The 57,671-nt window shown below is 44.1% G+C and carries 53 protein-coding genes, 2 pseudogenes, 1 riboswitch and 1 other annotated feature (1 of these 57 running past the window's edge); of the genes and pseudogenes, 34 read left to right on the top strand and 21 right to left on the bottom strand.

Translation table 11 applies throughout. The features are described from left to right. Together hflD and mnmA are read right to left on the bottom strand one after the other, a co-directional pair. Positions 1–440 carry the 5' portion of a high frequency lysogenization protein HflD gene (gene hflD / locus L1D11_RS06395; protein ID WP_239833985.1) on the bottom strand. Its footprint begins 178 nt before the window's first position, so the window shows 440 of its 618 coding nt (coding positions 1–440); the start codon lies at positions 438–440; its stop codon lies off the left edge, out of view. A gap of 43 nt (positions 441–483) precedes the next feature. Continuing rightward, positions 484–1,620 (bottom strand): tRNA 2-thiouridine(34) synthase MnmA, encoded by a 1,137-nt coding sequence (gene mnmA, locus L1D11_RS06390; protein WP_239833986.1) that lies wholly within the window; start codon positions 1,618–1,620, stop codon positions 484–486. Between the two features lie 202 nt (positions 1,621–1,822). Between mnmA and L1D11_RS06385 the strand changes: the two genes are divergently transcribed. Next, complete coding sequence (locus L1D11_RS06385; protein ID WP_008223525.1) at positions 1,823–2,092, top strand: hypothetical protein; 270 nt, start codon at positions 1,823–1,825, stop codon at positions 2,090–2,092. Between the two features lie 102 nt (positions 2,093–2,194). Next, on the top strand, positions 2,195–3,499 hold the full coding sequence (locus tag L1D11_RS06380) for an inosine/guanosine kinase (protein ID WP_239833987.1): 1,305 nt from the start codon (positions 2,195–2,197) through the stop codon (positions 3,497–3,499). Between the two features lie 207 nt (positions 3,500–3,706). Here the strand turns inward: L1D11_RS06380 and L1D11_RS06375 are convergent, their stop codons facing one another. Further along, positions 3,707–4,117, bottom strand: a complete 411-nt coding sequence (locus L1D11_RS06375; RefSeq protein WP_239834880.1) for an H-NS family nucleoid-associated regulatory protein — start codon at positions 4,115–4,117, stop codon at positions 3,707–3,709. A 365-nt stretch (positions 4,118–4,482) separates the two neighbouring features. Continuing rightward, positions 4,483–4,660, top strand: a riboswitch (Lysine riboswitch). Between the two features lie 112 nt (positions 4,661–4,772). On the opposite strand from L1D11_RS06375, the gene L1D11_RS06370 reads away from it, so the two are divergent. From L1D11_RS06370 to hisIE, 9 genes are all read left to right on the top strand, one after another. Then, entirely contained in the window at positions 4,773–6,365 is a 1,593-nt protein-coding gene (locus tag L1D11_RS06370) for a Na+/H+ antiporter NhaC family protein (protein ID WP_239831960.1), read from the top strand. Between the two features lie 189 nt (positions 6,366–6,554). Next, positions 6,555–6,691 (top strand) — a sequence feature (His leader region). Between the two features lie 53 nt (positions 6,692–6,744). Continuing rightward, positions 6,745–7,641, top strand: coding sequence for an ATP phosphoribosyltransferase (gene hisG, locus L1D11_RS06365; protein WP_239831961.1), 897 nt, complete (start codon positions 6,745–6,747; stop codon positions 7,639–7,641). After that, positions 7,641–8,942: a histidinol dehydrogenase gene (gene hisD, locus L1D11_RS06360; RefSeq protein WP_239831962.1), complete on the top strand. Its 1,302-nt coding sequence runs from the start codon at positions 7,641–7,643 to the stop codon at positions 8,940–8,942. The genes hisG and hisD overlap by 1 nt, the downstream gene beginning before the upstream one ends. A 9-nt stretch (positions 8,943–8,951) precedes the next feature. Beyond that, entirely contained in the window at positions 8,952–9,992 is a 1,041-nt protein-coding gene (gene hisC / locus L1D11_RS06355) for a histidinol-phosphate transaminase (protein ID WP_239831963.1), read from the top strand. A gap of 132 nt (positions 9,993–10,124) precedes the next feature. Beyond that, entirely contained in the window at positions 10,125–11,213 is a 1,089-nt protein-coding gene (hisB, locus tag L1D11_RS06350; protein ID WP_239831964.1) for a bifunctional histidinol-phosphatase/imidazoleglycerol-phosphate dehydratase HisB, read from the top strand. 9 nt (positions 11,214–11,222) lie between these two features. Then, positions 11,223–11,837: an imidazole glycerol phosphate synthase subunit HisH gene (gene hisH / locus L1D11_RS06345; protein ID WP_239831965.1), complete on the top strand. Its 615-nt coding sequence runs from the start codon at positions 11,223–11,225 to the stop codon at positions 11,835–11,837. Between the two features lie 43 nt (positions 11,838–11,880). Further along, entirely contained in the window at positions 11,881–12,618 is a 738-nt protein-coding gene (gene hisA, locus L1D11_RS06340) for a 1-(5-phosphoribosyl)-5-[(5-phosphoribosylamino)methylideneamino]imidazole-4-carboxamide isomerase (RefSeq protein WP_239831966.1), read from the top strand. Then, positions 12,600–13,373 carry an imidazole glycerol phosphate synthase subunit HisF gene (gene hisF, locus L1D11_RS06335; protein WP_239831967.1) on the top strand — a complete coding sequence of 258 codons (774 nt, stop codon included), beginning with the start codon at positions 12,600–12,602 and terminating at the stop codon, positions 13,371–13,373. Before hisA ends, hisF begins: the two co-directional genes overlap by 19 nt. Next, a complete protein-coding gene (gene hisIE, locus L1D11_RS06330; protein WP_239831968.1) occupies positions 13,370–14,005 on the top strand; it encodes a bifunctional phosphoribosyl-AMP cyclohydrolase/phosphoribosyl-ATP diphosphatase HisIE in 636 nt (211 codons plus the stop codon). Before hisF ends, hisIE begins: the two co-directional genes overlap by 4 nt. A 170-nt stretch (positions 14,006–14,175) precedes the next feature. Here the strand turns inward: hisIE and L1D11_RS06325 are convergent, their stop codons facing one another. The 4 genes from L1D11_RS06325 to L1D11_RS06310 form a co-directional block, all read right to left on the bottom strand. Continuing rightward, entirely contained in the window at positions 14,176–14,685 is a 510-nt protein-coding gene (locus tag L1D11_RS06325) for a YchJ family protein (protein ID WP_239831969.1), read from the bottom strand. 116 nt (positions 14,686–14,801) lie between these two features. Beyond that, positions 14,802–16,013, bottom strand: coding sequence for an EAL domain-containing protein (locus L1D11_RS06320; RefSeq protein WP_239831970.1), 1,212 nt, complete (start codon positions 16,011–16,013; stop codon positions 14,802–14,804). A 111-nt stretch (positions 16,014–16,124) separates the two neighbouring features. Further along, positions 16,125–16,871 (bottom strand): UDP-2,3-diacylglucosamine diphosphatase, encoded by a 747-nt coding sequence (lpxH, locus tag L1D11_RS06315; RefSeq protein ID WP_239831971.1) that lies wholly within the window; start codon positions 16,869–16,871, stop codon positions 16,125–16,127. Positions 16,872–16,951: 80 nt separating this feature from the next. Continuing rightward, positions 16,952–17,446, bottom strand: a complete 495-nt coding sequence (locus tag L1D11_RS06310) for a peptidylprolyl isomerase (RefSeq protein ID WP_004742032.1) — start codon at positions 17,444–17,446, stop codon at positions 16,952–16,954. Positions 17,447–17,635: 189 nt separating this feature from the next. On the opposite strand from L1D11_RS06310, the gene cysS reads away from it, so the two are divergent. Both cysS and L1D11_RS06300 read left to right on the top strand, forming a co-directional pair. Next, entirely contained in the window at positions 17,636–19,021 is a 1,386-nt protein-coding gene (gene cysS / locus L1D11_RS06305; protein WP_061031752.1) for a cysteine--tRNA ligase, read from the top strand. 97 nt (positions 19,022–19,118) lie between these two features. Next, positions 19,119–19,697: a thymidine kinase gene (locus tag L1D11_RS06300; RefSeq protein ID WP_239831972.1), complete on the top strand. Its 579-nt coding sequence runs from the start codon at positions 19,119–19,121 to the stop codon at positions 19,695–19,697. A gap of 100 nt (positions 19,698–19,797) precedes the next feature. Here L1D11_RS06300 and L1D11_RS06295 read toward each other — a convergent pair whose 3' ends face one another. From L1D11_RS06295 to L1D11_RS06285, 3 genes are all read right to left on the bottom strand, one after another. Continuing rightward, complete coding sequence (locus L1D11_RS06295; RefSeq protein WP_239831973.1) at positions 19,798–20,445, bottom strand: YdcF family protein; 648 nt, start codon at positions 20,443–20,445, stop codon at positions 19,798–19,800. Further along, complete coding sequence (locus L1D11_RS06290) at positions 20,438–21,292, bottom strand: NAD(P)H-binding protein (protein ID WP_239831974.1); 855 nt, start codon at positions 21,290–21,292, stop codon at positions 20,438–20,440. The genes L1D11_RS06295 and L1D11_RS06290 overlap by 8 nt, the downstream gene beginning before the upstream one ends. Before the next feature lie 112 nt (positions 21,293–21,404). After that, positions 21,405–21,635: a TIGR02647 family protein gene (locus tag L1D11_RS06285; protein ID WP_017630468.1), complete on the bottom strand. Its 231-nt coding sequence runs from the start codon at positions 21,633–21,635 to the stop codon at positions 21,405–21,407. A 299-nt stretch (positions 21,636–21,934) separates the two neighbouring features. Here L1D11_RS06285 and L1D11_RS06280 point away from each other — a divergent pair. The 3 genes and pseudogenes from L1D11_RS06280 to focA all read left to right on the top strand — a co-directional run bounded on the left by L1D11_RS06280 (position 21,935) and on the right by focA (position 25,277). After that, positions 21,935–22,694: pseudogene (locus tag L1D11_RS06280) on the top strand (IS5 family transposase). An 81-nt stretch (positions 22,695–22,775) separates the two neighbouring features. Beyond that, a pseudogene (locus L1D11_RS06275) lies at positions 22,776–24,072 on the top strand (ATPase). Positions 24,073–24,434: 362 nt separating this feature from the next. After that, entirely contained in the window at positions 24,435–25,277 is an 843-nt protein-coding gene (gene focA, locus L1D11_RS06270) for a formate transporter FocA (RefSeq protein WP_239862295.1), read from the top strand. 299 nt (positions 25,278–25,576) lie between these two features. On the opposite strand, the gene L1D11_RS06265 is transcribed toward focA, so the two are convergent. Next, positions 25,577–26,371 carry an ABC transporter permease gene (locus L1D11_RS06265; RefSeq protein WP_239831976.1) on the bottom strand — a complete coding sequence of 265 codons (795 nt, stop codon included), beginning with the start codon at positions 26,369–26,371 and terminating at the stop codon, positions 25,577–25,579. Between the two features lie 437 nt (positions 26,372–26,808). Here L1D11_RS06265 and torE point away from each other — a divergent pair, with 437 nt between their 5' ends. The 3 genes from torE to torA are packed head-to-tail and all read left to right on the top strand — an operon-like array spanning position 26,809 to position 30,710. Beyond that, positions 26,809–26,991: a trimethylamine N-oxide reductase system protein TorE gene (torE, locus tag L1D11_RS06260; protein WP_239831977.1), complete on the top strand. Its 183-nt coding sequence runs from the start codon at positions 26,809–26,811 to the stop codon at positions 26,989–26,991. A gap of 50 nt (positions 26,992–27,041) precedes the next feature. Beyond that, positions 27,042–28,223, top strand: coding sequence for a pentaheme c-type cytochrome TorC (torC, locus tag L1D11_RS06255; RefSeq protein WP_239831978.1), 1,182 nt, complete (start codon positions 27,042–27,044; stop codon positions 28,221–28,223). A gap of 24 nt (positions 28,224–28,247) precedes the next feature. Next, positions 28,248–30,710 (top strand): trimethylamine-N-oxide reductase TorA, encoded by a 2,463-nt coding sequence (torA, locus tag L1D11_RS06250; protein ID WP_239831979.1) that lies wholly within the window; start codon positions 28,248–28,250, stop codon positions 30,708–30,710. 258 nt (positions 30,711–30,968) lie between these two features. Here the strand turns inward: torA and L1D11_RS06245 are convergent, their stop codons facing one another. Further along, the gene (locus tag L1D11_RS06245) at positions 30,969–32,183 is read right to left on the bottom strand and encodes a putative manganese transporter (protein ID WP_239831980.1); all 1,215 of its coding nucleotides are present in this window, start codon (positions 32,181–32,183) and stop codon (positions 30,969–30,971) included. Positions 32,184–32,382: 199 nt separating this feature from the next. Here L1D11_RS06245 and L1D11_RS06240 point away from each other — a divergent pair, with 199 nt between their 5' ends. Beyond that, a complete protein-coding gene (locus L1D11_RS06240; protein WP_004742049.1) occupies positions 32,383–33,288 on the top strand; it encodes a manganese-dependent inorganic pyrophosphatase in 906 nt (301 codons plus the stop codon). Between the two features lie 149 nt (positions 33,289–33,437). After that, complete coding sequence (locus L1D11_RS06235) at positions 33,438–33,827, top strand: DUF2750 domain-containing protein (RefSeq protein ID WP_004742050.1); 390 nt, start codon at positions 33,438–33,440, stop codon at positions 33,825–33,827. 104 nt (positions 33,828–33,931) lie between these two features. Here the strand turns inward: L1D11_RS06235 and L1D11_RS06230 are convergent, their stop codons facing one another. The 7 genes from L1D11_RS06230 to pspF all read right to left on the bottom strand — a co-directional run bounded on the left by L1D11_RS06230 (position 33,932) and on the right by pspF (position 41,110). Then, positions 33,932–34,711, bottom strand: coding sequence for a DUF2927 domain-containing protein (locus L1D11_RS06230; protein WP_239831981.1), 780 nt, complete (start codon positions 34,709–34,711; stop codon positions 33,932–33,934). 35 nt (positions 34,712–34,746) lie between these two features. After that, positions 34,747–35,529, bottom strand: a complete 783-nt coding sequence (locus tag L1D11_RS06225; protein WP_239831982.1) for an ATP-binding cassette domain-containing protein — start codon at positions 35,527–35,529, stop codon at positions 34,747–34,749. Then, positions 35,526–36,527, bottom strand: a complete 1,002-nt coding sequence (locus tag L1D11_RS06220) for an oligopeptide/dipeptide ABC transporter ATP-binding protein (protein WP_061031743.1) — start codon at positions 36,525–36,527, stop codon at positions 35,526–35,528. The genes L1D11_RS06225 and L1D11_RS06220 overlap by 4 nt, the downstream gene beginning before the upstream one ends. Continuing rightward, entirely contained in the window at positions 36,527–37,414 is an 888-nt protein-coding gene (sapC, locus tag L1D11_RS06215) for a putrescine export ABC transporter permease SapC (RefSeq protein WP_239831983.1), read from the bottom strand. Before sapC ends, L1D11_RS06220 begins: the two co-directional genes overlap by 1 nt. Next, positions 37,401–38,363 (bottom strand): ABC transporter permease subunit, encoded by a 963-nt coding sequence (locus L1D11_RS06210; RefSeq protein ID WP_239831984.1) that lies wholly within the window; start codon positions 38,361–38,363, stop codon positions 37,401–37,403. Before L1D11_RS06210 ends, sapC begins: the two co-directional genes overlap by 14 nt. Continuing rightward, positions 38,363–39,985, bottom strand: a complete 1,623-nt coding sequence (sapA, locus tag L1D11_RS06205) for an ABC transporter substrate-binding protein SapA (protein WP_239831985.1) — start codon at positions 39,983–39,985, stop codon at positions 38,363–38,365. The genes L1D11_RS06210 and sapA overlap by 1 nt, the downstream gene beginning before the upstream one ends. A gap of 102 nt (positions 39,986–40,087) precedes the next feature. Then, positions 40,088–41,110: a phage shock protein operon transcriptional activator gene (gene pspF / locus L1D11_RS06200; protein ID WP_239831986.1), complete on the bottom strand. Its 1,023-nt coding sequence runs from the start codon at positions 41,108–41,110 to the stop codon at positions 40,088–40,090. A gap of 272 nt (positions 41,111–41,382) precedes the next feature. Here pspF and pspA point away from each other — a divergent pair, with 272 nt between their 5' ends. The 9 genes from pspA (at position 41,383) to L1D11_RS06155 (ending at position 50,247) form a co-directional block, all read left to right on the top strand. Further along, a complete protein-coding gene (gene pspA / locus L1D11_RS06195) occupies positions 41,383–42,054 on the top strand; it encodes a phage shock protein PspA (RefSeq protein ID WP_239831987.1) in 672 nt (223 codons plus the stop codon). A gap of 14 nt (positions 42,055–42,068) precedes the next feature. Beyond that, positions 42,069–42,302, top strand: coding sequence for an envelope stress response membrane protein PspB (gene pspB / locus L1D11_RS06190; protein ID WP_239831988.1), 234 nt, complete (start codon positions 42,069–42,071; stop codon positions 42,300–42,302). Then, positions 42,295–42,681 (top strand): envelope stress response membrane protein PspC, encoded by a 387-nt coding sequence (gene pspC / locus L1D11_RS06185; RefSeq protein WP_239831989.1) that lies wholly within the window; start codon positions 42,295–42,297, stop codon positions 42,679–42,681. The genes pspB and pspC overlap by 8 nt, the downstream gene beginning before the upstream one ends. A 158-nt stretch (positions 42,682–42,839) precedes the next feature. After that, complete coding sequence (locus L1D11_RS06180; RefSeq protein ID WP_239831990.1) at positions 42,840–43,874, top strand: efflux RND transporter periplasmic adaptor subunit; 1,035 nt, start codon at positions 42,840–42,842, stop codon at positions 43,872–43,874. A 1-nt stretch (position 43,875) separates the two neighbouring features. After that, positions 43,876–44,961, top strand: coding sequence for an efflux RND transporter periplasmic adaptor subunit (locus tag L1D11_RS06175; protein WP_239831991.1), 1,086 nt, complete (start codon positions 43,876–43,878; stop codon positions 44,959–44,961). Further along, positions 44,954–48,064 (top strand): efflux RND transporter permease subunit, encoded by a 3,111-nt coding sequence (locus L1D11_RS06170; protein ID WP_239831992.1) that lies wholly within the window; start codon positions 44,954–44,956, stop codon positions 48,062–48,064. The genes L1D11_RS06175 and L1D11_RS06170 overlap by 8 nt, the downstream gene beginning before the upstream one ends. 76 nt (positions 48,065–48,140) lie before the next feature. Continuing rightward, on the top strand, positions 48,141–48,707 hold the full coding sequence (locus tag L1D11_RS06165) for a DNA-3-methyladenine glycosylase I (protein ID WP_239831993.1): 567 nt from the start codon (positions 48,141–48,143) through the stop codon (positions 48,705–48,707). Between the two features lie 107 nt (positions 48,708–48,814). Further along, complete coding sequence (locus tag L1D11_RS06160) at positions 48,815–49,786, top strand: winged helix-turn-helix domain-containing protein (protein ID WP_239831994.1); 972 nt, start codon at positions 48,815–48,817, stop codon at positions 49,784–49,786. After that, a complete protein-coding gene (locus tag L1D11_RS06155) occupies positions 49,777–50,247 on the top strand; it encodes a hypothetical protein (RefSeq protein WP_239831995.1) in 471 nt (156 codons plus the stop codon). The genes L1D11_RS06160 and L1D11_RS06155 overlap by 10 nt, the downstream gene beginning before the upstream one ends. Before the next feature lie 112 nt (positions 50,248–50,359). Here L1D11_RS06155 and L1D11_RS06150 read toward each other — a convergent pair whose 3' ends face one another. Then, positions 50,360–51,544, bottom strand: coding sequence for a cystathionine beta-lyase (locus L1D11_RS06150; protein WP_239831996.1), 1,185 nt, complete (start codon positions 51,542–51,544; stop codon positions 50,360–50,362). Between the two features lie 184 nt (positions 51,545–51,728). Then, entirely contained in the window at positions 51,729–53,183 is a 1,455-nt protein-coding gene (cls, locus tag L1D11_RS06145; RefSeq protein ID WP_239831997.1) for a cardiolipin synthase, read from the bottom strand. A gap of 366 nt (positions 53,184–53,549) precedes the next feature. On the opposite strand from cls, the gene L1D11_RS06140 reads away from it, so the two are divergent. From L1D11_RS06140 to L1D11_RS06125, 4 genes are all read left to right on the top strand, one after another. Continuing rightward, complete coding sequence (locus L1D11_RS06140; RefSeq protein WP_239831998.1) at positions 53,550–54,983, top strand: sodium-dependent transporter; 1,434 nt, start codon at positions 53,550–53,552, stop codon at positions 54,981–54,983. A 305-nt stretch (positions 54,984–55,288) separates the two neighbouring features. Then, positions 55,289–55,987 carry a TIGR01621 family pseudouridine synthase gene (locus tag L1D11_RS06135; RefSeq protein WP_239831999.1) on the top strand — a complete coding sequence of 233 codons (699 nt, stop codon included), beginning with the start codon at positions 55,289–55,291 and terminating at the stop codon, positions 55,985–55,987. 8 nt (positions 55,988–55,995) lie between these two features. Beyond that, a complete protein-coding gene (locus tag L1D11_RS06130) occupies positions 55,996–56,949 on the top strand; it encodes a class I SAM-dependent methyltransferase (protein ID WP_239832000.1) in 954 nt (317 codons plus the stop codon). A gap of 137 nt (positions 56,950–57,086) precedes the next feature. Further along, on the top strand, positions 57,087–57,671 hold a 585-nt coding region (locus L1D11_RS06125; RefSeq protein ID WP_239862293.1), incomplete at its 3' end, for a transposase domain-containing protein.

Here is a 57,671-nt window from a genome sequence, read left to right as displayed (position 1 = left end):
ACCTGAATACGAGGGCCGATAGGGCTCACAACATCAAGGTAGATGCTCGCTAGGTTGCTGATCATCTGCTCGTCAAACAAGTCGAAGTGTTCACTTTGGCGCTCTGCAGTTTGAATGCGGTCACCAAGCTGAGACATAGAGTCGTTGCGAGATGAGAGCTTACGTTCAAGCGCCATTAAGCTGATGATGTAACGAGTGATATCGCTACCTGCAGGAGTACTATCGATACCTTTTACTAGGCACTCAAGACCTAATTTTAGGTTGGCTTCACGTCCAAAAACACCAACAGTGTTTGCCGGGCTAGTGTTCAAAATAGCACTGAGTGAAGCTTCGAAGGCATCTTTATCACAATGGCCGTCTTTCGCTACTTGTTGAACCAAAGCCACAGCTTGGCAAATTCCAGCGAAAGCAATAGTACGGTCATAAAGTGTATTAGCCACGTAGTAACTCCTAGTTGTCTTCTATCGTTTGTCGTTCGATCAGTTAGATGCGTTTTTCGATGATACCACCGCCAAGACATACGTCGTCTTGGTAGAATACAGCAGATTGACCTGGGGTCACTGCGATCTGTGGCTCGTCAAAAATAACCTTAATGTTCTCGTCATCAATTTGGATGATTGTACAAGGAATATCGGTTTGACGGTAACGTGTTTTTACCGTGCATGTCATAACTTCAGTAATTGGTGTGCGATTTACCCAATGAAGCTGAGATGCGATCAAACCTTCTGATTTAAGAAGAGGGTGATCTTTACCTTGTACGGCAATCAGAACATTACGTTTAAGGTCTTTTTCACCAACAAACCATGGTTCTTCATTACCGCCACCGCCTTTGGTGCCGCCAATGTGAAGGCCTTTACGTTGGCCTAGCGTGTGGTACATCAAGCCATTGTGTTTACCAATCACTTTACCCTCTGGCGTTTCGATGTCACCTGGTTGTGCTGGTAGGTATTTGCCAAGAAACTCTGTGAACTTACGCTCACCGATAAAGCAGATACCTGTAGAATCTTTCTTCTTCGCTGTGATTAAGTCTTGCTCTTCAGCAATGCGTCGCACTTCTGGCTTCTCTAATTCACCAACTGGGAATAGGCTGCGCGCAACTTGGTCTGAGCTTAGCGTGTAAAGGAAATAGCTTTGATCTTTGTTGCTGTCTAGACCGCGTAGCATTTCTGGTTTTACGCCCGCATCTAACTCTTCTTGAGTTGGGAAAGTACGACGAACGTAGTGACCCATCGCAATGTAGTCTGCGTCGAGTACTTCATCGGCAAACTCTAAGAATGCTTTGAATTTGATTTCTTTGTTACAAAGAATATCTGGGTTAGGAGTACGACCTGCTTTGTATTCCGCAAGGAAGTATTCGAATACGTTGTCCCAGTATTCTGCAGCAAAGTTGATAGTGTGAAGGTGGATACCTAGTTTGTCACATACCGCTTGAGCATCAGCAAGATCTTCAGCTGCCGTGCAGTATTCTTCGTTATCGTCTTCTTCCCAGTTTTTCATGAAAAGGCCTTCTACCTGATAGCCTTGTTGCTGAAGAAGATACGCCGATACTGACGAATCTACACCGCCGGACATACCGACAATTACTTTCTTTTCGCTGTTTCCAGAGCTGATATCTGACATGTCTAAACACCGTTACTATTACTTGGTCGCAGATTCTAACAGAAAGAGAAACGCCGTGACAGATCCGAGACCGGAATCACAGTTTTATTTGCACAAATAGTGCTTTGACTTTGTTAGGAATCGCATGAGAGCGAGGTGAGTCGCTAGGATGTCAGAAGTATATGTGGCATAGTCGCTCGAAATCCAAGACTTGAGATAAAAAATGTCTGAACAAAATGAATTTATGCAAGAAGAGCAGTTGATTGAAATTATTGAAAATCAGCTAGAAGACGGTCAGCCAATTAAAGTAAAAGAGACGTTAATGCGCCTTATGATGACAGGCACACCGCGTGAAGACGCAATTGCAGCAATGGCGTGTGCACTTGCGGTTGAAGTATTTGACGTAATGAAGAATGGCGCAGAGTTTAATCAAAAGCGTTATGCCGAGCATTTAGAGATGCTGCCTGATTTAAGCTTTATGGAAGGCGAATAAAAAAATAACTCAGCAAACGTTTGCTATAGTTTGAATGATTGCCGCGCTAAATATAGCGCGGTAGAATCCGCCACCTATTTCCCCTTGACTTAGACTAGCCCTATGAAATTCCCTGGACAACGTAAATCAAAGCACTATTTTCCGGTTCACGCACGTGATCCATTAGTGAGCCAAGCTCAAAACAGTAAAAGAATGTCACGCACTCATATTATCGGTATTGACCAAACTTTGGTGGATATTGAAGCAAAAGTGAGTTCTGAACTTATTGAGAAGTACGGTTTAAGTAAGGGACACTCACTGGTTATCGGTGATGAAGCGGCTGAGTCTTTATATCAAGAACTGAAAGAACAGTGCCTAATTACCAATGAATATGCTGGTGGTACTATTGGTAATACATTACACAATTACTCAGTACTAGCGGATGACCGTTCAACGCTACTAGGCGTAATGAGCCAAGATATTAAGATTGGTAGCTATGGTTACCGCTATTTATGTAATACATCAAGCAGAATGGACTTGAACCATTTACAAGGGGTAGATGGCGCAATTGGTCGCTGTTTTGCATTAATTACTGAAGACGGTGAGCGTACTTTCGCAATTAGCGAAGGACAAATGAACCAACTAAAACCAGAAAGTATTCCTGAAAAGATTTTCAAAAGTGCTTCTGCTTTAGTACTAACTGCTTATTTAGTTCGTTGTAAGCCAGGTGACCCGATGCCTGAAGCGACAATGAAAGCGATCGAATACGCGAAGAAATACGATGTGCCTGTTGTTTTAACACTGGGTACTAAATTCGTTATTCAAGACGATCCTGAATTCTGGAAAGATTTCTTAGAGCAACACGTAACGGTTGTTGCAATGAATGAAGACGAAGCCGAAGCCCTAACTGGCGAAAGCGATCCACTCGCTGCTTCTGATAAAGCTTTAGACTGGGTAGACCTAGTATTATGTACTGCAGGTCCTGTTGGTCTATTTATGGCGGGTTACACGGAAGACGCAGCGAAACGTGAAACATCACTGCCTTTACTTCCAGGTTCAATTGCTGAATTCAACCGTTATGAATTTAGCCGTCCGGCTCATAAAGATTTATGTGAAAACCCGACTAAAATTTATTCACATATAGCGCCTTATATGGGCGGTCCTGAGAAGATCAAAAATACCAATGGCGCAGGTGATGCGGCTTTATCTGCTTTATTACATGATATGGCTGCGAATAAGTACCACAAAGAAAACGTGCCAAACTCAAGTAAGCACCAGCATTCGTTCTTAACGTATTCTTCTTTCTCACAAGTTTGTAAATATTCAAACCGTGCGAGCTATGAAGTATTGGTTCAGCACTCTCCACGTTTATCTCGCGGCCTTCCTGAAAGAGAAGATAGCCTAGAAGAAGCATACTGGGAAAGATAAGAAGTTTTGTTCATCCGGCGTGTGAGTTTACCAAATGCGCACCGGTGTTTTTATAAAAAACATTAATGAGTAACACAATATAAAAAAGGCTCCGAAAGGAGCCTTTTTTCTTAATATATTGAAGCCGTAAATAATACTTTAGTCGACTTAAATATTAATTCTATTGCTTAGTAGGTAATTTGATTACTCACTCTGCAAACTAAACGCTTAGATAGCGAAATCTTCTAGAGATTTACCAGCGTCTAGTTGTTCTTGGATAGCTGAAGGTGTACGACCTTGGCCTGTCCAAGTTTTCTCGTCGCCGTTTGCATCTACATATTTGTATTTAGCTGGGCGAGGAGCACGTTTCGCTTTTGTTGATTTAGATTTTGCTTCGCCAGAAAGCGCAGCAATAAGATCAGCAACATCAATACCGTCTTTTGCGATTTGCTCAGCAATAGCAGAAAGTTTAGCTTCTTGTGCTGCTTTAGCCGCACGTTCTTCAGCTTCAGAATCTTGACGCTCTTGTACAACAATAGTTAGCTTGTCTAGCGCTTCTTCTAGTTGCTCAAGAGTTAATTCACGTGAGAATGCGCGAAGGCTACGGATATTTAATAGAGTTTTTGTTAATTCAGACATGATATTTTCCATCAAGGTAAACTAAAATAATCTACCTAATAATAAACAGAGCTTGGGAATAAAACAAACAGTATTTCTTCTATTACATATTTAAATATAAAATTGAGATGAATAGTTGAAAATGCCAATGCTCATCTCAAGTGAATTTATAATAAATATTAAGAATATCTTAAAAACTGATATGTGACTGCTGGAGTAGTTACAGTATGTTGACTATTCTTAAGTCGAATAGTTCACAAATAAAAAGCTGCTTTTCTCGGAATGATATGTTGCATTGTTGCTCTTGATGGGTACAATTGCGGCTACCTGATGCGATGCTTTGGTTAATCATTTGTTAAACTATTGTTTGAGTGGTTAATAATGTTGTCGCACGTAGAGGCGCAATTATAAAAAGTAGTTTTCGTTGGGGTGATGCCAATGAACGGGAATGAAAGGTGTAATTGCCGAAGTAAATTGTATATCTAAGCAATTTGCTGGGGTTGTGCTCAATAGGTACAACACTGCCATAGTCTTAATTTTAAACTATGGAGCGCTACTGTAGGGTTGGGTGAAGTGTTCACTTCCCTTTCGCTTAGTTCAACATGAACTTGGTCAGCCGTATCAAGTTTGTCTGCAGTAGATCTCTAGCCAAATAAAAAACTGGTTTTTGAAGATCATGAATTTAATAGATTTTGCAACATCTCCTTTATCTTTGCTTCCGCCACTTGTGGCTTTGAGCCTTGCTATCGTTACCCGCCGTGTATTGGTTTCTTTGGGTGTCGGTATCGTTATGGGTGCTATTTTACTTGCTGATTACTCAGTGGGTAATGCCGCTAGCTACGTATTTACTAAAGCATCTGGTGTTTTCATTGAAGATGGCGGTATCAACACTTGGAACATGAGCATCATTGCTTTTTTAATTATCCTTGGAATGACAACGGCGCTATTAACACTGTCCGGTGGTACTCGCGCATTCGCTGAATGGGCTCAGTCTCGCGTTAAAAGCAAGCGTGGCTCTAAACTGCTTGCGGCTTTCTTAGGCGTATTCATCTTTGTTGATGATTACTTCAACAGCTTGGCGGTAGGTGCAATCTCTCGTCCTGTAACAGACCGTTTCTACGTATCTCGCGCTAAGCTTGCTTATATTCTTGATTCTACTGCAGCTCCTATGTGTGTGATCATGCCAGCTTCTAGTTGGGGTGCTTACATCATTACTATTATTGGTGGCATCTTAGTAACACACGGTGTGACTGAGTATTCAGCTCTAGGCGCTTACGTTCGTCTAATTCCAATGAACTTCTATGCGGTATTTGCACTTCTTATGGTGTTCGCAGTGGCGTGGTTCGGTCTAGATGTTGGTAAGATGCGCGATCACGAGATCGAAGCGTCTCAAGGTCGTGGCTTTGAAGGTGACAACGACAGCCAACAAGCTCACGATCTAAACGAAGAGCTAGATATCGAAGAGAGCGAGAACGGTTCTGTTTCTGACCTAATCATGCCGATCGTTTCATTGATCGTAGCGACGGTTGCAGCGATGCTTTACACAGGCGGTCAAGCGTTAGCTGCTTATGGCCAAGCGTTTAACCTACTTGGTGCATTCGAAAATACAGATGTTGGTAAGTCTCTTGTTTACGGTGGCATCATCGGTCTTCTTGTTGCGCTAGCGACTGTATTTAAGCAGAAGCTATCTATGGCAGACATCGCAAGAACGATGTGGATCGGTGCAAGCTCTATGTTTGGCGCTATCCTAATCCTTGTGTTCGCTTGGACTATCGGTTCTGTAATCGGTGACATGAAAACAGGTACGTACTTGTCTTCTCTAGTAACAGGCAGCATTGATTACCACTGGCTACCAGTTATCCTGTTCCTACTTGCAGGTATCATGGCTTTCTCTACCGGTACTTCATGGGGTACGTTCGGTATCATGCTACCTATCGCGGGTGATATGGCTGCAGCATCGGATATCGCACTGATTCTTCCTATGCTAAGTGCGGTTCTAGCGGGCGCTGTGTTTGGTGACCACTGTTCTCCAATTTCAGATACAACGATTCTGTCTTCGACAGGTGCTCGTTGTAACCACATCGATCACGTATCAACACAGCTTCCATACGCGTTATCAGTAGCATTTGTATCGTGCATTGGCTTCATTACTCTAGGTATGACAGCTTCTATCGGTATCGCATTCAGCGCAGCTACTTTAACGTTTGTTGCTGTGTGTTTCGCTTTGGCTTATTTCTCTCGCTGCAAAATGGCGACATGCAAAAGCTAAAAACGAAAGTTAATCAGTAAACTATCAGGGAGGCGTTGGCCTCCTTTTTTATGTCTGTTAATTTAATTTTAAGTTTCGTGAAAAAAGTTCGAATTAATGGTTGAAAAAGGATCTTACCTTAGTTAGTGTGGAGACAAGACAGCAAACAACCTAAGAGCTAATAAGTATGCGTAAATTAGTAATGAACATTCATCACCATCATCACCCTATCTAGTCTTTCGGGGAGATTTACGTATACCCGGGAGCAAGGTTACTCCCGGAGGTTAAGTCAAAAGAATTTAGATTTAAACCCTCGGGATGACAGAGTCTTCCGAGGGTTTTTTAGTTTTAACGCTTTTATATAATCAATAAATTCAAATATTTGCACAGGGATACAGCAATGCAGACACAACGCCTAAGAATCGCAATTCAAAAGAAAGGTCGCTTAAGCAAAGAGTGCCAAGACCTACTAAAAAAATGTGGTGTTAAATTTAACATCATGGGTGAGCGCCTAGTCGTTCATTCACTAAATATGCCAATTGACCTGCTATTAGTTCGTGATGACGACATCCCAGGTCTCATCATGGACGGTGTGGTTGACCTTGGTTTTATCGGTGAAAATGAGCTTGAAGAAGTTCGTCTAGATCGCCTTGCTCTTAAAGAGCCTGCAGAGTTCCAAACACTACGTCGTCTAGATTTCGGTGGCTGCCGTTTATCTATCGCTATCAACAAAGATGAAGAGTACAACGGCCCACAAGATCTAGCGGGCAAGCGTATTGCAACAACCTACCCACAACTACTTAAAGCCTACATGGACGAGCAGGGTGTTGATTTCAGCACTTGTATGCTAACAGGCTCGGTTGAAGTTGCGCCTCGCGCTGGTCTAGCTGATGCAATCGCGGACTTGGTTTCTACCGGTGCGACGCTAGAAGCAAACGGCTTAAAAGAAGCGGAAGTAATTTTCCAATCTAAAGCGACCTTGATTCAACGTACTGGTGAATTCGACGCAGACAAAACAGCATTGATTGAAAAACTATTGACTCGTATGCAGGGTGTTCAACAAGCGAAAGAGTCGAAGTACATCATGCTACACGCGCCAACGTCTCAGCTTGAGCAAATCAAAGCACTACTGCCTGGCGCTGAAGATCCAACAGTACTGCCACTTTCAACAGACAAAGATAAAGTTGCCGTTCACCTAGTAAGTACAGAAAACTTGTTCTGGGAAACGATGGAACAGCTGAAAGAGTTAGGCGCAAGCTCGATTCTAGTACTACCAATCGAAAAAATGATGGGGTAATGACGATGAGAACCGTTGTTTGGCAATCTTTAAGTGAGTTACAGCAAGACTCGGTATTAGAGCGTCCCGCTATTATTGAAGGTGCAAACATCACAGCGACAGTTTCTGATGTTATTGCAAAAGTACGAAATGAGGGCGATGCAGCGCTTAAAGAACTGACTGAGAAGTTTGACCGCGTTACTCCAAAATCAATTCGAGTGAGATCGGATGAAATTGAAGATGCGAGCGCTCGTCTAACGTTAGAAATGAAGCAGGCGCTAGAACAAGCTTACAGCAATATTGCGAAGTTCCACGAAGCTCAGAAACCTCAGCCAATTAAGGTTGAGACGCAACCAGGTGTTGTGTGTGAGCAAGTGACACGTGCAATTAACACGGTTGGTCTGTACATCCCGGGTGGCAGTGCGCCACTTCCGTCAACGGTTCTTATGTTAGGTGTTCCCGCTCAAATCGCAGGTTGTCGCAAAGTTGTACTTTGTTCTCCACCACCAATTGCTGACGAAATTTTGTATGTCGCTAAGCTTTGTAAGATCGACGAGGTTTACAATGTTGGTGGTGGTCAAGCAGTTGCTGCGATGGCTTACGGTACGGAAAGTGTCGCTAAAGTCGATAAGATTTTCGGCCCGGGTAATGCCTTTGTGACTGAAGCAAAACGCCAAGTAAACAACGACTTCCGCGGCGCGGCGATTGATATGCCAGCAGGCCCATCAGAAGTGTTGGTGATTGCTGATGAAACTGCGGACCCTGATTTTATAGCGGCGGACTTATTAAGCCAAGCCGAACACGGGCCAGATTCTCAAGTGGTGCTAGTGACTCCTTCTCCTATTGTCGCTGACCGAGTAACTGAAGCTGTCCAGAAGCAGCTGAAAGAATTGTCACGTGCAGACATTGCAGAGCAAGCTTTGGCGTCTAGCTTGATTATTATTTCTGAGTCTTTGACTCAAGCTGTCGCGATTTCGAACTTCTACGGTCCTGAACACTTGATCGTTCAAACCAAGAACCCACGTGAATTGCTGCCATTGCTAGACAATGCAGGCTCTATTTTCCTTGGCGATTGGTCTCCAGAATCGGCCGGCGACTATGCCTCTGGCACTAACCACGTATTGCCGACTTACGGTTACACCAAGACATACTCTAGCCTTGGTTTAGCCGATTTCTCAAAACGCATGACAGTGCAAGAACTGAGCGCTGATGGCTTAAAAGGCCTAGCACCAACAGTTGTTACTATGGCGGAAGCCGAAGGCTTGGATGCACATAAACGTGCTGTGACTATCCGAGTTGAAAAGTTAAACCAAGCTAAATAAGGGCAGGGCATGGAAAAGTTAGCAAGAAAACAAGTTCAGGCTCTCACACCTTACTTGTCTGCAAGACGCATTGGTGGCACAGGTGATGTATGGCTAAACGCCAACGAATCTCCGTTTGATAACGAGTACAATTTAAATCTGTCTCGTCTTAATCGTTACAGCGAGTGTCAGCCTAAAGAGTTGATTTATGCTTACGCGCAATATGCAGGTGTGAAATCAAAGCAAACTCTGACGACACGAGGCGCTGATGAAGGTATCGAACTACTGATTCGTGCTTTTTGTGAGCCGAATGAAGACGCTATCCTTTACTGCCCACCAACCTACGGTATGTACGCTATCAGTGCAGAAACCATCGGTGTTGAGCGTAAAGTTGTGCCTCTAACTGCAGAGTGGCAACTTGACCTTCCTGCAATTGAAGCTCAGCTAGACAACGTGAAAGTGGTGTTTGTGTGCAGCCCAAATAACCCGACTGGTAATTTGGTTGAACGTAAGGACATCATCAAGCTACTTGAGATGACTCAAGATAAAGCGATTGTTGTGATGGATGAAGCGTACATCGACTTCTGCCCAGAAGCGTCAACCGTTGACTTGCTTGAGCAATACCCGAACTTAGCGATTCTGCGTACTCTGTCTAAAGCTTTTGCATTGGCTGGACTACGCTGTGGCTTTACGCTAGCGAACCAAGAGCTTATCGATGTATTGTTGAAAGTGATTGCGCCATACCCAGTGCCAATCCCTGTTTCTGATATCGCAGTTCAAGCACTTTCAGAGCAAGGTCTTGCGAGAGCGAAGTTTCAGGTTTTGGACTTAAGTGCTAACCGAGCGTATCTACAGGCTGGTCTGATGGGGATGCCTAACGTTACGGTATTCGATGGTTGGGGTAACTACCTTTTGGTTAAATTCCCGAACGGTGACGAACTATTTAAAGCGGCATGGGACAGCGGCATTATCTTACGTAATTCGCCAATTGAAGACTGTGTTCGAATTAGTATTGGTAACCGCGAAGAGTGCGAAAAGACACTTGGATTCATTCGTAACTTTTATCAGTAACGAAAGGCTTGCCAGTAATAACATTTGTCAGCTTTTATTTGATAAATAACAGGCTGACAAATGAAACCAATATTTTGGGTTAGCGTTTAATTTTAGCTAGGCCACCAGATTTAAAATTAAAAGGAAGTTCAAGTGAGTAAACAACAAAAAATACTTTTTATAGACCGTGACGGCACCTTAATTGTTGAGCCGCCAGTCGATTTCCAAGTAGACCGTTTAGACAAACTGAAATTTGAACCACTAGTGATTCCTAGCCTGCTTGCATTGCAAGACGCGGGCTACCGCTTAGTAATGGTCACTAACCAAGATGGCCTTGGTACTGATAGCTACCCGCAAGAAGATTTCGATGCGCCACACAACATGATGATGGATTTCTTCGAATCTCAAGGCGTAAAGTTTGATGACGTGCTTATTTGCCCTCACTTTGACGAAGACAACTGCTCTTGCCGTAAGCCAAAACTGGGCATGGTTAAAGAGTATCTACAGGACGGTAAAGTAGACTTCCAACACTCTGTTGTGATTGGTGATCGCGTGACTGATCTGCAATTAGCAGAGAACATGGCAATCCGTGGTATCCAATATGGCCCAGATGCTGAAACAGAAGGCACACTTAACTGGCCACAAATTGTTAAAGACTTAACGGTTAACGCTCGTGTTGCTGAAGTGGTTCGAACTACGAAAGAAACTGACATTAAGGTAGCGGTAAACCTGGATGAAACGGGCGGTAACAAGATTGACACTGGCATGGGTTTCTTCGACCACATGCTTGATCAAATTGCAACGCACGGTGGTTTCCAAATGAACCTGACTGTCAAAGGCGATCTGCACATTGACGATCACCACACAGTAGAAGACACAGCACTTGCGTTAGGCCAAGCTCTGAAAGATGCGCTAGGCGATAAACGTGGCATCGGCCGCTTTGGTTTTAGCTTACCAATGGATGAGTGTTTAGCTCAGTGTGCGTTAGACCTTTCTGGCCGCCCATTCCTTAAGTTTGATGCAGAGTTCAGCCGTGAGCAAGTGGGTGACCTTTCAACGGAAATGGTGGTTCACTTCTTCCGTTCTTTAACCGATACGCTAGCTTGTACGCTACACCTTTCTTCTGCTGGCAATAATGATCACCACATCATTGAGAGCCTGTTCAAAGCATTTGGTCGCACTTTGCGCCAAGCAATTAAAGTTGAAGGTAACGAGTTACCAAGCAGCAAAGGCGTTCTGTAAGGAATCGGTATGAAAGAGCAGAAAGTAGTTATTATTGATACTGGTTGTGCCAACGTCTCATCGGTTAAATTTGCGATTGAACGTCTGGGCTACACCGTTGAGATTTCAAAAGAGCCTGAAGTGGTTCTTGCAGCCGACAAGCTATTCCTACCAGGTGTAGGTACAGCAAGTGAAGCAATGAAGAACTTACAAGAACGCGACCTTGTTGCTCTTGTAAAGCAAGTAGAGAAGCCTCTGCTTGGTATTTGTTTAGGTATGCAGCTTCTTGGGAAGTTATCTCAAGAAAAAGGTCAGAAAGCCGACGAGCTAGTTGAATGTTTGGGCTTGTGCGAGGGTGAAGTTCGTTTACTGGATACGGGCGATTTACCACTGCCACACATGGGTTGGAACACAGTTACAGCAACACCGAATCACCCTCTATTTAAAGACATTGAAGAAGGCGAGTACTTTTACTTCGTTCACAGCTTCGCAATGCCAGTAGGTGACTACACCATCGCACAGTGTAATTACGGTAATCCGTTTACCGCAGCGGTGCAAAGCGGTAACTATTATGGTGTTCAGTTCCACCCAGAACGTTCATCAAAAGCTGGTTCTAAGCTGATTCAGAACTTCTTGGAATTGTAATAAGGATTAGGCAGCGGCTAACGTTGCCATATAAGGAATGTAAATGATTATTCCCGCATTAGATTTAATTGAAGGCCAAGTAGTTCGCTTATTCCAAGGGGACTACGGGCAAGTAACAGAATACAAAGTAGACCCAGCAGAGCAGTTCAACTTATATCACCAAGCTGGTGCTGGCTGGCTGCACCTTGTTGATTTAACGGGTGCAAAAGACACGACAGCTCGCCAGTTAGACCTGATCGCTAAGCTACTTGATAGCACGCCGGCTAACATTCAAATTGGCGGCGGTGTGCGTAATGAGCAAGATGTGATTGATCTACTGGCAGCCGGAGCACAACGTGTTGTTGTTGGTTCAACAGCAGTGAAACAGCCAGAGCTTGTTAAAGGTTGGATGGAAAAGTACGGTGCTGAAAAAATCGTTCTTGCTCTGGATATCAACATTGACGAAAACGGCACTCGCAAAGTGGCGATTTCAGGTTGGCAGGAAGATTCAGGTGTGACCATTGAAGCGCTGATTGAGGATTACCTGACCGTTGGCCTTAAGCACGTTCTGTGTACAGACATCTCTCGTGATGGCACGCTAGAAGGATCAAACGTAGAGCTTTACGTAGATCTTTGTAAGCAGTACCCGCAGGTTCAGTTCCAATCATCGGGCGGCATTGGCAGCCTAGCAGACATCGAAGCTATAAAAGGTAGCGGTGTGGCTGGTGTGATTGTGGGTCGCGCGCTACTTGATGGCAAGTTCACCGCAGAGGAGGCATTTGCATGCTGGCAAAGCGAATAATCCCTTGTTTGGATGTCCGTGACGGACAAGTGGTTAAGGGCGTTCAGTTCCGTAACCACGAAATCATTGGTGACATCGTTCCGCTAGCACAGCGCTATGCAGAAGAGGGCGCGGATGAATTAGTATTTTACGATATCACGGCATCAAGTGATGGCCGTGTTGTTGATAAGAGTTGGGTAAAGCGTGTTGCAGAGGTGATTGATATTCCTTTCTGTGTCGCTGGTGGTATTAAGTCGGCTGAAGATGCAGCGCGTATTCTAGAGTTTGGAGCTGACAAAGTATCCATTAACTCACCAGCACTGGCTAACCCTCAATTGATCACTGACCTAGCTGATAAATTCGGTGTGCAGTGTATCGTTGTTGGCATCGACTCATACTTCGATAAAGAAACCGGTAAGTATCAGGTTTATCAATTCACAGGCGATGAAGCGCGTACTAAAGCAACCAAATGGGAAACCAAAGATTGGGTGCAGGTAGTACAGAAACGTGGCGCTGGCGAAATTGTGTTGAACATGATGAACCAAGATGGTGTTCGCAACGGATATGACCTTGAACAGCTCAACATGGTTCGTGAAGTGTGTAAGGTACCGCTGATTGCGTCTGGTGGCGCAGGTGCCATGGAGCACTTTGCAGAAGCGTACAACAAAACCAATGTAGATGGAGCGCTTGCGGCTTCAGTATTCCACAAACAAGTCATCAATATTGGTGAATTAAAGCAGTATCTAAAACAACAAGGTGTAGAGGTGCGTCTATGAGTTTTGCAGCGACAGAAGTGAATACGCTATCTGAACGTATCAATTGGGATAAAGTCGACGGTCTCGTTCCTGCGATTGTACAAGATTTCCAGTCAAGCCAAGTGCTGATGATGGGTTACATGAACCAAGATGCGTTAGCAAAGACGGTCGAAACAGGTCAAGTGACCTTCTTCTCTCGTACTAAAGAGCGTCTTTGGACGAAAGGTGAAACGTCGGGCAACGTATTGAAACTGCAAAACATCTCCTTGGATTGTGACAGTGACACCTTACTGGTTAAAGTTAACCCCATTGGTCCAACGTGCCACACAGGTACAACAACGTGTTGGGATGGAGACAAGCAAGAAGAGTCTCAGATGGTGTGGCTTCATCAGCTTGAGCAGCTACTGGCTGCCCGCAAGGACGCAGACCCTGAGTCTTCTTACACTGCCAGCTTATATGCCCGTGGCACCAAGCGTATATCGCAAAAAGTGGGCGAAGAAGGCGTTGAAGTCGCGCTTGCGGCGACGTCGGGCGATAAGGCGGAGCTAGTCTGTGAATCAGCAGACTTGATCTATCACCTAATGGTTCTATTGCAAGACCAAGGCCTATCGATGAACGATGTGGTGAATAAGCTAAAAGAGCGCCATAAGTAAACTATCTTTAGGATACATTTAGATAAGTAAAAGCCCCGTAAACATAGCGTTTACGGGGCTTTTTAGTGTTTAATTACTGAGTTGATCCCTTTGCCTTTCTGTCTCGTCATTCTGAGGAGCTTCAGCGACATCAGGAATCTTTTAAGAATTCAACCACCTAAACTACGATATTAGCTACAGCACTTCTTATACTTCTTCCCGCTGCCACAGATACACGGATCATTACGACCGATCTTAAAGCTTTCCAGGGTTTGATTGAGGCGAGGATCTATCTCGGGCTCTGGTTGGCTTTGTTCTGGGAACTCACCATCGATATAGAACCAAAGGCCGTTTTCACGAACAAAACGAGAACGTTCTTGCATACAGTATTGTGCGCCGTCTTCATTGAAATAAGCTTTAAACTCAACAAAGCCCTCGTTTTCGTGAGAACCTTCCGCGGTATCGATAACCTCTAGCCCCGCCCAATCACTGTCGATTGATTCAGCAATGCCTTCTCTTTGTGCTTCTGCATTGAAGCTAGGGTGGTAAGTCGCAACAACATAGTCAACCAAACCCAACACGTGCGCTGAATAACGAGAGCGCATTAATTGCTCTGGTGTTTCAACAACATTGTGGTTAAGGTGTGCTGATTTACAGCACTTTGGGTAAGTATTGTTGCTACCGCATGGGCATAAAGACATAGTCAAATCCTGTAAAAATGGCCTCTGAGTAAGAGGCCATAAATGAATGCGTTGGAGTTTAACAAGAAACTAAAGCTCACCAAAGTGTAGTTTTAATTTAAGTAGATTCGTGATGTTTAGGCGGGAGCTAATAAATCTTGAGCCCAAGCCGTCGCTTCATCATAGGCGAGGCCGAGTTGTGCCTCACTGAGTTTGAGGAGTTTACGAATGCGAGTCGCTTCTTCCCATCGAGCTTGTTCATAAGCGACAACCATGGCTAAGACCGCACCTAATACACCTTTGCGTAGTATTAGTGCTTGTTTTATCTCTTCGTCAATTGGCACAGAATCCAGTACCTGTTTTAACGGTTGATCAAACAATGAATCTAATAACGAGAACATACCGGTTAAGAAAGCTTGTCCTGGCTCTACTTTAACGTTCATCTTTTCGACTAACAGTTCACACTGGCGAGCGCGGATCACAGCTAAGCCGTAAAGTGAGTCAGGTTTGTCTTCTTTCGCAGACGCAATCGCAACAAGAGAAACAAATTTACGTAGCTTCTGCTCTCCCAGATAAACTAATGCTTGGCGGAAAGAGCGAATGGTCGTCGCTGAGCCACCTGCCGAGTTCACGTAGGTAAGAAGCTTATATGAAAGCGTGACATCTAAGGTGATCAGTCGTTCTACTTCGCTAAAATCAATAGGATCGTTGGCAATCTCTTTTAACAGCTGAACGATGGTTAAAAAAGCAGGGTTGAGTGCGCGAGTCTGAATCATCTCAGGTTTGCTAAAGAAGTAGCCTTGGAAGTAGCTGAAACCCGCTTTATTCGCTTCCTGATATTCCTCATAAGTTTCTACTTTTTCAGCAAGAAACTTAATATTCAACCATTTTATTGAGCTCATGAATCTCGAAGCTTTTTCAATAGAGACCAACTGAATATCGAATTTGATAATCGATACGTAAGGTAAGAAGCGCTTCCAAGCCTTACTTGGCACAAAGTCATCTAATGCAATAGTGTAGCCAGCATCATAGATAGTCTTGATCGCTTCAAGTAACTCGTCAGTTGGTTCGCAGTCTTCTAGAACTTCAACGACTAAGCTTTCTTTGGGGAACAGAGTAGGGACTAAGTTGATTAGGCTTGCATAAGGGAAGTTAACGAAACCAAGCTTATCACCCAAGGTATTGTAGTGAGTCGATAAGAAGTGGTCAGATAGCAAACGACTAGTAGCGAGTTCCGGTTCTACTTCAGGGAAAGTGTTCTTAGGACCATCCCTGAATAGCAACTCGTAACCTATGGTTTTCTTGTCTGCATCGAGTATTGGTTGACGCGCTACGTATGAATATTTCAACTTGGTACTGTGTTCTGTTTATTTCAGATAGAGAGATAATAGCTAATTCACTAGAAATTGCTATACACAATCTAAGAAAGTCTGACCCACTGTAATAATCAAACTGAAAGTTTAAGGCTGTTGTTGAAAGCTATTGCTAAACGCTCGATTCTGTAGTTCAAAACTTTGCGGAGTAAACACCAGTACAGAGCCTTGTGTATACCAATCACCAAGTACAATACGAGTTTTAGTGCAATTATTAGCATTGAAAGTGTGGACGTTTGGACGATGGGTATGGCCGTGGATCATGAGATCAACATTGTTTTTCTTCATCACGTTTTCGACCTCTTGCTGTGTCACATCCATGATGTCTAGCGACTTGGTCTGCTTATCATCTTTAATATCAGACTGCACTTTTGAAACGATTTTCTTTTTAATAAAGAATGGAATTCTGTTGAAGATCCACTGTAGCCAAGGCTGGTGTACTTTCTCGCGGAAAGCGAGGTACTTTACGTCTTCAGTACATAGAGTGTCACCATGCAATACCACGGCTTTTTGCCCATAGATATCGGTAGTCGTCACTTCGTCTAGAAGCTGTACACCAGTCTGCTTGGCAAATTTTTTGCCGACCAAAAAGTCACGGTTACCTTGTGTGAAGTAACAAGGGACATCAGCTTTCACCAAATCGATAAATGCTTGGCGAATAGAATTGGCGAATTCACTCTTATCGTCGTCACCAATCCAGAATTCAAACAGATCACCTAATACGTAGAGTGCATCCGCTTCTACCGCTTCATTCTTCATGAAGGTTAGGAAGCAGTCCGTGATGTCTTGTCGCGACGGAGCAAGGTGAAGGTCTGATATAAAATATGTTTTCATAGGTTTAAAAAAGGGAGCGATTCGCTCCCTGTATCCTGATTTTATCGGCTCATCAATTAATACTAACCGAAAGCAAGTAATTAAGCTTCGATTGTAGTACCAGTGATGATCACTTCTTCTAGTGGTACGTCTTGGTGCATACCCATAGAACCAGTGCTAACACCTTTAATCTTGTTTACTACGTCCATGCCTTCTACAACTTCTGCGAATACACAGTAACCCCAACCGTCTAGGCTTTCGCTGCGGAAGTTAAGGAAAGAGTTGTCGTTTACGTTGATGAAGAACTGAGAGCTCGCTGAATGAGGTTCCATTGTACGAGCCATTGCTAGCGTCCCAACTTTGTTCGCTAGGCCATTGTTTGCTTCGTTCTTAATAGTTGCGCGAGTCGCTTTTTCTTTAAGGCCAGAAGTCATGCCGCCGCCTTGAATCATGAAACCATCGATAACACGGTGGAATAGTGTGTTGTCGTAGAAACCGTCACGGCAATACTGTAGGAAGTTTGCGCTTGTTTCTGGTGCTTTCTCTTCGTTTAATTGAACTTTGATGTCACCAAAATTTGTGTGAAGGATGATCATGATTGTTACCTTACTGTCTTTTTAATATGAAAGGCGATTCTAGCCTAGTTTGATTGAGTTTCAAAATACGAAATCGTCAATAGATAACAAGGAGTTTAGCCGATTTGGTGGTGAAAGGTATTACCTATTAAGGTATGACTTGTTATACTGCGGGCTTATTTTGATTAATCCATAAAATAGATAGAGATCATGCTAAAGATATATAACACGCTCACAAGACAGAAAGAGGAATTCAAACCAATTACAGCTGGCAAAGTCGGCATGTATGTCTGTGGGGTAACCATATACGATCTCTGTCATATTGGTCATGGCCGTACGTTCGTTTCTTTCGACGTTGTGACTCGCTACCTGCGTTACTTAGGTTATGACCTAACGTTCGTTCGTAACATCACAGACATCGACGACAAAATCATTAAGCGTGCGAACGAAAACGGTGAGTCTTGCGATTCTCTGACTGAGCGCCTAATTGGCGAAATGCATGCTGACTTCGATGCGTTGAACATGAAGCGTCCAGACGTTGAGCCTCGTGCAACGGAATTCATTACTGAAATCATTGAGCTTGTAGAAAAGCTGATTGAACGTGGTTTTGCTTATGTAGCAAGCAACGGCGATGTAATGTTTGAAGTTAAGAAGTTTGACGAATACGGCAAGCTTTCTAAGCAAGACCTCGATCAGCTTCAAGCTGGTGCTCGTGTTGATGTTGACTCTGCAAAACGTAGCCCGTTAGATTTCGTGGTTTGGAAAATGTCTAAGCCGGGTGAACCAACATGGGAATCACCATGGGGTCCAGGTCGTCCAGGCTGGCACATCGAATGTTCTGCAATGAACTCATCAATCCTTGGTAATCACTTCGATATCCACGGTGGTGGTTCTGACCTTCAGTTCCCACACCACGAGAACGAAATCGCACAATCTTGCTGTGCACATGGTACTGACTATGTAAACACATGGATGCACAGTGGTATGGTGATGGTAGATAGAGAGAAGATGTCTAAGTCTCTAGGTAACTTCTTCACTATTCGTGATGTACTGGCACACTACGATGCGGAAACGGTTCGTTACTTCCTAATGTCTGGTCACTACCGTAGCCAGCTAAACTACAGCGAAGACAACCTAAACCAAGCTCGTGCATCGCTTGAGCGCCTATACACGTCACTTCGTGGCCTAGACCTTACTGCTGCACCTGCTGGTGGTGAAGAGTACGTAACTCGTTTCTCTACAGCGATGAACGATGACTTCAATACGCCAGAAGCATACTCAGTGCTGTTTGAAATGGCTCGTGAAATCAACCGTATTAAGACAGAAAGCATTGAAAAGGCGAGTGGACTTGGTGCGTTGATGCGTGAACTAGCGGACATCATCGGTATTCTTCACCAAGATCCAGAAGCATTCCTACAAGGTGATGCAGCGGGTAATGATGACGAAGTGGCTGAAATCGAAGCTCTGATCAAACTGCGTAACGACTCTCGTGCTTCAAAAGATTGGGCAAATGCCGATCTTGCTCGTGATAAGTTAAACGAGTTAGGCATCGTTCTGGAAGACGGCCCAGAAGGTACGACTTGGCGTCGTAAGTAATCTTAGAAAAAAGGGCTGATTTTCAGCCCTTTTTTCTAGCAAAAATTCTCGAATTTCACCTTTTCTATATTCAACTTTATTAGACAGGAATATTTCTGTGGCTCAGATGTATTTTTACTACTCGGCAATGAATGCGGGTAAATCAACAACGCTTCTTCAATCTTCATTCAACTACCAAGAACGTGGTATGACGCCGGTGATCTTTACGGCAGCACTCGATGATCGCTACGGTATTGGTAAAGTGAGCTCTCGAATTGGTCTTCAATCTGAAGCACAGCTTTTTAAGAGTGACACGAATCTTTTTGAAGCGATTAACGAGCTGAACGAGCAAAAAAAGCGTCACTGTGTACTGATCGATGAGTGTCAGTTCTTGTCGAAAGAGCAGGTATATCAGTTAACAGAAGTGGTTGATAAACTGCATATCCCTGTGCTCTGTTACGGGCTAAGAACAGACTTCCTTGGTGAGCTGTTTGAAGGCAGTAAGTATCTACTGTCTTGGGCTGATAAGCTGGTGGAACTGAAAACCATCTGCCACTGTGGCCGCAAAGCGAACATGGTAATCCGTACCGATGAGCACGGTGTCGCGATCGCGGAAGGTGATCAAGTGGCAATTGGTGGCAACGATAAATACGTGTCTGTATGTCGCCTTCACTACAAAGAAGCGCTAGGTAAATAAGCGTTTTTCAATGTTTCGGTGATAACTGAAATACAAAGTAATGGAATAAAAAAAACGGTGGTTCAGTGCCACCGTTTTTGTTTTTATTGGTTATCGCTATCTATTCAAAGCCGAGTTTCTTAATCGCTTGATAGGCGAGAACCACTTCCTCTGGGATAGGCATTTCAATCTGAAAACCTTTAGCGGGGTACGATTTGATGCGTTCAAAATCCGCCACCAATGCGCCTAACACCATATCTAATGGCAACTCTTCATTAAAGTAATCGACCCAGTCCTGCCATTTGGAGGTTACAGTTATTTCCGTTGTCTCTTCAGGCCATTGTTTACTGAAGGTCGCGTAGGTTCGTTTCTCCATAAAGGGCTTCTGCACTAAGGTCAGCTTTTTAGGAGATAATCCTAGCTCAGTAAGCAACTCATGTGTGAAACGGACATTCTCTCCAGTATTTGTTGCGTGCTTTTCGATTACGATGTCAGAATCAGGCACGCCACAGTCTCTAGCAATGGCTGCAAAAGTTTCTGCTTCTGAGCGGTCAAAATTGCCTTCAGTGAAGCGTCCAACACCACCGGAAAAAACGATGTAGGGCGCTATCTTTTGGTGATAAAGCTTGGCCGCATATTCTGCGACTCTTGTATCGTTGCTGCATAACACAAAAATACAGTCTGAAGGCTCAACTTTATGACCCATAGACATGAAATTCCAAAGCGTATCGATTGAATGGTGCAGTTTATTTAATGGTTGTTTAGTCATGAAGAGCGTCCAATGTGGATTCAAACTTAAACGAATAACCTAAGTCGAAAATCTTTTTTGAAGAGATCAGTTTGTCTGGGTCATTAACAATAGGTGGAAGTGGCTCGTTACTATTCGCGCTCTTTAAAGCTGCAGCATAGAACTCCGCTTTGCTTACTGTGTTTGGCGTTGTCACATTCGCGACTTCGTTATGCAGGTGACTGATTGCAAAATCAACCGCACCAATCGCATCATCAAGGTGCAGCATATTCGCAGGGGCTTGGTTGCTTACTTGTTTTAGTTTACTGGCAAAGCGCGATGGGTGGCGATTTGGACCAATTAATCCACTAAAGCGAAGAATGGTGTAATCAATATCAGAATCCATCACCGACTGTTCAGCTTGAAGCATGATTCGCGCGTTATCGGAGAATGTGCAAGCGTGAACGCTGTCATCGTTCGCAAGTGCGAATGATGCATCATGCTCGTACAAGATGCCTGGGTTAGTTGGATACACCGTTGTTGAACTGATCATAATCAGCTTCTTAATATTGGCTTGCTGACAAGCTTTAGTAAGTAGCTGCCAATAGTCTGCATATTCTTCCCCTGCACCTTTTCTAAAACCAGGAGGGAAGCTACCAATCACTATCTCGGTATTGTGTTCGAGCAGTAAAGAATAGAGTTGTCTGACGGTTTGCTCTGGGTTTGACGAATCAAAGCGGAATACTTCGCAGGGAATACGTTCACTACTGATCGTGTTTGCACCAGCTTGGGTCGTTTTAGTGACGACGACGTGGTTACCATGTCTCTCTAGATGTTCAGATAAAGGTGCGCCTACCCATCCAGCACCAACAATAAATATAGAAGCCATCTGTTCCTCACAACGACAAGCTAGGGATTTAATAAGCCTAACAAAACTATGCCCAAAAATGAAAAAACTCCACGGCCGAAGCGAGTGGAGTTTTTGCTAGTATAATAGAACTTTATTTAAGTACGCGAAGCAGCTTGTCTGCACGCTCTGCCATCTCAATACCTTCATCTGTCAGGTAACCGCCGTCTGGCTGAGTGCAAAGGTTTTTTTCAAATAGACGCTTAACAGCGTCTTGAGTTTCTTGAGCAGCCTCTTGATGAACTTTAATTCCAGTAGCGGCGCTACTTACATCAAATTGAAGAAGGAGGTTTAAATCAGCAATATGTTCAGCGTTGTACTTCATAATTAACCTATATGTTCATAACGTTCTCTGCCTTCACCTTAGTGCGCATTCTCGGCTCAGGCAATAGCAAATAAAGAGAATTGATAAGTGATACCAAATTGATTGATTAATCACCGAGTGATGGGTTTATTTTGGTTATATTGGGTGATTTACACCCACTTAAATCATCAGTGATGTTTATTGCTAAGTGGTTGTAATATATTTTGCCTAGGGCGTGTTGATCTTTCGTGAGTTTTTATTGAACAGCATGGTAAAGGGTTATAATTTGCTTCGCCAAAAGTAAAACAATAACCCATACCATGACAAGAACAATGCTAACTGATATTCGCTGGGGACTGCTACTCCAAGTTATGAAAAGTACAGTTCGTATTTACCATAAAACTGAACATCGAATGACATTTGAAGGAATACTCTATCGAATGAGAACAGGTATTCCTTGGCGAGATCTACCCTCTGAGTTCGGAGGTGGGGTACCGTTTACAGAAGATTTAATCTTTGGTCAAAAAAGGAGTTATAGATAAGACTTTCAGTAGCTTATCTAGCATAGCTGATTTTGAATGGGTCTTTCTTGATGGCTCTTTAGTTCGAGCGCATCAGCATAGCACAGGTGCAGCTACTGAAAGCTCAGAGCAAATAGGAAAAAGTCGCGGGGGCAACTCAACCAAAATTCACTTAGCCGTGGATAGTGGTGGCCTACCGATTTGCTTTGATTTATCAGAAGGACAACGCCACGACATAGTACATGCCGAAAGCTTAGTCGAGCAACTCGATGAAGCTAATACCATCGTTTGTGATAAAGGATACGACAGCGAACCTTTACGTACTTTTGTTAAGGAACGTGGCGGAGAAACGGTAATTGCTAAACGCAGTTACGGACAATATATAGACAAAGACAGTATGGGTTGTTGTCTATACAAGTATCGTCACTTGGTCGAAAATGCCTTTGGGAGAATTAAGTATTATCTGGCTATTTAAAGTAGATATGACAAGTTAGAAAGGAATTCTGCCAGCATGTTATCGCTGGCATTTATGTTAATGTGGCTGCCGATGTATTGTTGAACGCAAAATGTACAGCAAAGATCAACACGCCCTAGAAATAATTTGTATTGAGCGAATATTGTATAAAAAGGATATGTATAAGTGAGAGCGAACAAAGTAGCATTGACGATCAGTATGCTATTTGCTATCTCAGGTTGTCAAAGCACACCCTCAGAGCAGGCAGACGCGAACCAAACCACAAACAACAATAATGAATCTACAATAGAGGTCCGTTCATTTCAGTCTGTCCAAAGCGTTTACTCCGAATGGGAAGTTAAGCTTGAAGACCATGCTCAATTGCCTCTCTATGCACCAGAGAATTACAATGAACTATTAGACGCATGGGATGATGCTGAAAGCATTTATGCGGACTTACTGAAAGACGAAACTCGAATAACCAAGAGTTACTCCATTTTTTCGAGCCTAACTTACGCTGAAGCCTTCGATGAAAAAATCGCTTTGATTAAATCAAACTATGACTCGATCTTAGTGTTAAAGAAGAAGGCTGACCGAGTGCTCGCTGATTCGATTGTCCAAATGGATTACCTGAAGTTCCTTGGCGCAGATACCATGTTTACCTCGAGCTATAAACGTTTGTATTCAGAATACAGTGAGTTGTTCGAGTATGTGCTTGTCGATGAGCTTGAAGACGCTCAAGAAGCGCAGGTGGAATTTCTTAACAATGCTCGCTTACTAGAAGTTAAAGTGGCTCATAAGAAATACATCGAACCTTTGAAGAACGAATTAGAGTTCTTGGAAGATGAAGATTTTGATGATGTTGCTCCGCTGACCTTTGCGAAGGCGACATATCAAATTGCGTTGGCCGAAAGTCAAGTGAAAGCCAGCCCTCGTGAGAAGTCGATCATTGAAGACGCGGTTCACGCTGCGGAGTTTGAATTGAATCACGTGCGCAGTGTCGCTCATGAAGTCAAAGTACTCGCGAGTGTAAAAGGCGACAAGTTCGAACAGTCGGTTTTGAATGCTGAGAATCAGCTACTGAGCATTTCACAAATCGTCAATGATGAAGATTACCGTGATGTTGGTTTACATCAGCAATCAAAGAAGATTGTAGCGAGTGTTAAAGCGCTAAAAAGCTCTGATATGACAGGGCTTTTAAAGTCAGAGATTGAAGCTTTGACCGAGCAACTGGCTAAGCTAGAGTCTGAAAATCAGAAGCAAGTACAGCAATTGTCTGAAGCAACCAAACACAGTGAGTTGCTAGGTGAGCAGATTACGAAGAGTGATGCGCACATAAAAAGCTTAGAAGAACTAGTCGATAGTTTGAAAAGCTTAAGTGGCAAAGTTGCTAACGAAAGCGACTCTGATGTGATTTCCCCAGCTGTTGAAGGATATGACCCTAGAACAATCATCAGAAGAAGTGATTGAACCTTCGGTTTAGCATCACTAATTTCTTTATTTGTGATTGAGTTAAAAGCGCCTAGGGGCGCTTTTTTACGTTTTATTGATCTATGTCAAAATCTAGAAATAAAAGCGCTCAGTGATCCGTCATAGTGTACGTTATTCTTTTGGTTTTAACGTAACTTGTTGATATTTATAGGTGTGTTATTTTCTATGCTGATAACTAATCATTCAGCAGAGTTTTCTTTTTACTACTAAAGTCGTATAAATTTGGAATAACTCGGACTCTTTGCTTTCAACAAGGCTGTGAGAGGCATTTTGAGCCTAAAATAGCTCTTGAATTCAGAAATGAAAGAGAGGATTATCGCGCTCCCGACGACATGTTTCAAAATGTAAATCATCATGAATCTAAACCAATTTGACTCATTATTACCGCCACAAATGGCTGAGCGCGCTGCAGATATTGGCGTAGGTAAAGCAACCAAAGATCCAATCAAATCTTTTCTACTAGCGATCTCAGCTGGTATCCATATCGGTATTGCGTTTGTGTTTTACACCATCGTTACTACCGGTGCTGGCGATTTGYCATGGGGTATCACTCGCTTATTGGGCGGTCTAGCATTTAGCTTGGGCTTAATTCTTGTTGTTGTCACAGGCGGTGAACTGTTTACAAGTTCAGTACTTACTTTGGTGGCTCGTGCAAGTGGCAAAATCACTTGGAAAACACTGATAAAGAACTGGGCTACGGTTTATATTGGTAACCTGATTGGAGCATTATTGCTTGTAACTTGTATGCTATTGACTAAGCAATACATGTTTGATCATGGGCAAGTTGGTTTAAACGCGATGGCGATTTCTCAACATAAGATGCATCACGATTTTATCCAAGCTGTCGCGCTAGGCATCATGTGTAACGTGTTGGTTTGTATTGCGGTGTGGATGACTTTCAGTGGACGTACGCTGACTGATAAAATTGCGGTAATGATCTTGCCAGTTGCGATGTTTGTATCATCGGGCTTTGAGCACTGTATTGCGAATATGTTCCAAGTACCGCTTGCTATCGGTATTAAGACGTTCGCTCCTGCTGAGTTCTGGACGATGACCGGTGCTAACGCTGCGGATTATGTTGACCTCAACATGATGGATTTTCTGACCAATAACCTACTGCCTGTGACTTTAGGTAATATTATCGGTGGTGGTATCTTTGTCGGCATGTGGTATTGGATGATTTATCTACGCGACTAATTCAAGTTCGGTGATTGCACTGAACTGATTGTGACACTAAAAAGACGGCTTGCATCGCAGGCCGTTTTTTATTTGTGGAAAACCATGTCACAGGATTCTCTCGTTAATAAGAGAAGGCTTGGTAACTACGATCTACAGATGTATATATGTCGTTGAAATTAACCAAGGATCAAAGGAAATGATCTTTTGGGAGAGTGACTTGGACAAAAAAGGATCTATATTGATTTGGTTATCCACAGTTTCTGTGGATAACCTGTCTCAAATTCAGTGAGTAACCAGATCTCATGGTAGGGGAGCGGCTATTTAGAAGCCTGAATTTGTGCAAGAACTCGACCTTCTTTGGTCAGTGATGTCTTCAAAGATAGGTGTAATGCAAGCGCCAAAGAACAACTCATCATGGCAAAAATAGCCAACATGATCATAAGTTGATATTTAATTGCGATCATTGGTGAAGCCCCACCTAGAATTTGTCCTGTCATCATCCCAGGTAGCGTTACTAGGCCGGTAGTGGCCATCGACGCCATAATTGGTGACATCGCCTTCTGTATCGCATTGCGTACAAATGGCGCGGCTGCGTAACTCGGTGCCGCTCCTAGGGCTATAGCTGCTTCATATTCTGATTTCTGTGTTTCGAAAGCGCCAAACAAGTTCTGTAGTGCCACTATATTGCTGCTTAGGCTGTTACCTAATAGCATCCCTGCAATAGGGATAAGGTATTGGGCACTAAACAACGGTGTCGGCTTGATGATAAAGAAGCAGATAAACAAAACAATGGGTACGCTCGTTACAGCAAGACCAATAGCAACCGGGCCAAGTAGCAGCTTTCTAGGCAGCTTCGATTTTTCGACAATGGAACTTGCTCCGACGACTATCATGGCAAATAACCACAGTAAATTGACCCACAAGCTATTTAGAGTAAATAGGTACTCTAGATAAAGCCCTACCAGAAAGAGCTGTACAGCCATACGCACAATACTAATAGAAGCCTCTTTGCCTAGACCTAATTTCAGTTTGTGATTAATGGTGATCGGTAAGATGAGAAGTGAGCTAAACAGCAGTAATTGCCACCAAGATATGTCGATAACGTCTTGCATAGTGCTTCCTTTTTATTGGACACATATCATATCTGAAAGTGCCAAATGATGCATTTCAGCCTACGGGCTTTTGATTCAATTGTTACGCAAGAATATAACAATTGCAGTACAATACCTTGGTCTTTTGATGCATTTTTAGCTACTACTTAGTAGGTAAAACGTTAAAATTGGTTACAACAGAGTTTCGTAAGTGTTAGTTTTTAACATTTGTGAAGCGTGCTTAATTCTTCACATTTGTTAATACTTTTTAATATGTTTCTTTAACTGAAAACAACTCTGGATGAGCTCAAAAAAGTGTTGATTAGCAAGGGTTATAGCGGGAGATTTCATTGAACCCTACTTTGAGTATGGTTTAAAATTTGTTGTTAGAAACTGATGAACTGTAGCCCCTTAGAATGGGCTTATCGAAATTACTAAATACAAAATAGGCAAAATGTATGAGTGATGTTAATAAAATTGAAACTGGCGAAAAACGCTCGCTGGAGTGGAAGTCATTCCTCTTCATCGCAGTGGTTCTCTTTCCTGTGTTGAGTGTTGCTTTTGTAGGTGGCTACGGCTTCTTAGTTTGGGCGCTTCAAGTGTTCGTATTCGGACCTCCAGGTGCTCACATAGGCATGTAATGCCCTCACGTAACAACATTTTTTAGACCAAATATTTAAGAGAGCTAATCATGAAGTCATTTTTAGTTAAACTGTGGCGAACTATGACTCGCCCTGCAGTACACATCAGCCTCGGTGTACTAACCATGGGTGGTTTTATCGCAGGTGTTATCTTTTGGGGTGGTTTCAACACCGCTTTAGAACACACTAACACAGAAGAATTCTGTATCAGCTGTCATACGATGCGTGACAACGTATACGTAGAGCTACAAGAAACAGTTCACTGGAAAAATACATCTGGTGTACGTGCTACTTGTCCTGACTGTCACGTTCCTCACGAATGGACAGCAAAAATCGCTCGTAAGATGCAAGCATCTAAAGAAGTATTCGCACAAGTTTTCGGTGACCTAGACACACCTGAGAAATTCGAAGCACGTCGTATCGAGTTGGCAAAACACGAATGGGATCGTTTCTCTGCAAATAAATCTTTAGAGTGTAAAAACTGCCATAACTACGATTCTATGGATTTCGACAACATGCGTCCTACTGCGCGTATTCAAATGAAGAATGCAGCAGAGCGTGACCAAAGCTGTGTTGACTGTCACAAAGGTATTGCACATAACCTTCCATTAGATATGGAATCGGCAAGTGGTATCGTTGGTGAGCTTGAGCAAGTTGCTAGCAGTACTTCTTACTCGAACGGTGCAGAAGTAATTTCAATTCGTCACCTTCCAATGTACACGGATGAGACTGCAACCGTTGAAGCGGGTCTGCTAAGCCCTGCGAGTAAAGTTGCTGTTATCGATCAGAAAGGCGACATGATCAAGGTTCAAATCGATGGTTGGCGTAAAGCGAAAGGCTTCGGACGTGTAATCCAAGAAGACTTCGGTATGAACATCTCAACGGCGATCTTGACGAAAGAAGTATCTCAAAGTGACGTAATCACTGTTGGCGAGAAGAAAGAAGATGAGCTAACTGGCCTTCCATGGGAAGAAGTTAACCTAGCACTTTGGATGAAGAAAGAGTCTATGGTTGATAACTTCGATCCAATCTGGAACGCAGCTGGTCAAGCGTACCAATCTAACTGTTCAACTTGTCACTCACAACCAGATGAAGCGCACTTCAGTGCTAACGGTTGGGTAGGCATGCTAGATGGTATGATTGCATTCGTTAACTTCGATACAGATACAGAAGCATTGGTTCTTAAGTATCTACAGAAGCACTCATCAGATTTTTCTGAAGGCCATCACTAATAAGACGTCAATTGGAGTAACACAATGGCAATTACAAGAAGAAGTTTTCTGAAAGGTGTCGCAACGACGAGTGCGGCATCGGTTATCGGTCCAAGCTTACTGGCGTCGGCTTCAGCATCTGCTGCAGAAACAGACGGCACATGGAAAGTCTCTGGTTCTCACTGGGGTGCATTCCGAGCTCGCGTTTACGCGGGTAAAGTACAAGAAATTAAACCTCTAGAAATCGATCAGCACCCAACTGAAATGCTGAAAGGTATCAAGGGTATTATCTACAGCCCATCACGTGTGCGTTACCCTATGGTTCGCCTAGATTGGTTTAAGAAGCATAAATACAGCGCAGACACGCGTGGTAACAACCGCTTTATTCGTGTGACTTGGGATGAGGCTCTAGACCTTGTTTATCGCGAACTAGAGCGCGTACAGAAAGATTACGGTCCATGGGCGCTTCACACAGGTCAAACTGGTTGGAGACAAACTGGTCAGTTCCACAGCTGTACTAACCACATGCAACGTGCAATGGCACTTCACGGTTACTCTGTGAAGAAAATCGGTGACTACTCGACAGGTGCTGGTCAAACGATCATGCCTTACGTACTAGGCTCTACTGAAGTTTATGCACAAGGTACATCTTGGGAACTTATCCTAGAAAACAGTGACAACATTGTTCTTTGGGGTAACGATCCAGTTAAAAACCTTCAAGTAGGTTGGACATGTGAAACTCATGAGTCGTTCGCATACTTAGAACAGCTGAAAGAAAAAGTTGCTAAGAAAGAAATCAACGTTGTTTCTGTTGACCCTGTTAAGAACAAAACAGGTCGTTACCTAGAAAACGAGCAGTTCTACATCAACCCACAAACTGACGTGGCGTTCATGCTTGGTGTTGCTCACGTACTTTACAATGAAGGTCTATACGACAAGAAGTTCATCGAAACTTACTGTCTAGGTTTTGAAGACTTCATCAAGTACGTTCAAGGTGAAACGAAAGACAAAGTTGAGAAGACTCCTGAATGGGCTTCTGCTATCTGTGGCGCTAGCGCGGACTCTATCCGTGACTTCGCTAAGATGCTCGTTAACGGCCGTACACAGATTCTTGTTGGTTGGAGTATCCAGCGTCAACAACACGGTGAACAGCCTTACTGGATGTGTGCAGTTATCGCAGCAATGGTTGGCCAAATCGGTCTACCTGGCGGTGGTATCTCTTACGGTCACCACTACTCTGGTATCGGTGTATCTTCAACTGGTTTCGCTGCTCCGGGATCTTTCCCGCTGAACATCGACCAAGGTCAGAAGCCTAAGTATACAAACACAGATTACAACGGTTACAGCCGCGTAATCCCAGTTGCTCGTTGGGTTGATAGCTTGCTAGAGCCTGGTAAGAAGATCAAAGCGAATGGTGCAACGGTAACACTACCTGATATCAAGATGATGGTATTCAGTGGTAACAACCCGTGGCACCACCACCAAGATCGCAACAAGATGCGTAAAGCATTCAAGAGTCTACAAACTGTAGTTGCTGTTGATTTCGCCTGGACTGCAACTTGTCGTCACTCTGACATCGTGCTTCCAGCATGTACTCAGTGGGAACGTAACGATATCGATGGTTACGGCGCATACTCTGGCCGTGGTTTGATCGCGATGCACAAACTAGTGGATCCTCTGTTCCAGTCTAAGACTGACTTCGAGATCATGTCTAGCCTAACTAAGCGTTGGGGTCGTTACGACGATTACACGCGTGGTATGGACGAAATGCAGTGGGTTAAATCTCTGTACGACGAATGTCGCGCAGCAAATGAAGGCAGCTTCGAAATGCCTGAGTTCGCTGAGTTCTGGGAAAAAGGCTTCCTAGACTTCGGTAAAGGTAAGCCATGGACTCGTCACGCTTCATTCCGTGAAGATCCAGAGATCAACGCACTAGGTACACCTTCTGGTTTCATCGAAATCACAAGCCGTACTGTTGGCAACATGGGCTACGAGCACTGTCAAGAACACCCAATGTGGTTTGAGAAATCTGAACGTTCACACGGTGGTCCAGGCTCTGATAAACACCCGTACTGGCTACAATCTTGTCACCCAGACAAGCGTCTTCACTCTCAGATGTGTGAATCTGAAGAGTGGCGTGCGACTTACGCGGTACAAGGCCGTGAGCCAATCTACATCAACCCAGTGGATGCTAAGAAGAAAGGCATCAAAGGCGGTGACGTAGTACGAGTGTTCAACGACCGTGGTCAACTACTAGCAGGTGCTGTTCTAATGGATAGTTACGCTCCTGGTGTTGTACGTATCGAAGAAGGTGCTTGGTACGGTCCGATCAACGAGAAAGTGGGCGCGCTAGATACATACGGCGATCCAAACACACTGACTCAAGATATCGGTACTTCTGAGCTAGCTCAAGCGACGTCTGCAAACACATGTTTGGTAGACTTCGAGAAGTTCCAAGGCAAACTGCCTCCAGTAACTTCATTCGGCGGTCCAATCGAAGTTTCTTAAGTACTGAGATAAACGTTTAAATTAAAGCCCCTGTAAGCACTCTTACAGGGGCTTTTTGTTTTTCACCTATCCTAGCTTGTAATTACGTAAAAGCATCGGTGTGGCGTGTTTAGAAGCGTTTTGAGATGTGAGGGACGAGAAGCTTACCGGTTAGAGTCTGTTCTTAGATAAGAGCGGCTGTAAGTGTTGATTAGGATGATAAAGCAAAAAGGTCGATACCAAGTACCGACCTAATAGAGACCTATCGAGCTGTGAGATTTAAATCTCGAACATAAACCAATAACCGTACGCACAGATTAAAGCGGGTACGCTTGAGTACAAGGTCGCGACCAGTGCAGCTTTGGGTGCCATCGCAATGGCTGGGAACAGCGCATCACCATCATTTGAAATTGCATTGCCTACCTGAGCTGAAAGGGGAAGTGCGCCTGACAGGTAGAGGCTAGTCACCAATAATTGTGGTCCACAGCCCGGTAGCAAACCCATCAGGACCCCAGCCAGGGGGAGCATAATTCCCCAGCTTGAGAATAGCGTCGCAAAATCAACATTTGCTATTACAGAGCCGAATTCAAAGAAGAGGAAAGCGACCACAACCCAGGCCGTAACGAAGTTAGTATCCTGTGCTGTTTTTTGTAGTGGGTGGGAGCCTAGACATTTTTCGTCCTCACTTACCGCTGATTTGTAGTCTTTTATCTCACGTGTGAGGCCCCACAAAAACATGGAGCTAATCAACAAGATAGCTCCAATCCATTCCATCGACATCTCTGGTAAAGAGAGCAGTTGATTGACACCGACTTGAAATGAGCCGAGTAGAGCCACCGCAGCGCCCGGGATAATCAATACTGACCACAAATAACCTTGCAAATTGATCGCTTTTTTAGAAACGGTCTCTTTGTCTTCTGATTGAGATGCACTGCGACTAACTGGTTCATTATTCTCAACTTGTTTTGGACGTAAAAAGTCATCGGCATGGAATAGGTTGATGATGCGACCTGAAGCCGTACCGACAATGACACCCATCGCCATCATAGCGAGGCCTGTTTTCGGTTCGCTGGCTATGAGTAAAAAGGCTGCATCACCCATAGTGGAAACCAACACGGCAACAACAGCACCGAAACCGAGCTTACCCGAGATAAATTGTGTGGTTACCACGATTGCACCACCACAACCGGGCAGCGCACCCATCAGAGCGGCAAATACAACTTGGTTAGAACGAGATTGATGGACCAACTTGCTGAATACGTTGTCTTTGTTGATGTAGAGAGCTAGCCAGTGATAGACCGCTAGGGTTAAAGCAACATAACAAGACACAGCCCAGAACGCGTCAGATAAGGTTGTTACCGTAAGCTCTCGCGTAGCCGGTGCTGCAACAAGAGCGGCAAGTGAAATAGGCAAAAGCAGTCGCTTGAAAGAGAGTGAAAACTGAGTTGTTTTCGCAGTGCTACTGCTTGGTAAAAATGAGATTAGTCGATCCATTGGTGTTACTCAAAAATAGGTGTCTAATTATCAATATACACGAATGATAATAATTATCAATTGCATTGTTGGATTTTTTCTATTCTTGAAGTGGGGAAAATCGACGAAACATGACCAAACTAAAAAAATAAGGTAAAGTGTGCCAATAAAGAGAGGCTCTATAGGTAGAGTCGTAATTGTTAGTGTAATAGGAAGAAACATGATTTTAGTTGTTGGTCACAAAAACCCTGATAGTGACAGTATTTGTAGTGCGTTAGTTGCAACAGAGCTTCTTAAAGCTCGTGGCGAGGAAGCGACACCAATTCGCCAAGGCGAGATCAACCGCGAAACTCAACACATTCTTGAAGTTGCTGGTGCAGAAATGCCAGAACTTCGTACTTCTGTTGCTGGTGAGAAAATCTGGCTAGTAGACTACTCAGATCTAGCACAAGCACCAGACGATGTTGCTGACGCAGAGATCCTAGGTATTGTCGATCACCACCGCCTAGGTGACGTGATGACAGTAAACCCAATGGAAGCTTGGATCTGGCCTGTTGGTTGTACAAACACAGTACTTTTCAACATGTTCAAGATTGAAGGCCACGCTATCTCTCAACAAATCGCTAAGCTAATGATGTCTGCAATCCTTTCAGACACAGTTGGTTTCGCATCTCCAACTTGTACTCAAAAAGATAAAGACGCGGTTGCTGAACTTGCTGAAATCGCTGGCGTAGACGACGTTGATGCATTCATTAAAGCACTTCTAATCGCTAAAACCAACATCGAAGGTCTATCTGCTGCACAGCTAGTAGAAAAAGACCTTAAAGGCTACCCATTCAACGGTCGCGATGTTGTTGTTGGTCAAGTTGAGCTTGCGACTCTTGAGCAAGTTGACGGTATGATCGAAGCACTTGAAGCGGATCTTGAAGAGCGTTGTGAGAAAGACGGTCTAGCATTCGCAGCTGTAATGCTTACTGACATCACTACGGCTCAAACTCGTCTACTTTACAAAGGTGAGTGGGCTGAGAAATTGGTTAAGCACGAAAAAGACGGCATGCTAATGATGGAAAACACATTAAGCCGTAAGAAGCAAGGCTGGCCTTGGCTACAAGGTGAGCTTGTTTAATCAAGTCACTTAATAATAAACGCCTGCTAAGTTAGCAGGCGTTTTTCTTTGAAGTAAGCACTTTTCTTCATCGATAATATTTGCAGTTAAAAGCACTCCGCATAAAATAACTTTAAGCGCAAAGTTACTGACTAAAGTAGGAAATTAAGATGACTACACAGCTAGACGATAAAAGAATCGCTGAAATTAATAAGTATACGGGTGAGCAACGCCTAAAGTACTGTGTGAAAGAAATCGTAGCAAACCGTGAAGTATGGATCTTAACCGATGAGCACGGTTGTGTAATGCTAAACACAGAAGACGAAGACTGCGTTCCTGTATGGCCAAACCAAGAGTTTGCTGAGTCATGGGCGACAGGTGACTGGGCAGAGTGTAAGGCTGAGTCTATCTCATTAAACAAATGGCACAGCCGCTGGACGAACGGCCTAGAAGACGATGAACTGGCTGTGGTTGTATTCCCTAATGAGCAAGAAGAAGGCGTTATCCTGTTCCCTGATGAATTCGACTTCGAGTTGAAGAAACAGGCTGCTAAGCGTTAATCTTCCCGTTACATCATAAGTTAGCGTTGCCTCGTGTTAGGCAACGCTTTAATTCTGTTTGCTTTTCCAGTGCTCCCCAAACAACACAACCACTATCTCGCGTACTAATATCCAATCAATTGATACAAAGGCGCTTGCTGTGCTGTCTTTGGTGCCCGTTTAAGTACGCCCGTCTCGTGGTACCTCTTCAAAACTTTTCGCACAATGGGTTTTACTTGTGCTTTGGTCACTCCAGCTTTCAACTCTGGTTCGTAGAGTAATTGAAGTAGCACCACGTCTAACGGTGAAAGTAGGTCTTCTGGCGTATGGTCATTGAAGATGGAGGGGTAGGCTTTATCTGAATCATTGGGTAGCCCAAGAACTTGTGTGATTTCTTCTACGATACAGGCAACAAGCTTTCCTCGTGACCTAGCCTGATCAACAGGAATAATGATTCCTGCATAGACAATTTCACCTTTTGCGTTAGTTCGATAGCCTGCTGTGCAAATCGCACTGTTTAGGTGCTCGGTCGATTTGAGGTTGAGTACGCGTTTGGACTCTGAAATCCACTTGCTTTGTCTGGTGTATATCCACTTAACGTTCGCCTCAGATTCTTTATTGACGAGTGATATGGGGTGTTGAGTCACTTGAGCTAAGTGCTGAATATGCAGTTCGGCGAGCTCTTGATGAAGCTCTTTATCGCCGACACGATGGTCAATCCAAATTTTGAGCGGTTGTTGCCATTTGGCGAGTGGTTTAGTCCCTGAGGAATATTCGTGTTGCAGTGCCACGTTATAAAACGCGGTTTCTATGAAGGCTCTATCTAACCAAGTAAGCGGTGTGCTTGCCGCTTTAAATGAGAGGCTAACAAGCAAGAGGGGAAGCATTGTAGCGGTTCGTAACATACTTTCCCTCCTACTCAACATAGCGTGGTTCTAGCTTAGTGATTTGGCGCTTTGGAAAAATGACTCTCAACCAGTCTTTGTGTGATTTGGTGACTTGGGTTGGTCAGCACTTCATCGGTATCCCCGCTCTCAACCACATCACCTTCATGCATCACAATGATTTTGTCGGTGATGTGCTTAACAATGCCAAGGTGTTGAGATACGTAGACGAAGGATACGCCCATCTCTTCTTGCAGCTCTAAGAATAGGTTGATGATCTGAGAACGCATTGCCATATCTAGACCGTTTAGAGCTTCGTCAGCGACAATGATTGATGGCTGAAGTATCAAGGCACGAGCTAGACAAACTCTTTGTTTCTGGCCTGCAGCAAGCATCTGAGGGTAGAAGTAAGCATGCTCTGGTAGAAGACCTACACGTAATAGTGTGTCCTTTACACGGCGCATACGGGCTTCTGGCGGCATGTTGGTGTTTCGCTTCAGTGGGCCTTCCAGAATACGGCCAATCTGGATGCGCGGGTTAAGCGATGTGTTGGGATCTTGGAAGATCATGCGAATCAACTTACAGCGAGTTGAGTAGTCTTTATGCTCTAGCTTTTCACCGTTTACACGAATCTCACCCACAGTCGGTTCTACCATGCCCGCTAGCATTCTTGCTAATGTCGATTTCCCAGAGCCGTTCTGACCAATAAAGCCGATCGTTTGGCCAGCTTCAAGCGTAAAGCTTACCGGCTTCACCGCTTGATGAATCTTCTTACGGAAAAGGCCAGAGCGAGTCGTAAAGTCTTTAGATAATTCACTGACTTCTAATAATGCACTCATGATTTCTTTTTCTTCTCCATATTCAGAGGGAAATGACAGTTAAACTTATGGTTTTTGATTCGTTTAGTATGTGGGATTTCTACACACTGTCTTTGCGCGTAAGGGCAACGTGGACCCAATCGACAACCAATAGGAAGATGCTGTAGTGGAGGAATCGACCCTGGTAGTGACTGAAGTTTCTCTTTGTGTGGTATCCAGTCGTTAAAGTCTGGCATCGCTTTCAACAGAGCCACAGTGTATGGGTGCTTTGGTGCATCCAACAGCTTTTGCGTATCCGCAGATTCAACAGACTGACCACAGTACATAACAGTAATTCGAGTCGCCCATTGAGTGATGGTCGTTAAGTCATGGCCGATCAGGATGATGGTCGTGTTATTGATCTGATTCATTCGGCTCAACAGACGCAAGATCTGAGATTGAGTAATCGGGTCTAAATCGTTGGTTGGTTCATCGGCAATCAAGACTTTTGGCTTGGCAGCTATCGCCATTGCGATCATGACTTTTTGACACTCACCATCGGTTAGCTCATAAGAGTAACTGTCCATCAGGCGAGAGTGGTCTTTGATGCCGACTTTGTGCAGTAACGCGATTGCTTGTTTTTTACGCCACTTAAACCGTTGCCACCAACGACCTTCAAATGCATGGGAAGGGATCGCTTCAATGAGCTGGTTACCTACTTTTTCAGAAGGATCAAGACACGTTGACGGCTCTTGGAAAATCATCGCGATATCACGAGCAATAACACGTCTGCGCTCTTTCGGTGTTAGTTGAAGCAGGTCAACGTTCCCGAGTCGCATACGGTCAGCGGATACCTTCCAGTTTTCTTTACAAACACCAACGATCGCTTTAGCAACCAAGCTTTTACCTGAGCCTGATTCACCTACTAAACCACGAATTTCCCCTTCATTGAGGGTAATACTCATTCGATCTACCGCTTTAACCATCCCTTGAGGGGTCTCAATTTCAATGGTTAGATGTCGAATATCAAGTAACGGCATTATTCGATTCCTGCATTTAACGCTTGGCGAACACCTTCACCGACGAGGTTAATCACAATCACTGTAAACATAATGGCTAGGCCAGGTAGGGTTACTGTCCATGGTGCGAGATAAATCAATTCTACAGAATCACCGAGGATAGAGCCCCATTCGGTACTCGGTGCTTGAGCGCCAAGACCAAGGAAGCCTAAGGCAGTGATATCAAGAATCGCGACCGATAACGCCAGCGTAATTTCTAGTGCCACCACAGTAAGAATATTCGGAAGAATCGAGTTCCACAGCAGGTAGAAATCGTTCGCACCATCAAGGCGAGAAGCCAGAATATAGTCTTTCTCTACTTCAGCATGCACAGCAATGTAGACCGAGCGAATAAAGCGCGGAATCAATGCCAAACACAAGGCTAGCAAGATATTGAACTCGCCAAAGCCAAGGAATGCCACAAAGATAATTGCCAGCAGCAGAGACGGAATCGACATCACCGTATCAAGCAGGTGGTTTAGGGTACTTGATAGCAAACCACGCGTCATACCGGCAAGTACGCCAATGAGACAGCCAATGACAGCAGCGATAAAGGTAATCACGACCGCAGCGCCAAAGGTAAGCTGAGAGCCAATGATCAAGCGAGAAAGAATATCTCGACCTAAATCATCGGTACCTAAGAAGTATTCAACAGTACCTGCTGGATCCCAAGATGGCGGTGTTAAAAGATGGCCCGTTTGCTCTTGTGCATCATGGGGCGCCAACCACGGAGAAGTGATCGTCACCAGAATGATCAGTATCAAACACCACAAGCCAAACATCGAAAGGCTGTTAGAGCGGAAGCTACGCCAGAAGCGCTCAAACTGGGTAGGAATTTGTTCTTCCTGGTAGACGTTATTTGTTAGCATACCATTCCTTCCTTACCAGTGGGTTGACCATAGCGCCTAACAGGTCAGACAGAATATTTGCAGTCAAAACCAGAGTTGCCACCACAATTACGCCAGCTTGAATAGAAACGTAATCTTGATTCGATAAAGCGTCCAATAACCAGCGTCCAATACCTGGCCAGTTAAAGATAGACTCGGTAATGATCGCAAGCGTTAACATACTTGAAAGTTGAACACCGACCTTAGGAATAATTGGTGGGATCGCATTTCGTAATACGTGCTGAGTCACGATCTCTCTTGTTGATAGACCTTTAATACGTGCCGCACGGATGTAGTTCTGTGTCATTACTTCAGCCACTGATGCTCGCATGAGACGAATAACCTGAGTCGTTGGTGCCAATGCTAAAACAAGACACGGTAGCGCCATGTGTTCAATTAAACTTTGCAAAGCATGCGCGCGGTACCGACCTTCAGCAAAAAAGGCATCGATGATCGCAAAGCCAGTCACGTGTTCAATCTCATAAAGTAGATCGTATCGACCACCAACAGGGAATATCTCAAAATGCAGAGAGAACACCATGATCATCAAGAGTGCGACCCAAAATATTGGTGCAGAGTAACCTGCCATTGAGGTGAATGAGATAGTGGTGTCGACAAACTTACCTTGTCTCATTCCGGCGATGGTCCCAAAAGGGATACCAATCAAAAGCGCTAATACAAAGGCAAAGAAACACAGCTCTAATGTGGCTGGGAACACAACCACAAGCTCATCAATGATAGGTGTGCCGTGTTTGCTTAAGCCAAAATTCAGCGTCGACAACTCAGTGATATAGCTTATCCAACCTGGCCAGAAATCTTGAATCGCCCATGGTGAGGTTTGGTCGAGTCGTAGTAACGAAAAGCCGACAATAGTCAGGATCGCAAGCGTGATAACGAACAGGTTAATACGTCTTAGTGTATACCAAAACATCAGTGCACCTCTCTTCTGACTTGATCAAAAGGTTGCGCATTGAACGGGCTTTGTTTAAAGCCGGTTAGTGAACGATCATGAACGCGGAATTGAACTCCGTGAGCCAGAGGGATCACAGGAACTTCCTCATTGAGAATGTTTTGGGCTTGACGATACAAGTTTACACGGTGCCTTTGTTGGTTGATCTCTAAGGCTAAATCCAGAAGGAAATCAAAGTCTGAATTACACCACATCGATACGTTGAGTCCTGCGCGTTCAGAGCTGCACGAGAGTAGGGGACGCAAGAAGTTATCAGGGTCGCCGGTATTACCGATCCAGCCAGTTAGCAGGAGATCTGTTGACGCGATTGAAGACAGCTGTGTACGGTCGAATCGATCGTCAGTGTATAGTTTCAATTCGATGCCGATGTCCGCTAAGTTAGCTTGGATAAGCTCAGCGGTCTTACGCGGACTTGGGTTGTACGCTCTTGGCTCTAGCGGTACCCACATTGAAAGCTCTAATCCTGGCTCAACGCCGGCTTCCTTGAGAAGGGCTATCGCATAGTTTCGGTCATAGCGCACTTGAACATTGTCTTCTTGATGAGCCCAAGATGTCGGCGGCAGCAGCGTATAAGCCTTGGTGCCAGTGCCGTAGTATACCGAATCAAGAATATTCTGGCGGTTGATGGCCAAGTTCAGCGCTTTACGGACGCGAGAATCACGCAGGGCTGGGTGCTCAGTATTAAGGGCGATGAAAGAGACATTCACCGCTGGTGTGGCGGATATCTTCAGCTCTTCATGTGCTTGAATGATTGGAATCTGGCTAGAAATCGGCGAGTTCAACACATCACATTCATTGCGCAGCAACTTAGCGAGGGTGCCGGTTCCGCGTTGTGAGGTATCGAACACCACTTGGTCCATTTGGACATCACCTTTCCAGTAATGCTTGTTCTTTTTAAGACGCACCAAGTCGTTGATTTGATATTCATCCAGATAGAATGGGCCTGTGCCAACCGGCTTTGAGTCGATTTCATTTTTCTCATCAGCAGCCACGAGTTGGTTCGCGTATTCCTTAGAGTGGATCACCGCGTAACTCGTAGCGATGTTATTTAGAAAGGAATTATCTGGTCGACTTAATTGGAATTTAACCGTTAAGTCATCCACTGCTGTGATATCGACAATCAAGTTCTTGAAATCGATGCCAGCAAACCATGGATATAGACCACCGCCCACATAGTGGAATGGGTTTGAGCTATCAATGATACGTTCGAAACTAAAAACCACATCTTGCGCATTCATAGAACGGGTTGGCGTAAACCAGTCTGTGGTCTGGAAGGCGACGTTAGGACGCAGTTTGAAAGTGTATTCAGTACCTGATTTATCGACAGACCAGCTTGTTGCCAGGTTCTGCTGTGGTCGATAGGTCATAGGATCGAGTGTGAGCAGTGTGTCGAAGATTTGAGGGCTCAGCGATTCTGCTGTAATTCCACTATCAACCAATTGAGGGTTGAAGGTACTAGGATTACCTTGGCCGCAATAAATGAAGCCTTTTTCACGAATTTGCTCGTGATTCACACTCTCACCACATCCGGCTAAAAAGCTCAGCGTGCAGATGCTCAGTGATAGTCTTATTAGTGCTTTCATAAAAAGAAATACTTTTCGAAACGAGGCGTTAGAGGAGCCTCAAGATCCGGATAATTTAACATTTTATTTATTCGGCTCCAAATAATAATCCTATGAATGTGGCTATTTCTCACTGCCTTGTCCGACAATCGAGTACTTCCTCACCATTCCCCTTAATTGGTTGTAGGTGAGCCCTAGCAATTCGGCGGCTTGTTTTTGGTTGTACTTGCTCTGTTTTAAGGCATGATTGAGCAGTTTGATGTCTTGTTGCTCTTGCCATGCTTTGTAGTCAAGAGGCAAAGAAAACGAACTCTCAGAAGAAGTATGGCTGTTGGATGGTTCATTACCAATTTCTTGAGAAGATTCTTGATTCGTGTCCCAAGTTGGCTTGAACGGGTTAAATACCAAAGATTCAATAGGATATGGGTTGTTGCCATGTTGGTAGATGGCACGCTCGATGACGTTTTTGAGTTCTCGTACATTCCCCGGCCAAGAGTAATCCAACAGCGCCTCAACGGCTGATGGGGCAAAACCAACAAACAGCTCCAATTCCAATTCACGACACATCTTAATGGCGTAGTATTCTGCTAGTAGCGTGATGTCTTCTTTTCGCTCACGAAGAGGTGGGATAGTAATAACGTCAAACGCCAGTCTATCTAATAAATCGGCTCGGAATTCGCCCTTTAATGCCATGTCTGGTAAGTCGGCATTGGTCGCACACACCAGTCTTACATTCGCACTTAAAGCTTTTTGTCCGCCAACACGTTCGTATTGCCCGTATTCAATAACACGTAACAACTTTTCTTGAACTGCAAGCGGAGTTGTTGCCAACTCATCAAGAAATAGAGTGCCGCCCTCAGCCCTTTCAAAGCGGCCTTGATGACGACCTTTTGAGCCTGTGAAAGAACCGGATTCATGACCAAACAACTCAGAGTCAATCAAACCTTCGCTGAGGGTTGAACAGTTCAGCGAGATCAAAGGTTGATCCCAACGTCTTGAAAGGTAATGCAGCCTTTGAGCGATCAGTTCTTTACCCGTCCCACGCTCGCCAATGATCAGAATGGGTCTTTCGATTGGAGCCAGTTGAGAAACTTTATCTAAAACAGAGAGAAAACTAGGGGATTCACCAATGAGGTTCTGCTGCATAGCGGGTCCTTATACGATTGAAGTGCTGAAGACGGTCATGTTAGGGCGGTAGTGGTGAAAAATACCAATACTTGGCTAAATTCATCATAGCATGATTCGCGTTAATCACCATTTTATCGTAAGTGACTGATAAATAATGCCTTAAAAGTTGGCACGCAACTTGGATTATTTATGGTAGGTTTAACAACAAACGTAAATTTTTGAGCAAGTGAATTGAGAGTCGAATAACGATTTAAAACACATTTGCCATTATTGTAATTAAGGAGTTCCTCATGGGTATTTTTTCTCGCTTTGCAGACATTGTAAATTCAAACATCAGTGCACTATTAGATAAGGCTGAAGATCCTGAAAAGATGATTCGCCTAATTATTCAAGAAATGGAAGATACACTTGTTGAGGTTCGCACTAACTCAGCAAAAGCGATCGCAGATAAGAAAGAGTTAGCACGTAAAGTTGAAGCTATCGAAACTCAGATTCTAGATTGGCAAAATAAAGCGACTTTAGCACTGACTAAACAACGCGAAGATTTAGCGAGAGCAGCGCTAATCGAAAAGCAAAAACTTGAAGATATTATTAAGAGCCTGCACACAGAGCAAACTTTGGTTCATGAAACTATCGAAAAGCTAACCAGTGAGATTGGCAAACTTGAAACCAAAATTGCAGAGACACGTGCGAAGCAGCAAGCATTAATGATCCGTAACAATGCCGCGAGCAATCGTCGTGATGTTCAAAAGCATCTGCATTCAAGCAAAACCAATGAAGCAATGGCGAAGTTTGAGCAATTCTCGCGTAAAGTGGATGAATTAGAAGCTGAAGCGGACGTTTACGCTAAAACGGGTAACGCAAATTCTCTAGACCAAGAGTTTGCGGAGCTACAAGCTCAAGATGAAATTGAAAAAGAGCTAGCGAAACTGAAGCAACAAGTTGAAAACCGAGATAAATAATTTAGGAGTTGTCTATGTCAACATTTCTAATTGCAGGCCCACTGATTGTCTTTTTAATCTTCGTGGCACCGCTATGGTTATTCTTACATTACCGTAGCAAGAAGAAATCCAGTAATGGTCTTTCAGCAACCGATCTTCAACGTCTGCATAAGCTTTCTGCACAAGCTGAATCTATGCAAGATCGAGTGAAAACGCTAGAAAAAATACTGGATGCGGAGTCGCCTAACTGGAGACGAAACTATGAGTAGAGAACTGTATCGCGACACGATTAACGGCAAATTGTCTGGTGTGTGTGCAGGGTTAGCGAACTACTTTGGTCTTGAAGTTTGGTTGGTTCGCATCTTGGTTATCTCTGCAGCACTGCTTGGTGGTAGCTTTCTGGTGTTATTAGCCTATGTAGCTTTGACATTTATGCTTGAAAAACAACCACCTCAGTATGTCGACCAAATGAAGCTCAAACAAGAGCACACGCTCAAGCAAAAGCCTTGGGAAAAAGGGCAAACTGCAGAGTCATTATTGAACACTTTAGAGGGTGATTTCCAGAAGTTAGAGACCAGTGTCCGCAACATGGAAGCTTATGTCACCTCCGATACGTTTAAAGTGAACCGTGAATTTAAGAACATGTAGCGGTAAAACCTAAAAAACATAAGATGACGGTTTAGGAAAATTTATTCCAAGCCGTTATTTTTTTTAATAATTTGCTCTAAATAAATCTTACGCTGACTGGTAAGTTACATGCGATTAATCTATGTTATGAAAATATTTATAGATATGGATGATCACCAATGTATAGAGTCTCCCTTGTCCTATTGACGGCCTTAGCTGGGTTGTCTGGGTGTGGTAAGGAGCTTACTCCCGTACCTGAACCTGAATCAAGACCCGCTAAACTCTTCACTGTCTCCGTCGGTAACAATGCTTTTGAGCGTAACTTCCCTGCTACAACTGAAGCTGGTGATAGAGCGGTACTCGCATTCCGCGTTCCTGGATTATTACAGAGCATCGACGTGACTGCTGGGCAGCATGTGTCGAAAGGCGATAAACTCGCTATGTTAAACCCTGACGAATATCAACTGCTAGAGAAGCAAGCAAAAGCGAACTTTAAGCTCGCTGATGTTCAATATCAACGTGCGATCAAACTGCGTAAAGACCGCGTGGTGTCAGAGCAGGATTTCGACCAAGCGAAAGCGAACCACAATTCAGCTCGAGCGGTTCTTAATCAAGCTAATGCGAACCTTCGCTACACCACTTTGGTAGCCCCGTATGACGGCACCATCTCCATTATTCCTGCCGAAAATAATGAGTACATTGCCGCTAAAGAAGGCGTCATGAATATTCAAACCAATCAGATTCTTAAAGTCGTTTTCTTATTGCCCGACCAACTTATTACGCGCTTTTCTTCTGGGTTTGAAACCGATGCGAACATGGTATTTGATGCGTTTCCTGAAAACTCCTACGTGTTGACGTTCCAAGAGGTTGATACGGAAGCTGACCCGAAAACTGGTTCGTATAAAGTCACTATGGTGATGGAAAGACCAACAGATATCGGTATCTTGCCTGGCATGTCTGGTACTGTGAATCTTGTGTCGGCTCAAGCAGCTGCAACCAAAATCCCGACCTCTGCAATGATGACTGATGGCGATGATGTTTCAGTTTGGCGAGTGAACAGTGATGGTATCGTTGAAAAAGTCGCGATCGTGATTGATGAAAAACGTCACATTGTCTCTGGCCTAAACGATGGCGACCGCATCGTAACTTCTGGTGTGAACGGCCTTGAATCCGGCATTAAGGTTCGAGAGTGGATCAAGGAAAGGGGGCTATAACATGAGTGCATTTAAATTAGCGACAGGACTGTCATGTTTTGCTTTGCTGACCGCTTGTGGAGAAAAGCCTCAAGTAGAAGCCGAGAACACTCCATTAGTTAAAGCGATTGAGATTTCAGTATTAGATTTGAATGACAAATTGTATTTCCCTGCCGTTGCCAATGCAGCGGAAAAAGCACACCTGAGTTTCCGTGTCGCGGGCGAGATATATAGGCTTGATGTCAAAGAGGGTGAACGAGTTGAAGCCGGGGATGTGATTGCTGAGCTTGATCCTACGGATTATCAATTGGACGTTGATAATGCCCAAGCTCGATATACCGTGGTGAATAGCCAATTCAAGCGTTCAAAACCTCTTGTGAAAAAGGGCTTACTCGCGAAGTCTCAGTTTGATGAGATTGCCGCTCAACGTCAGATCGCATACGCCGAGTTAGAACTGGCGAAGCTTCGCTTGTCGTTCACTAAGCTTAAAGCTCCCGTTGATGGCATCATTTCCCGTGTCAGTGTCGACCAATTTGAGAACATTCAAGTGGGTCAGCAAATTGTGAATATTCACAGCGTTGAGGATGTTGAGGTGGTGATTCAGCTACCTGATCAAATCTACGTTAATCAACCTAGCGAAACCATCCTTGAAAATGTGACGGCCTTGGTGCGAGTTCCAAGCGGTAATGAGTACCCAGCAGGCATTAAAGAGTTCACAACAGAGCCCGATCCAAGCACCGGAACCTTTACCGTGACCTTGGCACTACCGATGCCCGAAGACGATCTGATTCTGGATGGTATGGCTGTCGATGTTACCTCACATGGTCGAGATATTGGCTTAGAGCTGAAAGCCGGTGTTTTGGTGCCTATCGAGGCGGTATTCAATGCTGACGGCGATGAACTTACTCGTAAAAACTCATTCGTTTGGGTCATTAATGACGACAACACAGTTTCGAAGCAGAAAGTGGTATTAGGCAAAGCCAACCAGAAAACGTTGCAAATAATCAAAGGATTAGAGATGGGGCAACATATAGTTGTAGCGGGCGTATCGCGATTGCGAGATGGGATGACAGTGGAAGTACTATCTCAGGAGGCAAACAATGAGTGAAGTGAACAACAAGCCTCAAAATAACGATCAGCAAGGTGATGATCAGATCACAGGTGTAGCGGCTTACTTTATTCGCAATAAAGTTATCAGTTGGATGCTCTCGTTGATCTTCCTGATTGGTGGTGTTTCGGCATTCTTTGGTCTGGGGCGCCTAGAAGACCCCGCGTTTACGATTAAAGATGCGATGGTTGTGACCTCTTACCCGGGAGCTACACCTCAACAGGTTGAAGAAGAAGTTACGTATCCATTAGAGAAGGCGATTCAACAGCTTACCTATGTGGACGAAGTTAACTCAATCTCAAGCCGCGGCCTCTCTCAGGTAACGGTAACGATGAAAAATAACTATGGCCCTGACGATCTTCCTCAAATTTGGGATGAACTTCGCCGGAAAGTGAATGATCTTAAGGTCTCACTGCCACCCGGAGTCAATGCCCCTCAAGTCATTGATGACTTCGGTGACGTTTATGGTATTTTGCTGGCGGTGACTGGTGATGGCTACAGTTATAAAGAGTTGCTCGATTATATTGACTACCTAAGGCGAGAATTAGAGCTGGTTGATGGTGTAAGTAAAGTCTCAGTTTCAGGGCAACAACAAGAGCAAGTATTCATTGAAATATCGATGAAACGGATAAGTTCTTTGGGGTTGTCTCCAAATACGGTGTTTGATCTTTTATCTACTCAAAACATTGTTTCCAGTGCGGGCGCGGTTAGAATTGGTGACGAATACATTCGTATCCACCCTACCGGCGAGTTCCAGAACGTAGAACAGCTGGGTGATTTGATCCTGACCGAAGGTGGCGCTCAAGGCCTTATCTACCTAAAAGATGTGGCAGAGGTAACCCGTGGTTATGTTGAAGTACCGACTAACATTATCGGTTATAACGGCAAACTAGCGCTTAACCTTGGTGTGTCCTTTGCTCAAGGCGTAAACGTGGTCGCGGTGGGTGAAGCGTTTGACCGCAGACTTGCTGAATTGAAATACCAACAGCCAGTAGGCATCGACATTTCAGAGGTTTATAACCAACCTAAAGAAGTAGATAAATCCGTAAGCGGCTTTGTGGTGAGCTTAGGGCAGGCGGTTGCGATCGTAATCGTGGTGCTACTGTTCTTCATGGGTCTGCGTTCCGGTCTATTGATTGGCTTGATACTGCTACTGACCGTGTTTGGTACCTTCATTTTCATGCAGTACTTCAAAATCGATTTACAACGTATCTCACTGGGTGCATTGGTTATCGCACTGGGGATGCTGGTGGATAACGCCATAGTGGTGGTCGAAGGGATATTGATCGGCACGCAGAAGGGGAGAACCCGGATGCAGGCCGCCACTGATATCGTAACTCAGACTAAGTGGCCATTGCTGGGTGCAACGGTTATCGCGGTAACGGCATTTGCGCCTATCGGCTTGTCTGAAGACTCGACGGGTGAGTATTGTGGCACTTTGTTCACGGTTCTACTTATCTCGCTAATGTTGAGCTGGTTTACGGCTATCTCAATTACGCCATTCTTCGCCGATATCTTCTTTAAAGGTCAGAAGGTCGATGCTGATAATGAGGGCAAAGATCCGTACAACGGGATGGTTTTTGTTGTCTACAAAAACTTCCTAGAATTCTGTATGAAGCGTGCATGGCTGACCATGATTGTTCTGGTTATTGGTCTAGGTGCGAGTGTTTACGGTTTTGGTTTCGTAAAACAAGCTTTCTTCCCGTCATCGACAACACCGATGTTCCAAGTTGATGTTTGGATGCCGGAAGGGACCGATATTCGAGCAACCAACACTAAGCTTAAAGTGCTTGAAAGCTGGTTAGCTGAACAGGACGAAGTAGAACACATCACGACGACTGCAGGTAAAGGCTTACAACGTTTCATGCTGACTTACGCTCCGGAGAAAAGTTATAGCGCTTACGGTGAGATAACGGTTCGTGTTAAGAGCTACGAAGCGCTTGAAGGGTTAATGAAGCGCTTCCGTGACCATGTTAACGGTCAGTTCCCTGAGATTGACTACAAGCTAAAACAGATTGAGTTAGGCCCTGGTGGTGGTGCGAAGATTGAAGCTCGTATTGTAGGTTCTGATCCAACGGTATTACGTTCAATCGCAGCACAAGTGATGGATGTCATGCGTGCTGATAGCGGTGCATTTAACGTTCGCCACGACTGGCGTGAAAGAACTAAGGTGCTAGAGCCTCAGTTCAACGAAAGCCAAGCTCGTCGTTACGGTATCACCAAGTCTGATGTTGATGATTTCCTCGCGATGTCTTTCTCTGGTAAGTCGATTGGTGTGTACCGTGATGGTACAACGCTGATGCCGATTGTGGCTCGTTTACCTGAAGATGAGCGTGTGGATATTCGTAACATCGAAGGTATGAAGATCTGGAGCCCTGCGTTAAGTGAATACATCCCACTGCAACAAGTGACTTTAGGTTACGAGTTTGAATGGGAAGATCCACTGATCATCCGTAAGAACCGTAAGCGTATGCTGACAGTAATGGCGGATCCAGACCTACTGGGCGAAGAAACTGCTTCTACGCTACAGAAGCGTCTGCAGCCACAAATTGAAGCGATTGAGATGCCATCCGGTTATTCTCTTGAGTGGGGTGGTGAGTATGAGTCGTCTGCGGAAGCGCAGGCATCACTATTCACAACTATGCCTCTTGGCTACTTGTTCATGTTCTTGATCACTGTGTTCCTGTTTAACTCAGTAAAAGAGCCGCTGATCGTATGGTTAACGGTACCACTGGCTTTAATCGGTGTGACGACTGGCTTGCTAGCCTTAAACACCCCATTTGGCTTTATGGCTCTGTTAGGCTTCTTGAGTCTATCCGGGATGCTTTTGAAGAATGGTATCGTACTGCTTGACCAAATCGAGATTGAGATGAAGTCAGGTAAGGATCCTTATGTTGCTGTTGTTGATGCTGCACTAAGCCGTGTTCGCCCGGTATGTATGGCGGCGATTACGACGATTTTAGGTATGATTCCTCTATTGCCTGATATCTTTTTCAAGCCAATGGCGGTAACCATTATGTTTGGTTTGGGTTTTGCGACGGTACTGACGCTTATCGTTGTACCGGTACTGTACCGTCTGTTCCATAAGATTGACGTAGCATAACGCCAATTTACCTTTGAAATAATGCCCCTAACTGGGGCATTATTTTTATGTATTTTACTTAAATGAGATTATCGAAATGGAAGCGAATGCTGCAGAGAGAACTTGTGCATGGGCACTTAAACATGAACTTGAAAGGGTGTACCACGACACGGAATGGGGCGTGCCCGTCTATGATGATCAAGTGTTGTTTGAATTCATTACTCTAGAGGGAGCTCAAGCGGGTCTCAGTTGGATTACTATACTGAAAAAACGAGAAGGCTATCGCGCGGCATTTGAGAACTATGACTTACACAAATTAGCCGAACTCGATGAAGACAATGTACCAAATATCATCGAGAACTTTGATGTGGTTAAGCATAAGGGCAAGATTGCTTCTGTGTACAACAATGCTCGTGCAGCGCTTGAGCTTCAAAAAGAGTTCGGTTCTTTATCGAATGCCTTGTGGCTATTTGTCGATAAAAAAGTGATTTATAATCAGTGGACAGAGATGTCACAAGTACCGGCTTCTACTGAGCAATCTAAAGCCATGAGTAAGTTTTTAAAAAGGAAAGGCTTTAAGTTTGTAGGTGAAACAATCTGTTACGCGTTTATGCAGGCAACAGGTATGGTGAATGACCATATGGTGAGTTGTCCCCACAGGTAGATTATTTATTGTCGCGGAAATAGTTACTTATAAATGACAAAAAAGCACTAGCCATTTATAAACGATTCAATATTATATTCGACCGAGTTTAAAGATAGAAAACGATAGTGAAACAAAAAAACTACCAAATATGTGATGCTAGTTATGATCCCTTGCTTAGGCAGTTTGTGCGTGAAGATGGACAAGTAGAAACTATCGCGCCACTTGAAGGTAAGGTATTCCTATTCTTGCTTGAAAACATTGGCGAGTGCATCGAACGAGGTCTGATATTTGATAGATGCTGGGGCAATGTGATTGTCTCGGAACAAGCTCTCACCAATGTAATCTCAAAGATCAGAAAAACACTATCTAGGGTAACCTGTGGCTGCGCGACAATCCGCACTGTCAGTAAAACCGGCTATTCTCTTGAAATCGATGAATCGAAAAAGACAAGCTCAAGCACCCAAACTAGGTCTCAAGTAGACCTTGGTGAAGCCCAGCCTGCGTCTATGGCGGCTATAGCAGCAAAGCCTACAATTCAAGAAGAATCGATTGTACCAGCAGATAGAGCATCAACGACAAGCCAAAAGCCTACAGAGAATTCTTCGACTATCACTTCGGGCTCTACAACTTCAAATCAAGTTCACAGAACGGTTACGCTTGGTCTATCAAGCATTACTAGCAATAAACACGCTGTTAAAGCGGGTTATATATTCGTACTTATTTGTGTTCTCGTTACCGCGTTCAACCTATTCCAAACTTACTATAAGCCAACGCCTTACTTTATTGATAAGTCGGAATATCGTGATAGTTACACAGACAATACTAATCACTACTTTTTCCATATTGTTCATGGAGATTCCTATTCGCTACCTGCGATAACGGAAAAGCTGACCAGTGTGATACCTAGTCACTGTAATGTGGATGTGTTTGTTCGTATTTATCCATCTGTCGATCAGCCAGAGAGCGATGCTTTGTACATGTTAGTTCAAAGGAAGAATGGCGAGGCTCTCAATTACGGGGCGACGATTTTCAATGTAGAGACGTCTTTTGACTCATTTGCCGCTCATATGGAAAAGAGGAGCTACTTTTGCGATTAATTGGCTTACTCATTTTATTGGCAATTACTTCGGCGAGCTTTTTTCTCAACCAGAATGCACTGGCGGGTACTCGATGGCATTGCAAAACGCTAAAAACGGATTTCTTATCTCAGGCATTCCGACCGTACCAATCGCTTTATGAGCGAATGAGCATTACTTTTCAGTCTGACCAAACTTTTAGCATGAGAGAGTTTGTGACGATCACTGAGAAAGACGGTACTGAAGGCACAATGGAAAATCTTTATTCTGGTTACTATGGTTTGGATGGGGATTATTTGTCGATGAGCATTATTGACGTGAGAACCGCAACTCCGTTTCATGATCCGATCATTAATCAGGAATACAGTGAGTACAAAGGAGTGACCATTGATTACTCGATTTTGGAGAGGGAGCAGTCCCTATATCTGTTCAATGAACATCGCTCTGAAATCTTTAATTGGACATGCTACCAAGTTCATTAAATGAACTCTAAAGCGCTTTGCGTTAGTTGTGGAGTTATAGGCTACTGATGCGCAGAACTGAAAAAGGCAGGAATATCCTGCCTTTTTTGCATGTTGAGTATGCCGGTTCAGGTTAAACCAGAGCGCTGTAGCGATCTAATCCTGCCTCTAGGTCGGCAATCAAATCATCAACATCTTCCAAACCAATATGTACACGAATTAAAGTACCGTCGAAGTTTGGATTTGCTACCGTTCTTAGGCTGTTAAAGCTGCTCGGCTCGTTCGCAAGAATTAAGCTTTCAAATCCACCCCATGAGTAGCCCATGCTGAAGTGTTTCATACCATCAAGCAGTGCTGTAGTTGCTTGTGTATTCGAGTTCTTTAGCACGAACGAGAACAGGCCATTACCACCGGTGAAATCTCGATTAAAGAATTCATGACCAGGGCATGATTCAAGAGCTGGGTGACGAACGTGGTCTACTTCAGGTCGAGTTTCTAACCACTTAGCGACTTTTAAACTGCTTTCTGCATGTTGGCGTAGTCGCACATCCAAGGTACGAATGCCCCTCAGACCAAGGTAAGCGTCGTCTGGTGAAACACATTGGCCCATCAAGTAGCTTTGTTCTCTCAGTTGATCCCAGCACTTCTCGTTGGCGACTGCAGTACCTAACATCACATCAGAGTGACCGACGATGTATTTAGTCGCCGCTTGAATCGAGATATCAACGCCAAAATCAAATGGAGAGAAATTAACACCAGCAGCCCAAGTGTTGTCTAATATCACGATGATGTCATGCTCGTGAGCAATGCGTGCAAGTGTTGGAATGTCTTGAACTTCCATCGTTATTGAACCCGGAGACTCGGTAAACAAAACCTTAGTGTTTGATTTAATAAGATCTTTGATACCTTCGCCAATTGTTGGTTCGTAGTAAGTCGTCTCGATTCCCATCTTTTTCATGATGGTGTCACAGAAATTACGTGTCGGTTCGTAGCAGGTATCGACCATCAGAATATGGTCACCTGTTTCTACAAAAGAGAGAATAGCATTCGAGATGGCTGCGGTACCACAAGGGTATAGCGCACAGCCAGCGCCGCCTTCCACTTCAACCATGGCGTCTTGGAAAGCGAAATGAGTGTTGGTTCCACGACGTCCGTAAAAAAGCGTTTTGTTGGCGCGATTGATCGTAGCCTTGCGCTTTTCTTCTACTGAGTTGAACACGACAGTTGAAGCGCGCTGTACTGGTGGGTTAACGACACCATTGGTCCACTTCTTATCACGACCTGCAGTGATCAGCTTAGTGGTTTTGTTCTCGGACATGCTGTGAATTCCTTATCAATCAGTTATCTCCTATTTAAAACATGCCAATAGCCTTTAAAGCAAGAGTGAAGCGGGAATTTTTATGCATTTCTTTCGCTTTTTAACCTTTCATCTTGTTAATAGCGAAAGGTTAGAAAATCCGATAGGCAGCGAGTGATGAGTTGGCGTGGACTCATTGATTGGATTACAACAGTGGATTGAACAAATAGAACAACCTTTCGAAGAAACGGTTGCGTAGATTTCTCTGCTCCCATTTTTCCAGTTTAACTGGATGTGATGATTCTATGTAGGATTGTTGTAGTTCAGATAGTTGCTGAGTGAAATGTACATCATCAGCGACTAGCGTTACTTCAAAGTTGAGCCATAGGCTACGCATGTCGATATTGACCGTTCCAATCAAGCAAAACTCTTCATCAATCACTACTGATTTGGTGTGAAGAAGCCCACCATAAAATTCATAGATCTTCACACCGGCTTCGAGTAACTCAGTATAGAAAGCACGAGATGCCCACTTAACCATGAGCGAATCGTTATTGTGCGGGATAATCAACTCTACGTTGACACCTCGTTGTGCCGTCATTTTTAGAGTCTCTAACAAGTCAGCACTCGGCACAAAATAGGGGGTTGTGATACGTACAGAGTGGTTCGCCTGATTAATTGCAATGGTTAGAACTTGTAGGATCAAATATTCCGGCATGCCCGGGCCTGATGGCACAACTTGCACAGGGTGATGAGTCATGATCTCTTCAACTGGGCATTCTGGTAAATCAGGAAGGATGCGTTCGCCAGTTTCCACTTCCCAGTCCCAACCATGAATTGCTGACAGCACATTAACGGTTGGCCCCGTTACGCGTACCATGACATCAATCCACTGGCCAACACCTGAATTTTGTTTGAAGTGAGCAGGGTCAACCATGTTCATTGAACCGGTGTAGGCAATGGTTTCATCAATCACGATGATTTTACGATGCTGTCTTAGATCTAGACGGCGTAAGAAAATACGCCAAGGGCTTACTTCCAGCGCTTGTACAACTTGCACACCGGCGTCTTTCATCATTGAGCGCCAGTGACTTTTGAAAAAGCGCGGGCTACCTGCAGAATCAAGTAAAACCTTAACATCTACGCCACGTTTCGCAGCTCGAATAAGAGCGGAAGCAACCGAATCAGTTAAGCCTCCAGGGTGCCAAATATAGAAAACCATCTTGATACTGGTTTGAGCATTTTCTATATCTTCGATAATTGCGTGTAAGATCTCATTGGGAGAAGCTTGCAGTGAAAGTGTGTTTCCGCTGAGTGCAGGAATACCCATTCGATTGTTACAAAGTTCATCAATCTTGTGGATAGGGGAGCCGACCTTTCCTGGAAGGTGGAGCTGACAATCATCTAGTTTTCGGAACCAATCACCAAATGGAGTAAACATGCGATGTGCTCGCTCAGCCCTCTTTCTACCAAGGTTTAGCTCTCCGAAAAGGAAGTAACAAGCGACACCTACAATTGGGATAATGTAGATAACCATCAACCACGCGAGAGAAACGCTGACAGAGCGTCGTTTTAGTACGACACGGAAAGTCACACCGGCTACAAGTACCCAGTACAAAACGACAGAAGCTAAAGTTAAAAAATGGTAGACCTTTTCCACATTGAATACTCGAAAAAAGAGATATTTAGATAGTAATGCTATTTTGTGGATATGGGAATTTAAGGACTCAACTATTTACGAAATAGAGCAAAAGCTATAAACAGGTTATAGTTGTTAGGTTTTGGTTAACTTCAGACGAAAACGATTGTTTTGTATGAAAAGGCGGTATTTAACCATAAAAGTTTACATTGGTAACGAAATATGTACGGTTCGGGCTTCCAATTTTATTCTTAAACTGGTTTACTTGCTATATAACGAGCGTCAATCAAATCTTTTAGGGGTGTAAATTTTTTTATACATCCTATCTTTTAAAGACGCCACCCAAAGCAAACACAACATCACACAACACAAAAGTTTGGAGTATACGTGGCTACTAGTAATACAACCACAACACCCCGAGATACCTGGGGTTCGAAGTTAGGATTCGTAATGGCTGCAGCAGGTTCTGCTGTTGGCTTAGGTAACATCTGGAAATTCCCATACACAGCAGGTGAAAGTGGCGGCGGTGCATTCGTTGCCATTTACCTGTTTTTTGTAATCTTTATCGGTTTCAGTGTCATGCTGACTGAATTTTCGATTGGCCGCTATACGCAAAAATCAGCAGTAGGTGCATTTAAAACAACTGATCGTCGTTGGACGTTCGCTGGTGTTATCGGAGTAGTGAGTGGTTTACTTATCATGGGTTTCTACCCTGTAGTAGGTGGCTGGTCTATCGCATACATCGGTAAAATTGCTAGTGGTCTTCTAGACGCACCTGAAGCAATTGGTGATAGCTTCGGCGGCTTTATCTCAAACCCAGTCCAACCACTTATGTGGATGGGCTTATACCTACTACTTAACGTTGTAATCGTTATGAAGGGTATTTCTGGCGGTATTGAGAAAGCGGGTAAGATCTTGATGCCACTTCTTTTCGTTATCCTTATTGTGGTATCTATCAAAGGCATCATGCTTCCGGGCGCGATGGCTGGTCTAGAATTCCTATTCAGCCCTGATTTCTCTAAAGTAGATAGCGGCGTAATTCTAGCTGCACTAGGTCAAGCATTCTTCTCACTATCTCTTGGTATGGGATGTATGTTGACATACGGTTCTTACCTGAAGAAGAAAGAGAACCTAGTTCAAACTACAGCTATGGTTACAGCAATGGATACAGGCGTTGCTATCCTAGCTGGTGTTGCAATGTTCCCTGCAATGTTTGCATTCGGTATGGAGCCAGCAGCTGGTCCTGGTCTAGTATTCGTTGTTGTTCCTCAGCTATTCGCTGAAATGGGCGGTGTAGTTGGTCTTCTGTTTGCTCTTATGTTCTTCGTTGGTCTAAGTGTTGCGGCACTGACTTCTTCAGTATCTCTACTTGAAGTTGTGGTTTCTTACCTAATCGATGAGAAAGGCATGAAGCGTGTGACTGCGGTACTGTCTGCAAGTGTAGTAATGGCGATTCTATGTATCTTCGCTTCTTTATCACTTGGTGGTTTCGGTCCTACACTGTTCGGTACTGGCGCATTCGATATCTTCGACCTACTAACTGATAAGATCTTCCTAGCAGTTGGCGGTATGTTGGTATGTATCTTCGCTGGTTGGAGACTAAACCGCGCTGACCTAGAGAAAGAGATCACTAACGACGGTGAAGTATCTTTCCCACTATTCGGTTTATGGTACACACTAGTTAAGTACATCATCCCAGTAGCTATCGCTATCGTTGCGTTTATGGGTATCTCTTCTGGCTTCGACAGCGGTAAAGGTGCAATCATGCTACTAGGTATTGGTATCATTGCTGGCTCTGCAGTCATCTCTAAGAAGCTATAGTTCTTAGAAACCATAGTTCTTAGAAACTACAATCGCGAGTTAAAGTAAGTTACGAAACGGGAGCCCAATGGCTCCCGTTTTTTTATGCCTGAAACTTAATTATTGATGGAATATGAATTTACTCGATTTTTAACAACAAGCCATAGAACTGGAAATGTAGTTGAGTAAAGACCAAGTACTGATCGCTACTTGCTGACAAGAAGCCAAATGATTCAATGTTTATTGAGTGAGTTGGGCTTTTTCATAGCTGGAATCTGGGTTCAGACGCGGTATACTTCACGCTCTACAATGGAGCTAGCCTTTACATGTTCGATATTCTTCTGAACCACTCTGATTTTTTACTTATCAATAAGCATCCTGGAATCAGTGTCCACAAAGACGATGGTGATACCATGCTGCTTCAAGAAGTGGCTAAGGCGATCAATGAGCCTAAGCTGTATCTCGTTCATCGTCTCGATAAAATGACTTCAGGCATTCTGTTATTAGCCAAGAGTGCGTCAGCAGCTAGTGAGCTTTCACAGCTATTTGCTAAGCACGAAGTGGAGAAGTACTACTTGGCGATTGGCTCAAAGAAGCCGAAGAAAAAACAGGGTTTGATTTCTGGGGATATGGAGCGGTCTCGACGCTCTAGCTGGAAACTCTTAACAACCAAAGAAAACCCAGCGATAACTCAATTTTTATCAGCAGCGGCTGAACCTGGTGAGCGACTTCTTTTATGTAAACCCTATACAGGGCGCACGCACCAGATCCGCGTGGCGATGAAGTCGATAGGCTCAGCCATCGTTGGTGACCCAATTTATAATCCATCGAGTGAGGCTGACAGAGGTTATCTGCATGCCTTCGCGATTCGATTTACCTATCAATCACAAGCCTACCAGTTTGTCTGTGACCCAAGGAGCTTAGACTCTTTAGGCGAAAAGTGGCACCAAGAAACTGTGTCTAATGGTTTGGACGGTTGGCTTGAACCTTGGTCATTAAGTTGGCCAAAGCTAAACATTAAGTGAGAGATATAATGGAAGCATCTGCTTTACCGGTATTTTTTGAACATATCGAACAACAGCTAAACGAAGTACCTAACGAGCTACGTCGTATTTTTCATGGTCGTGGTAAATGTTGGCCAGGCCTAGAACAGATCACATGTGATTGGGTCGATGGTCAATTATTGGTGAACGTGTTTAAAGAGGTTGATGACGCGTTTTTGTCATCTCTTAAAGACGGTTTGCTAGCACTGACCAACAAAGATGTTTGGCAAACCAAGCAAGGTACAAGTATTGTGCTTCAGCACCGTTATGTTGACGGTGTACCTTCGGAAGTACTTTGGGGTGAGATTAACGACTCTCCAGTGGTTGTTGAGCATGGTCTTAAGTATCAGTTAGACATTGGTCGTAACCAGAATTTTGGTCTGTTCCTAGACATGCGTAATGGCCGTCAATGGGTGCAAGATAATGCCAAGGGTAAGAACGTACTTAATTTGTTCGCGTACACCTGTGGTTTCTCTTTGGCTGCAATTGCGGGTGGCGCTCGTCAATGTTTGAACGTTGATATGTCACGTGGCTCACTGAACAAAGGCCGTGATAACCACCGTTTGAACGAGCATGACATGCGCTCGGTAAATTTCCTTGGTTATGATATCTTTAAGTCGTGGGGCAAAATCAAGAAGGGCGGTCCTTATGAGTTGGTGATTATCGACCCACCTTCGTTCCAAAAAGGCAGCTTCGCACTCACTAAAGACTACAAAAAGATCTTACGCCGTTTGCCTGAGCTTCTAACGGAAGGTGGCGAAGTGATCGCGTGTGTGAACTCACCTGCAGTGTCACCTAACTTCCTTATCGAGACTATGGCAGAACAAGCGCCAAGCGTTGAGTTTATTGAACGCTTAGACAACCCACCTGAGTTTGTGGATGTCGACCTTGATTCAAGTCTCAAAGTACTGAGATTTAGAATTAACACGCCTGCCGACGCTTAATTTAACGTCAGTATTAGAAAAGAAAACGCCACTCATATTGAGGTAACACTGATCATTTAAGCATTTTCCTGATCAGTTGAACGACCCTACAGATGGTGAACAATACCCTTAAGCACTTTTGTTTAAGGGTATTTTTTATGCTGTCACACTGGTTAATCGATGTTGACGATTTTGCTAATCCAGAATCTCTTTCTTTGTTCCAAAAAGACCTTCCGCTAGATTGGATAAACCAAGCTTTATCTGAAACAAACAAAGCGAGTATGCGCCGTAGAAAGTTACCTGCCGAACTTGTTGTATGGTTGGTCGTTGGTATTGGTCTATATCGAGATAGACCGATCACCGATGTACTCGATAAACTCGACCTCAAATTGTCTAATTCATTGGGTGAAACGATTGCACCTAGTGCAATTCCTCAGGCAAGAAAACGCCTCACCGCTAAGCCTTTAAAGTCACTATTCTCAATCACAGCAAAGTACTGGACACAGTCGGAAGATGCGGGTGATAAATGGAATGGTTTGAGCCTATTTTCAATTGATGGCACACAGTTTAGAACTCACGATAACCCAAGCTTAGCTGAGCATTATCAATATGTTTACTACCGAAAAGACAGGCACACTGAGTACCCAATCGTTCGAATGTGCGCACTCACATCACTACGGAGTCGCCTTCTTCATGATGTGGCTTTTGGGGAAAGCTCTAAAGGTGAAATCAGCTATGCAAAA

The organism is Vibrio sp. Isolate32 (assembly GCF_022397955.1).
Taxonomy (GTDB): domain Bacteria; phylum Pseudomonadota; class Gammaproteobacteria; order Enterobacterales; family Vibrionaceae; genus Vibrio.
The sequence above is the reverse complement of the archived record's forward strand: the minus strand, read 5'-3'. Positions and strand labels throughout refer to the sequence as shown.

Coding starts and splice junctions, on each gene's coding strand:
- hisH (WP_239831965.1), top strand. CDS start 11,223: ATGAAAGAGCAGAAAGTAGTTATTATTGATACTGGTTGTGCCAACGTC.
- L1D11_RS06135 (WP_239831999.1), top strand. CDS start 55,289: ATGTTCGATATTCTTCTGAACCACTCTGATTTTTTACTTATCAATAAG.
- pspB (WP_239831988.1), top strand. CDS start 42,069: ATGTCAACATTTCTAATTGCAGGCCCACTGATTGTCTTTTTAATCTTC.
- hisA (WP_239831966.1), top strand. CDS start 11,881: ATGATTATTCCCGCATTAGATTTAATTGAAGGCCAAGTAGTTCGCTTA.
- mnmA (WP_239833986.1), bottom strand. CDS start 1,620: ATGTCAGATATCAGCTCTGGAAACAGCGAAAAGAAAGTAATTGTCGGT.
- L1D11_RS06210 (WP_239831984.1), bottom strand. CDS start 38,363: ATGTTTTGGTATACACTAAGACGTATTAACCTGTTCGTTATCACGCTT.
- L1D11_RS06385 (WP_008223525.1), top strand. CDS start 1,823: ATGTCTGAACAAAATGAATTTATGCAAGAAGAGCAGTTGATTGAAATT.
- hisIE (WP_239831968.1), top strand. CDS start 13,370: ATGAGTTTTGCAGCGACAGAAGTGAATACGCTATCTGAACGTATCAAT.
- L1D11_RS06375 (WP_239834880.1), bottom strand. CDS start 4,117: ATGTCTGAATTAACAAAAACTCTATTAAATATCCGTAGCCTTCGCGCA.
- cysS (WP_061031752.1), top strand. CDS start 17,636: ATGCTAAAGATATATAACACGCTCACAAGACAGAAAGAGGAATTCAAA.
- L1D11_RS06380 (WP_239833987.1), top strand. CDS start 2,195: ATGAAATTCCCTGGACAACGTAAATCAAAGCACTATTTTCCGGTTCAC.
- L1D11_RS06295 (WP_239831973.1), bottom strand. CDS start 20,445: ATGACTAAACAACCATTAAATAAACTGCACCATTCAATCGATACGCTT.
- L1D11_RS06240 (WP_004742049.1), top strand. CDS start 32,383: ATGATTTTAGTTGTTGGTCACAAAAACCCTGATAGTGACAGTATTTGT.
- L1D11_RS06170 (WP_239831992.1), top strand. CDS start 44,954: ATGAGTGAAGTGAACAACAAGCCTCAAAATAACGATCAGCAAGGTGAT.
- pspC (WP_239831989.1), top strand. CDS start 42,295: ATGAGTAGAGAACTGTATCGCGACACGATTAACGGCAAATTGTCTGGT.
- L1D11_RS06325 (WP_239831969.1), bottom strand. CDS start 14,685: ATGTCTTTATGCCCATGCGGTAGCAACAATACTTACCCAAAGTGCTGT.
- pspA (WP_239831987.1), top strand. CDS start 41,383: ATGGGTATTTTTTCTCGCTTTGCAGACATTGTAAATTCAAACATCAGT.
- L1D11_RS06265 (WP_239831976.1), bottom strand. CDS start 26,371: ATGCAAGACGTTATCGACATATCTTGGTGGCAATTACTGCTGTTTAGC.
- L1D11_RS06290 (WP_239831974.1), bottom strand. CDS start 21,292: ATGGCTTCTATATTTATTGTTGGTGCTGGATGGGTAGGCGCACCTTTA.
- L1D11_RS06230 (WP_239831981.1), bottom strand. CDS start 34,711: ATGTTACGAACCGCTACAATGCTTCCCCTCTTGCTTGTTAGCCTCTCA.
- pspF (WP_239831986.1), bottom strand. CDS start 41,110: ATGCAGCAGAACCTCATTGGTGAATCCCCTAGTTTTCTCTCTGTTTTA.
- L1D11_RS06180 (WP_239831990.1), top strand. CDS start 42,840: ATGTATAGAGTCTCCCTTGTCCTATTGACGGCCTTAGCTGGGTTGTCT.
- torE (WP_239831977.1), top strand. CDS start 26,809: ATGAGTGATGTTAATAAAATTGAAACTGGCGAAAAACGCTCGCTGGAG.
- torA (WP_239831979.1), top strand. CDS start 28,248: ATGGCAATTACAAGAAGAAGTTTTCTGAAAGGTGTCGCAACGACGAGT.
- L1D11_RS06245 (WP_239831980.1), bottom strand. CDS start 32,183: ATGGATCGACTAATCTCATTTTTACCAAGCAGTAGCACTGCGAAAACA.
- L1D11_RS06130 (WP_239832000.1), top strand. CDS start 55,996: ATGGAAGCATCTGCTTTACCGGTATTTTTTGAACATATCGAACAACAG.
- L1D11_RS06165 (WP_239831993.1), top strand. CDS start 48,141: ATGGAAGCGAATGCTGCAGAGAGAACTTGTGCATGGGCACTTAAACAT.
- L1D11_RS06175 (WP_239831991.1), top strand. CDS start 43,876: ATGAGTGCATTTAAATTAGCGACAGGACTGTCATGTTTTGCTTTGCTG.
- L1D11_RS06235 (WP_004742050.1), top strand. CDS start 33,438: ATGACTACACAGCTAGACGATAAAAGAATCGCTGAAATTAATAAGTAT.
- sapA (WP_239831985.1), bottom strand. CDS start 39,985: ATGAAAGCACTAATAAGACTATCACTGAGCATCTGCACGCTGAGCTTT.
- hisF (WP_239831967.1), top strand. CDS start 12,600: ATGCTGGCAAAGCGAATAATCCCTTGTTTGGATGTCCGTGACGGACAA.
- hisC (WP_239831963.1), top strand. CDS start 8,952: ATGGAAAAGTTAGCAAGAAAACAAGTTCAGGCTCTCACACCTTACTTG.
- hisG (WP_239831961.1), top strand. CDS start 6,745: ATGCAGACACAACGCCTAAGAATCGCAATTCAAAAGAAAGGTCGCTTA.
- L1D11_RS06225 (WP_239831982.1), bottom strand. CDS start 35,529: ATGAGTGCATTATTAGAAGTCAGTGAATTATCTAAAGACTTTACGACT.
- lpxH (WP_239831971.1), bottom strand. CDS start 16,871: ATGAAAACATATTTTATATCAGACCTTCACCTTGCTCCGTCGCGACAA.
- L1D11_RS06150 (WP_239831996.1), bottom strand. CDS start 51,544: ATGTCCGAGAACAAAACCACTAAGCTGATCACTGCAGGTCGTGATAAG.
- L1D11_RS06285 (WP_017630468.1), bottom strand. CDS start 21,635: ATGAAGTACAACGCTGAACATATTGCTGATTTAAACCTCCTTCTTCAA.
- L1D11_RS06220 (WP_061031743.1), bottom strand. CDS start 36,527: ATGCCGTTACTTGATATTCGACATCTAACCATTGAAATTGAGACCCCT.
- L1D11_RS06370 (WP_239831960.1), top strand. CDS start 4,773: ATGAATTTAATAGATTTTGCAACATCTCCTTTATCTTTGCTTCCGCCA.
- L1D11_RS06310 (WP_004742032.1), bottom strand. CDS start 17,446: ATGATCATCCTTCACACAAATTTTGGTGACATCAAAGTTCAATTAAAC.
- torC (WP_239831978.1), top strand. CDS start 27,042: ATGAAGTCATTTTTAGTTAAACTGTGGCGAACTATGACTCGCCCTGCA.
- hisD (WP_239831962.1), top strand. CDS start 7,641: ATGACGATGAGAACCGTTGTTTGGCAATCTTTAAGTGAGTTACAGCAA.
- sapC (WP_239831983.1), bottom strand. CDS start 37,414: ATGCTAACAAATAACGTCTACCAGGAAGAACAAATTCCTACCCAGTTT.